Consider the following 57,671-nt stretch of genomic DNA (forward strand, 5'->3'; position numbering starts at 1 on the left):
GATTAGATCAGAGGGGGATCAATACAGCGGGTATGAAAACGTTGGATACAGCCAGTTCTGCAGTTCAAGAGAATACCGGCGCATATCAAGAGAATAAGACAATGAGCCATGTTATTGGAGTATGGGCTGAAGCTGTCAGACAGGACGGCAACATTAATGAAGCAAACAAATTGATAGAGTTGTGCGATAAAGAGCGCGAAGGTTTGCTTATGATCGCGATGTGCGGACACTTCTCAGCAGGCAAATCGACAGTTATTAATCAAATGTGCGGTAAACGCCTGCTGCCATCCAGTCCAATACCAACAAGCGCTAATGTAGTTACCATTCGGAATGGCGAGCGACGTGCAGAGATTTTATTTCGGGGGCGGAGCACGGATCAGCTGGAACTTATTCCACTAGAACGGCTGGAAGAAGTATGCCAAGATGGTGAAAGCATAGAGCGAGTGAATCTGTATGAAGAAGTAGAATGGCTGCGTGAAGGCGCTGCGCTGCTTGATACGCCTGGTGTAGATTCTACTGACGACCTGCACCGTGAAGCGACTGAAGCGGCGCTCCATATGGCTGACGTCGTATGCTATGTGACGGACTACAATCATGTCTTGTCCGAGATCAACTTCGCCTTTGCGAAGCAAGTAGCTGAAGCGGGCAAGCCGCTGATCTGGATCGTAAACCAGATCGATAAGCACCGCGAATCCGAGCTGAGCTTCGAACAGTATCGTTCGAGTGTGAGCAAGGCGCTTCACGATTGGGGAATCCACCCTGCGGCAGTCTTTTATGTTTCGATGATGGATGCCGATCATATTCATAATGAATGGGCGCAGGTTGTAACTGCTCTTCGTCTGCTCGTCAAGGAACGCAAGCCGTTGGTCGCATCCGGTGTTGAACAGGCTGCTCGATTTATATTATTGAAGCATGAGGAACAGAAACGCGAGAAGCTGACAGCAGAGCACAGGGAATGGATAGAGTCGGCTGGCGGTGAATCTGTGATAAATAACGTGCGGAATGCGCTGCATACGGCGGAAGAACAAGAGCAGCACCTAATGCTTGACAAGAAAACTGAACGAACAGAATTCCAAGTCAAGGTCAACCGTTTGCTGCGAGATGCGAATATAATACCTGCTCCATTGCGAGATCTTGCCGCGCATTATCTAGAGAGCCGACAGATAGGGTTTCGCGTCGGTCTATGGAATCGCGGTGAGAAGACCGAAGCTGAACGTGAACGCAGATTGAATGAAGTTCAGATTCGCTGGAAAGAAGAGATACAGACTAATATTTTCAGTCATCTATCCTCCTTGGCGCGTGAGTATGCTGGAAAGTTAGCTATAGAAGGAGATACTGCTGTTGATACTCTTCTGGCAGCTATGCCTGAATTAGGAGGGCGTTGGCTTGCTGATTTCGTGCAGGAAGGTGCTGCCGGCACTAATGAATATATTCTGAATTATTGCCGACTCATTAGCGAGGAAGCCAAATCGCTGATTCGTAAGGCAGTGTGGAATGAATTCGAACCCTACCTTCAGCAAATAGAACAGCGTAAAGATCAGGAAATAGAGAGAATTAACGCAGAGATTGCCGTATTACGCAGTAAGCTGCTTGAGGACGAAAGATTTTTGCAAGCAGCTAACCAGTTGGTACATGAAGAAGCGCGCTTAGTCCAGATGATGGACGGCCTCTTTTCGAATCGAGCTAAGCCTGTATCCTCACTTGAGCTCATGCCTGATCTAAGCAATAGCGCTTTGCTTCGTGCGTGCAACGATACTTCATCAATTGATACAGAAGAAGCTGATACCTGGAATATATCGATCTTAGAGCTTAATAAAGAGGATGTTGGAGATCAAATGGCGGCCTATGGACAATCCGCCAATAGAACCGACTCTCCGCACCCTATGGCCGGGGATGATGTTGACGCAAGGGCTAGGTGGCGGGCAGCAGCAGAGCAATTAGAGCTCAGCGCCTCCGCGATTGATCAGTACGCTTCGATAGCTCATATGAGTGAGCACATGCGCGCCAAAGCGAAGCGTCTGCGAGACAATCGCTTTAGCGTAGCGCTGTTTGGCGCCTTCAGTGCCGGGAAGTCCTCATTCGCGAATGCGTTAATGGGTGCGGAGCTGCTGCCTGTGTCGCCGAATCCGACGACGGCAGCCATTAACCGCATCTTAGGCCCGTCTGATGAGCATCCTCATCGAACAGCGCTCATTCGGATGAAGAAGGAATCTGAGCTATTAGCTGATATACGTTATGCACTGGAATGTATGGGTGAAGCTCAAGCACAGAAATTTAGCTTGCAGGAAGCTCTTCAGCAAACTGAACACTGGCAGCCCGAGATGCTGCATCCTGCGGGGAAGCCGCATTACAGCTTTATTCAAGCGGTGAAGCGTGGCTATGATTCGATTCAGCATCTGTTAGGTCAAGAGCTTCACGTTACCTATGAGGAGTATCGCGAATATGTATCGAATGAAGAGCGGTCTGCCTTTGTGAACAACGTAGATCTATTCGCCCATAATCCGTGGACAGCTCAAGGGTTTACCTTCGTGGATACGCCGGGAGCAGACTCCATTAATGCTCGCCATACAGGTGTGTCCTTTGAATACATCAAGAACGCGGATATTATCTTGTTCGTAACTTATTATAATCACGCCTTCTCGCAAGCAGATCGTCAGTTTCTCACACAGCTCGGACGAGTGAAGGATACGTTTGAGCTTGATAAAATGTTCTTCATCGTTAACGCGGCGGATCTGGCCGCGAGCAGCGTAGAATTAGACAGTGTGATGGAATATATGCGTGCTCGACTGCAGGAGTTCGGTATCCGATCTCCACGGTTGTTCGCGGTATCCAGTTTGCAGGCTTTGGATCGGAAGCTGTCAGGCCATATCGATCAGCTGCCTCGAACAGGCTTCACCGGGTTCGAAAGAGAGTTTCAACATTTCGCTGGTCATGAATTGACAGCTATGGCAGTTCAGTCCGCTGAACATGATATGCTGCGTGCCCATTCTCAGCTTGAGGTTATGGCGGCAGCGGCTGTTGCAGATAAGAATGAGCGTCTTGAGCGTCAACAGCAGCTTCGTCAGGCTGTGCAGCGAGCTGAGCAGCAGTTGCGGTCATTAACGTATTGGAATGAACGCAAGCGACTAGAGCAAGAAACGGATGAATTGCTCTATTATGTCCGGCAGCGTATCCAGTACCGAACAGGTGATAGCTTCTCTATGGCATTTAATCCGGCGACACTACGTGGCGATAACACGGACATCGAACGCTCGCTTCTCCAATGCTACGGCGAGTGGCAGCGTTCCTTCGAGAAAGAGCTGACCAATGAGCTGCTGGCGACTTCATTGCGGTTGGAGCAGTTGGCGAAACGGCTTATTGTCAAGCGCTTTGATGAGATCTTGGTCAACATTCAGACCACGTTGAATGGCTTCAATTTCGCATTGCCTGTCCCTATAAGCAGTTGGACTACACCGCATATAGAAGTTAAGAAGCCTGAAGGCGTGCTGACTTCACGCAAGCTGAAATCACTGTACCGTTCTAGCAAAGCCTTTTTCGAGGGCGGTGGTCGCGAGGAGCTTCGAGGGCTGCTGGAGCAGGAAGCATTGGAGCAAATAAACGGCACAAACCAATGGATCAAGCAAAAGTTCTTAGAGCATCTTGAAACGCGCATGTCGATTACGGTTCAAGATTTGGTCTCTGATTGCGTGCAGGTGATGCAAGAATATGAGGCAGGCATGATGTTTGCATATGGTGAATCTGTAGATGCTGATGAACTTCGTCGTACTTCTGCACAGCTAAAATCCTATATACGGAAATTATTGTGAATATGGATTGTTTTCATACGAATTAATATCATTTTGGCATCAATATTAGAAACACCTGCATCAGTAAGGGATGCAGGTGTTTTTGCTTCAATAAACTAAAGAGATGAAAGAAAAACAGACCATTTAAAAGAAAGATACCGTTAATGATCCGATAATGTGTTCCTATCGACTTTTAGACGCAATTATGCATTGCAGACCGTTTTGCCGTTCTTTGGAGGTGATGTTAAACTCCGTTACATACAATTGGCTTTATGTAGAGAGGGGGAGAAAGATGAACGTCTTCAAGCAATTAGCACCGTACTATTGGCCTAAGAAAATGTACTTTTTCGGTTCCATCTTATGCCTGATGTGCGTCACTGCGCTTGGTCTCGTATATCCCAATTTATTGAGGATACTGATTGACGACGTCATCGGTAAGGGGAATTACGATTGGGTGCCTTGGCTAGCATTAACGGTTGTTGCCGTCGTTAGCTTAAAGGGCACCCTACAATTTTTATCAGGCTTTTTAGGCGGGAGGTTAGGGAACTGGTCAGCTTATGAAATGCGCAATGATTGTTATAGAAAATTGCAATCACTGTCTAATGAGTATTATGACAAAGCGCGTACAGGAGACCTGATGTCTCGCTTGACCGCCGACTTGGAGGGAATTCGTCATTTCGTCGGATTCGGCTTTGCACAAATATTGAACATGATTCTAATGGTCATATTCGGGGCTGCCATGATGCTGTCGATCAACTGGCAATTGACGCTTATCACTTTTATCAGCATGCCGTTTCTCGCTATCGTGGCTCTCAAGTTTGAGAGCAAGATCCATCCAGCATTCCGTGAAATGCGCAAAACTTTCAGTTCGTTAAACACCGCTGTTCAAGAGAACATTACAGGTGTGCGAACGGTGAAATCATTCGCGCGCGAATCGCATGAGGTTGAGAAGTTCTCGGTCCGCAACGAAGCTTACAAAGAGAATCAGATCTATGCATCATCCTTATGGGGAAAGTACTTCCCGGTAATGGAATTGTTGGCGTCACTCAGCGTTGTCATTCTGCTTGGTTGGGGCGGTACTTCTGTCATTAACGGAAACATGACTCCAGGTGAGCTGATCGCATTCTTCAGTATGATCTGGTACATTATCGGTCCGATGTGGGGCATAGGCTTTCACATTAACAATTATACGCAAGCGAAGTCATCTGGTGAACGTGTACTGGAGCTTCTGAATACTCAAGTTGAGATCAAAGACACACCTGCTGCGCGTCCATTGGATCCAGACCAAGTGCAAGGCCATATTGAGTTTAAAAACGTATCTTTCCGTTACGAAGGTGAGATGCATGCCGTTCGCAACATTACACTCGATGCGACACCGGGCAAGGTTATCGGTCTCCTTGGCGGTACAGGCGCTGGTAAATCGACGATCATTCAACTCCTGATGCGGGCATATGACGTGAGCAACGGTCAGATTCTGCTTGACGGAGAGGACATTCGTAATATTGAGGTGTCAAGCCTGCGTAAACAGATTGCAACCGTATTCCAGGAAACATTCCTGTTCTCATCAACGATCCGCAATAATATCGCATATGGTCGTCATGATGTCACCGAAGAGGACATTATCCGTGTCTCGAAGCTGGCAAAGGCGCATGATTTCATTCTAGAGCTGCCAGAAGGCTATGATACAGTCGTCGGTGAGCGCGGACTAGGTCTTTCCGGAGGTCAGAAGCAGCGATTAGCGATAGCGCGCGCGCTGTTGAATAATCCGAAGATTCTCGTGTTAGACGATGCAACCAGCGCGGTTGATATGGAAACAGAGCATGAGATTCAGGAAGGCTTTAACGAAGTAATGCGTGGGCGCACTGTATTTATCATTGCTCATCGAATATCTTCCTTGCGTCATGCTGATGAGATTATCGTGCTGGATGAAGGCAACATCACTCAACGCGGTACACATGATGAATTAATTGAGGTTCCGGGCACTTATCGAGATGTATATCATATTCAGTATGCTGATTATTTAGAGGAGCAGGAATCCTCGCAAGCTTCAGCAAGGCAGGAAGATGGGGTGAGAGCATGAGTCAATCCAAAGCAGCCGAACCGTCTAGGCGCTCAGGTATTCGGGCTGACGGCAGCCTTTCCAATTCGATCGGCTTCGAGCAAAAGACTCGTTTCGTATACCCGGATGATGAGATTATAGAGAAGCCGTTCAACTGGGGGCAAATGCGGCGTCTGCTCGTCTATATGAAACCGTATAAACGACAGCTGCTGCCTGTGCTCATCCTGTTGATGGTGCTGGGTACACTGACTAAGCTCGCAGTACCATTTTTAACGAGTTATGCAATTGATTATGCGATTCAACCAGTAGATGCGCCGCCTAATCAGAAGCTTCTGTTCATCATAACAGGGACTGTGTTCGTCACGTATCTGATTCAATGGGCTACGAACACGTACCGAATCAAGTTCATGAACGTGATCGGACAGCGAATTATTTACGATCTGCGTTCCGACTTGTTTAAGCATATTCAAAAGCTGTCATTCGGTTTTTATGATAAGCGTCCAGCGGGCTCGGTGCTCGTACGGGTAACGAATGACGTCAACTCGCTGCAGGATCTATTTACAAACGGGGCAATCAACACTCTCGTCGATATTCTGCAGTTAACGGGTATCGTAATTATTCTGCTATTCCTGAACGCTAAATTGGCAATTGCAGTTATGATAACGGTTCCGATTATGTTCCTCGTTTCATCGAAGCTGCGTCGCCACATACGCAGATCATGGCAGGATGTACGGATCAAGCAATCGAGAATAAACTCGCACTTGAATGAAGCCATTCAAGGGATGCGTGTAACACAAGCTTATACGCAAGAAAAAGAAAATATGCAGTTTTTCGAGCATATGAACGGAATCAACAAAAAATCGTGGGATCGCGCTTCGATGTTAAACCAAACGTTTGGGCCGGTCATCGAGATTACAAGCGCAATCGGCGCGTTCATCCTATTTGTGTACGGTTCGCATCTAGTACAGACTCAAGCGATTACGGTTGGGATCCTGTTCGCATTCGCACAGTATATCGGGAACTTCTGGGAGCCAATCAACCGCTTAGGCAATATGTATTCGCAGATGCTCGTAGCAATGGCTTCATCCGAGCGGATATTCGAGTTCATGGATGAGAAGCCATCCGTCGATAACGATCCAAAAGATATGATGCTGCCGCCGATTAAAGGAAATGTTCATGTTGATAATGTATTGTTCGAATATGAGCCGGGTCGTCCTGCTTTGAATGGGGTATCATTGGAAGCGATAGCTGGTCAATCGATCGCCCTAGTTGGACACACGGGCTCAGGTAAGAGTACGATCATCAACCTGCTGTGCAGATTCTACGATCCTACTGAAGGCCGTGTTGTGATTGATGGCTTTGATATTAAAAATGTCCAGATGGATAGCCTTCGCTCTCAGATCGGTATCGTATTGCAGGATACGTTTATCTTCTCAGGAACGATTCGGGACAATATCCGCTTCGGTAAGCTTGACGCTACCGATGAAGAAGTGGAAGAGGCAGCGAAAGCTGTACATGCGCATGACTTCATCGTGAATATGCCTGATGGCTATGATACGGAAGTACAAGAGCGCGGTAATGTGCTCTCGATGGGACAGCGACAGCTTATTTCGTTTGCACGAGCGCTTCTTGCGAATCCGCGCATCCTGATTCTGGATGAAGCGACAGCCAGCATCGATACCGAAACAGAGCTGAAGATTCAAGAAGCGCTGAAGACATTGCTTCGCGGTCGGACTTCGTTCATTATCGCGCATCGCTTATCCACGATTCGCGGCTGCGACAATATTATCGTGCTCGATCATGGCCGTATCAAGGAACAGGGCAATCATGAGCAGCTGATGAAGAAGCAAGGCGTGTACTACGGGCTGGTAGCAGCTCAATACAAGTACATGTAAGATGAGTCCTGTCTTATGAAGTCATTATAAATTGAAAAAATTTACTAAAGAGCAGCAGCCTAGAGGGGAGTCCCTTAAGGCTGCTGTTTTTATAAATTCTTGGATGTTCATCTGATCTTATTTGCAATTAATTACTGAAATAGGTAATGTAATATTTATACGAGAAATGACCCGTTGGACAGGTTAACTCGATACAGAGGAGTGAAACGTTGATGAAACAACGATCTGCTTCATGGACTATCATTTATTTGCTCGGCATCGGCTCGACCTTGTTGCTTCTTGTAGGCTTTGGTCTAGGTGTTGCGGATATCGTATCTCCTGGTTCGGTTCCATTTACGGAGAAGCCTACAGTTCAAGCGCCGCCAGTTACACCTTCAACTGAACGGAATGAGCTGAACATCGTATCACTTGGTGATTCACTCACACGTGGAACTGGTGACGATACTGGCAGCGGCTATGTTCGCCGAACGGTGACTTTGCTGGAGCAGGAACAGGACAAGCCGGTCAAGCTTATCAATAACTTGGCTATAAACGGTCAGCGCGCGGATCAGCTAGCCAAGAGCTTAGACAAGGAAAGTACGGGCCATACGCTGAAGCAGGCCAATATCATTCTGCTTACGATTGGCGGCAATGATTTGTTTCAGAGCGCACTTCGTGGAAAGATGGGGCATGAGCAGCTGGATCTTAAGACATTGCAGACGAAAGCGATGGAAGGGTTATCATCTTTGGAGAGTGTCCTGTCGAAGATCCGTCAATGGAATCCGGATGCGTTAGTCGTTTATGTCGGGTTATACAATCCATTTTCAGATCTGGAAGAAATGCGTGAGATTGGCAATACCGTAGTTCAAGGCTGGAATGACGCAGCTGCGACCTTTATTAACAAGGATTCGAACATGATCTTAATTCCGACGCAGGACCTGTTTGAGTTTAATATTGAGACTTATTTATCATCAGACCACTTTCATCCGAATGGAGAAGGATATGAAGCGATTGCGACGAGAGTCGTGCAAAGTATTCCTCATTCTTGGTGAGCAGCTATAATAGGATCTCTAACAAATTCCGAATTAATTGGTAGGAGGGATCAGCATGACACTGCTGACACATTCCGAGCAGCATGATGCGGTGTTGGAACATGAAGTGGTATTGTCGGTTAAACATGTGAAGAAGCGCATCGGTCGAAAATGGATTATTCATGACGTTAATTTCGACGTTCGAGCTGGAGAAGTGTTCGGCTTTCTCGGGCCTAATGGTTCGGGCAAGACAACGACGATTCGTATGCTCGTGGATCTCATCAAACCGACAGAAGGCACAGTCGAGGTATGCGGATACAACGTGAACAAGCAACCGGAGAAGGCGCTTCGTTTTGTTGGCTCTATCGTTGAGAATCCGGAGATGTATAATTTTTTGACGGGGTGGGAAAATTTAGAGCATTTCGCACGCATGGTGCCTGGGATTGAATCGGATAGGCTGCATGAAGTTGTCGAGATTGTGGGAATGACGAAGCGCATTCATGATAAGGTTAAGACGTATTCACTAGGAATGCGTCAGCGTCTTGGTATTGCTCAAGCGCTGCTGGTAAAGCCTAAGCTGCTCATTTTAGACGAGCCTACCAATGGACTTGATCCTCTTGGCATCAAGGAACTCCGGGCATTCATTCGTAGTCTGGCTAACGAGGGCATGGCGGTGTTCGTTTCAAGTCATTTGTTAAGTGAGATACAATTAATGTGCGATAGGGTAGCTATTATTAGCAGCGGCAGTGTGCTGGCGGTAGACGATGTTAGCTCCTTGCTGACAGGGCGAAGCCAATATGTGATCTGGATAGCTAATCCGAGACAGAAAGCGAAAGAGATATTGGAAGCGAGCGGTCAGGTTAAGATCATGTCGCCAGAAGAACATGTGGTGGAAGATTCCGTATTATTAGGCTTGCCAGAGCATGTGCTTATCACAGAAACGGCAACGGAGCAGATTGCGTCTCTCAATCGGAAGCTGCTTGCCGCGGGTGTTGCAGTAGAAGGAATTCAGCGCGTCGTACCAACTTTGGAACAACTGTTTCTAGAGATGACGGAAGGGGGGCGTATCGAGTAATATGCTCGCATTGATCCGTAACGAAACGCTAAAAGTGTTGAAGAAGAAGCGATTCTATGTTATCCTTCTCATTCTAATCATTCTTATCCCTGTCTTCACCTATGCGCAGATGAAGACCGCCCAGAACAGCCGGGAGAAGTTCGATCAAGACTGGCGCCGTGAAATAACGCAGCAGATAACAGACTATCAGAATTCGCTCGGCAGCGATCGGATTCCGGAGGAATGGAAGAAGTACCGCCGTATCATGCTGCAGCAGCTGCAATACTATCTGGATCATGATGTCAATCCGAGTGAACCGAATGGCGTTACCTTTACGCGCGTCTTTATGGATAACTCAGCGACATTGTTTATACCGCTCTTAATTATGGCGATAGCAAGCGATATCGTCTCATCTGAGCGTTCAACCGGGACGATCAAGATGCTGCTGACTAGACCTGTAAGGCGATGGAAAATACTGATGAGCAAATGGATCGTGCTCATGCTGTTCTCAGGTATTATCGTGCTGGCAACAGCTGTACTGTCCTACCTTATTTCTGGGGCCGTATTTGGATATGGGGGATGGACTTTCCCGTTATTCACGGGGTTTGACGTATCCGGCTCTGATGTTAACATGGATACAGTTCATTCAGTGCCTTCCTGGCTCTATCTATTCATGCAGTGCGGCTTGATCTGGTTCTCCAGCATTGTTGTTGCGGCTTTAGGATTCATGGTGTCCGTACTCGTTAGAAGCACGGCGGCAAGCATCGTTACGATGATGGCAGCATTAATTGCCGGAACCATTCTATATAACATGGCTTCATCATGGCCAGCAGCAAAATATTTGTTTATGCTAAACCTGAAATTAACAGATTATTTAGCAGGTACTCCTACACCAGTTGAAGGAATGTCGCTTCTATTTTCACTTGGTGTATTAACGGTTTGGGGAGCAGTTGCATTGATAATTGCATTCCGTGTCTTTACGAAACAAGACATTTTGAATTAAAATAGACAAGAATGCGAAACATCTGTTTGCATTTCGACGGGAAAAACAGGTTTGATCCTGACTCCTGCTAGGATGCAGCAGATTTTCTTTTGCGCGGTTGTTTTGATAGGCCGCATTACTTGTACATTAAAAGGAGGAGCACGAATGGTCGATCAACTCGATTTGTTCGGACAGCTTCCGGAGCTTAATGGGAAGACAGAGTCAAGCGCTTCGGAATATGGCGCAGACGATATACAGGTACTCGAAGGACTTGTTGCAGTACGTAAACGGCCGGGTATGTATATCGGCAGCACAAGTTCATCGGGACTTCATCATTTAGTATGGGAAATTGTAGACAATGCGGTGGATGAGCATCTTGCCAAGTTCTGCTCGGTGATTGATGTGGTCGTACACAAGGATCAATCGGTAACGGTGCGCGACAACGGCCGGGGTATACCAACAGGCATACATAAGACAGGTGTTCCTACTCCGCAGGTCGTATACACGATTCTGCACGCAGGCGGTAAGTTCGGTGGTTCCGGTTATAAGAAATCCGGCGGCTTGCACGGTGTAGGCGCATCCGTTACGAATGCATTGTCCGAATGGCTGGAAGTAGAGATTTATCGTGAAGGCAAGATCCATCGTATGCGGTTCGAAACATGGACAGATCCAGATGGCAAGGAGCATGTCGGCGAACCTGTAACAGGTCTTGATATTATCGGCAATACAAGACAGACAGGCACCAAGGTAACGTTTAAGCCGGATGTCAAAGTGTTTCACGGCAATATTCATATTAATATTGATACGCTGTCTGAGCGCTTGCAAGAGATCGCGTTCTTGAATTCTGGACTGGAAGTTAATCTGGTAGATGAGCGTTCCGGTAAGAAAGAAACGTTCCGTTATGATGGCGGAGCAAGTGAATTTGTAGCTTATCTCAATGAAAGTAAGAATGTTTTGACGGATGTCGTTCATTTCTGTGCGGAGAAGGATGAGATCGAGGTAGAGGTTGCGCTGCAGTATAACGATGGTTATACAGAGACGATGGCTTCCTTCGTTAACTCCATTCCGACACGCGGTGGCGGAACACATGAAACGGGCTTTAAGACCGCATTTACTCGTGTTATGAATGAGTATGGCCGCAAGAATGGGCTCCTTAAAGAGAAAGACAAGAATATTGATGGTAATGATCTGCGTGAAGGCATGATGGTTGTCATCAACGTGAAGATGTCGGAAGTCGAGTTCGTTGGGCAGACGAAGGATCAGCTCGGAAGCGCAGGTGCACGCGGTGCCGTAGACGCGATTGTATCCGAACGGATGCAGATCTTCCTAGAAGAGAACCCGCAGGTTGGACAGCAGCTGATGAAGAAGGCGATTCAGGCTTCGAAGGCCCGCGAGGCAGCGCGCAAGGCGCGTGAAGAAGTGCGGAGCGGCAAGAAGCGAAGTGAGAGCTCTAACCTCGGCGGCAAGCTGACGCCTGCACAGTCGAAGGATGCAACACGCACTGAGCTGTTCATCGTGGAAGGGGATTCCGCGGGCGGCTCTGCGAAGCAAGGTCGCGACTCGAAGACACAAGCGATACTGCCTCTTAAGGGTAAGCCAATGAATCCGGAAAAGGCTAAGCTGGCTGATGTGCTTAAGAATGAGGAATATCGCGCTATCATTCACTCGATCGGAGCGGGTGTTGGTTCCGAATTTGAAGTCGATGAGAGCAATTACTCCAAGATTATTATTATGACCGACGCCGATACGGACGGAGCGCATATTCAGGTGCTGCTTCTGACGTTCTTCTATCGATATATGAAGCAGCTTATTGACGCTGGCCGTGTCTATATTGCACAGCCTCCGCTCTATAAGATTACACATAAGAAGGGCAAATTGGCGACCGTTCGCTATGCTTGGACTGATGAAGAGCTGAACAGTTACCTGAAGCAGTTCGGCAACCAGGCTGAACTTCAACGTTACAAGGGTCTCGGTGAGATGAATCCAGATCAGCTATGGGAAACGACGATGGACCCTGAAACACGCACCTTGCTCCAAGTTCAGATCGAAGATGCCGCGAAGGCTGAGCGCCGCGTATCTACGCTGATGGGTGACAAGGTGGAGCCGCGTAAGCGTTGGATAGTCGATAACGTTGATTTCACGGAGTTTGTTGAATAGAAAGGTGATAACGAATGAGCGTTTCGGAACAGTTTAAGCCTACTTACCTAGAAGAAGTAGTGGGAGATCGGTTCGGAAGGTATTCGAAATATATAATTCAAGACCGCGCTATCCCAGATGTAAGAGACGGATTGAAGCCTGTACAGCGCCGTATATTGTATGCGATGCACAACTCGGGCAACACGCCGGACAAGCCTTACCGCAAGTCTGCGAAGACAGTCGGTGACGTTATGGGTAACTATCATCCTCATGGCGACGCCTCCATTTATGACGGTATGGTTCGTATGGCACAACCTTGGAAGATGGGACATGTCCTTGTTGATGGACACGGCAACTGGGGATCGCATGATGATGATCCAGCTGCAGCGATGCGTTATACAGAAGCCAGATTATCCTCGATCGCGATGGAGCTGCTGCGTGACATCGAGAAGGAAACCGTACAGTTTCGCCCGAACTTCGATAATACGGATGAAGAGCCTTCTGTATTGCCTTCACGCTTTCCTAATCTGCTCGTCAATGGCGTCAGCGGTATATCTTCAGGCTTCGCGACCGAGATTCCTTCACATAACCTGCGTGAGGTAATTGATGCCTGTATCGCGCTCATCGATAAGCCGGATATGGATCTTGACGAGGTTATGCGCTTCGTTAAAGGTCCTGACTTCCCAACTGGTGGCATTATCATGGGTGAGGATGGTATCCGTGATGCTTATCGTACGGGTAAGGGGCGAATCTATGTACGTTCGAAGACCGAGATTGAAGATCTGCGCGGCGGAAGACAGCAGATCGTAATTACGGAAATCCCTTACCAAATTGTGAAATCCCGACTTGTTACAGCGATGGAAAATATCCGTCTGGAGAAGAAGGTAGACGGTATTGCCGAAGTTCGCGATGAGAGCGGCCGCGAAGGCTTGCGTATCGTCGTTGAATTGAAGAAGGAAGCTGATGCGCAAGGTATACTGAACTATTTGCTGAAGAAGACGGATCTTCAGATCACGTATAACTTCAATATGGTCGCGATCGTGAACAAAGCGCCAATGCAGCTTGGCATTATCCCGATTATGCAGGCGTACATTGCTCATCAGCGCGAGGTTGTGTCTGCGCGAACACGATACGATCTCAAGCGCGCAGAAGATCGTGGACACGTGCTGGAAGGCTTAGTCAAAGCGCTGGATATTCTGGACGAGGTCATTGCGACGATTAAAGCGTCGAAGAATCGTCAAGATGCTCAACAGAATTTGATGAACAAGTTCGGATTCACGGAACGGCAAGCAGATGCGATATTAACTCTCCAATTGTACCGTTTAACGAATCTGGAGCTGCATGCGCTTGAGAAGGAACTGAATGATATCCGCAAGAAGATAGCGGATCTTCGCAATATATTGGAGAATGAACGCAAGCTTCTACAAGTGATCAAGAAGGAACTGACAGATATCAAAGATCGATATGGCATTGATCGTCGTTCTGTCGTTCAAGGTGAAGTTGAAGAACTGAAGGTGAATCTCGAGGTTATCGTGAACTCGGAAGACGTCATCTTGACCATTTCTAATGATGGCTATGTGAAGCGGACGAGCATACTGTCCTTTACTCGCTCGGGCGGTGAATGGAACAGCTCAGGCGTTAAGGAAGGGGATTATATACGCCATGTGTTTGAAGTGAACACATTGGATCGACTCCTTATCTTCACTCAGCGAGGCCAATACTTCTCGCTGCCTGTCCATTTAGTGCCTGAATTTAAGTGGAAAGACACAGGAACTGCGATCGTTAATGTCATTCCATTTGCCAAGGAAGACCGAATCGTCTCCGCTATTCCGGTCAAGTCATATGACGACGAACAAGCATCACTCTTATTTGTTACGAAACGCGGACAAGTGAAACGTACGATGCTGAAAGAGTATGAGACGAATCGAACAGGAGCAATTGCCGCTTGTAAGGTATCGGATCATGATGAGATCATTGCAGTCATCTCGTCCGATAATAAGAAAGAGCTGTTTCTCGTGTCAGAGCAGGGAATGGCGATTCGATTCCCTGAATCGGAGGTCAATCCGATGGGCCGCGCCGCTGGAGGTGTGCGCGGCATGCAGTTGAAGGATGATGACGGCTTAGTCTCCGCTATCCTCGTTACTGGTGATGAAGGAGAAGTTACAGTCATCTCCGATATTGGCTACGGGAAGAGATCTCTGCTGCTGGATTATACTCCGCAAGGCAGAGGAGGCAAAGGTGTGCAGACATTCGAATTCAAGGAAGGTAAGCGTGTGAAGCCGAACGGCTCGAAGCTGATCGGCGCCTTCCATAGTAAAGAAGCGTTTGTGATTACCTTGTTGTCAAGCTTGAACAAAGCTCATGAAGTGATTACAGAGCATGCTCCGTTAATGGATCGCAAATCGATAGGCAAGCTTCTCGTTACACTGGAGAAGGATGAAATAATTGAAGAAGCATTCTTGCTTCATCATCAGCAGGCTCCATTATAATAGGCAGCTTTCAACGCATTAATCAAATGGCTTATGAGGATGGTCGGATGTATCGCTCAGCCTCAAGAGGATGTCCAATAAGACCCACAATGGAACGGGCTCATTCAGCTGCTCGACCCATTGCGGGTCTTTTGCGATTCCTCTTTCAAATGCACGCTGAAATATCTCTTGTTTCCATACCTCCATGATTTCCAACTCCCTTCAGATGTTCGCTAACCGGTACAAATGCCTATGCCATATCGTATGACGTATAGCTGTCCGACGTGCTGAATGTATCGTTCTCATATCCAATACGTAACAACTAAAAATTTCATAGGGTGAATGATCGGACAGCTTGTGGTATAATTTAGATGATTTTGAAGAATCGAGTTTTGGATGGGGAGGTCAACGATGAGCGCCATTGAATTTGCGAAATTGTGGTCAAAACTTTCGAAGGATTACAAGAGCATGATGGATGAGGCTTTAGCGCCAAGTTTGACTGAAAGCCAGCTTATTGTATTAGAGCGGATTGCTATATACGATCGTGTGAAGCCATCGGACTTGCTTCAGCATCTGGAGACGACACCTGCTGCTGTAACGACTTTGCTGGATCGCATGGAGAAGAATGCTTTAATTGTGAGAGAGCGTGATCAAACGGATCGTCGAATTGTGTGGGTGAGTCTAACATCCTTCGGACAACAAGAAATGAGCCGAGGGATATCAATTCGGGAATCTTATTGGAATGATACCCTGAATCGAATCTCGGCTCATAATCAACAACTGCTAATTTTGCTTCTTTCCAAGTTAACGAATACGAAGCCAACACCTGTTAGTGCTGGCACAGCGGCTTCGTCAACAGCTTCCGCTAATCGTTAAACTATCAAATAAACGAGTAAATATTATGGCGTAGCCTTTAATACTGGGATTTCAGACATGGAGTATACATGTTTGTCGGTCTTCTGCAACATGTTTGCCATCATGTTGAGCTGTGAGGCTGACCAGCGGTCGGTGTCCTGATTCATAACCTCATTTGCAAGCGGAATGATCTCATACTTATAATTGCCATTGCTGCGCGTACGGTTAACCCATGTAGGCGTAATTACTGCTTCATCTAACGATATGTTTCCCTCTTGATCTTTCTGAATTGTCACTTGGAACATACTGCCGATATCTGTGTTGTCTCCGCGTTGATTAGAAATGAAATTACCTAATGAATACATAATGATAGCATCTTTCGTACTTCCGTCATCAGTTGTAACATGTACTCGTTCATATGGCTGCAGGACATGAGGATGTGATCCGAATATGATGTCAGCGCCTCCTGCGGCCAAGCTTCGTGCCAATCGTTTCTGCTCTTTACTCGGCAGGGGTTCGTATTCATTTCCAAAATGAAGAGCCACCGCCACTACCTCTGCTCCAGCTTTCCTCAGCTGCTTAATATCTGCGAGCATCTTCTCCTCATCAATCAGATCCACCATGTAGGGTTGATCCTTGGGCAACGGAATTCCATTCGTGCCATACGTATAAGCCAACACTCCGAGCTTAATGTTATTCTTCTCTACGATTGTCGGCTGCATGGAATCCCACAGGGAAGCGTACGTACCGCGAGTAACGAGTTCACGTTCTTTCAGTACCTTCAGCGTCTGCTCCACGCCTTTTGCCCTGCGATCGAGAGCATGGTTGTTGGCATTCGTCACGATGTCAAAGCCAGCCGACTTTAATGCGTCTGCAAGCTCTGGTGGAGCATTGAACATCGGATACCCCGTATAAACCTTCTCACCGCCCAGCAGCGGTGTTTCTAGATTGCACCATGCTAGATCCGCTTTCTCGATGTAAGGCTTAACAGATGTAAAATAGGACGTGAAATCGTATTTTCCTGTTCGCTCATCTAGGTAAGCGGGGAACTGCGGACTATGCATCATAATGTCGCCTACAGCCAGTATCGAAAGTGATGTTGGTTCTACGGTTTCAGGTGGTGCGCTTGGTATACTGGGTGAACTTGTTTGGGCAGGAGGAGTGTTCTGTTCCAGATTGTCAGTCAAGGAATGCTCTGAACTGGCTGTCGATTCAGCACTCGGCAATTGTTGTAGGGGAGTGGCGCCGGAGTCCGGATAGCTGCTGCACGCTGTCATCAGAACAAGTACGAGGACACATGCGGCGAGGAATGCTCCTCGCCTACCGAACCTTGAAGTCATAATAAAGGTCATCCTTTTCTTCTTTATTCTTTTTTCAAGTTGCATTTGTGTCTAGAGCTACATCTAGTGTGTTTGAAACCATTTCTTAACGTCCCATTTCGTCCAAGGCTCCTGAGATGGGGGCATACAGGTGAACGCCATCTGTTCTTTAGTCGTTGGATGGGGAAATGACAGATAAGTTGACCATAGAGCTATTTGCTGCCCAGGAACATTCTGATCTGCACCGTATTTTTGATCTCCGTACAAGGGACAGCCGATTGTCTTCATCTGAACACGGATCTGATGCGGTCTGCCTGTATGCAGCTGAATCTGTACTAATGAATATTCACCGTCAGTCGCGAGAACTTGATAATCAAGTCTTGCTTCTTTCGCTCCAGGAGTGGAGGGCGAAACTGCCTTCACCGTATTAGTGCGTTCATCTTTCAGCAGATGATGCTTAAGCGAGCCGAATCTGGAGGGCAGTTGTCCGTGTACGACACAAACATATCGCTTATCCAGCTCATGGCGACGAACCGTATCTGATAATCGCGAAGCAGCCTTAGATGTCTTGGCAAATACCATTGCGCCTCCAACGGGACGATCCAAGCGATGTACCAATCCGAGATATACATTACCTGGCTTGTTGTATCTGACCTTGATATCTTCCTTCAGCAAAGTGAGCATATCGACATCTTGTGTTGCATCCGCTTGGGACAATATGTTGACCGGCTTCTCTACAACAAGCACATGATTATCCTCGTATAGAATCGGAATGTCAGGTACTGCCGTTGATCGCATATTTATGCCTCCCAACGACCAAGTATTCCACAAGGAAGCGGCATTCCAGAAGCAGTGACTGGCAAGCCGATCTCACCTGATGTAATCTTGCCTCCGTATCTCTTGGACATTGTCATGTGGAAGAGGTTGTTGAGAACAGAAGGGGATAGACCCGTCGTATAAGAGTTAATTAGCATAAACAAAGGTTTGTCCGACATAATGGTCATGCAGGATTCCAAGAATGGATACAAGCTTTGTTCCAGCTTCCAGGTTTCACCGCCTGTTCCTCGGCCGTAGGATGGGGGATCCATGATGATCGCATCATACTTGTTGCCCCGGCGCTGCTCTCGTTGAACAAACTTAAACACATCGTCTGTTATGAAGCGTACAGGACGATCAGCAAGACCAGAGAGTTGAAGATTTTCCTTCGCCCATTGCACCATTCCTTTTGCGGCGTCAACGTGGCATACTTCCGCACCAGCAGATGCACAGGCTACAGATGCGCCGCCTGTGTAGGCAAACAGATTCAATACTTTAATCGGGCGGTTAGCTGACTCGATCTTATCCATCATCCACGCCCAGTTTACTGCTTGTTCTGGAAACAGACCTGTATGTTTAAAGTTGGTTGGGCGAATATGAAACTTTAAATTCCGATAGCCGATTGTCCATCTATCAGGTATCGACTTCTTCATATCCCATTCACCGCCGCCAGATGAGCTGCGATGATAATGTCCATGAACTTGCGTCCATTGCTTCGTTTCTTGTGCCTTCGGCCAAATGATCTGAGGATCCGGGCGACGCAGGATGATATCACCCCAACGTTCCAATTTTTCACCGTTGCCAGTGTCTAATACTTCGAAATCTTTCCAGTCTTGCGCCATGTACATGAATGTCGTCTTCCTTCCTTTTTTAAGCAAAAAATCCTACCCTATATTGTACTACAAAATGAAATCTTAAGCCATAAATGGCATAATGACCGTTTATGCCAGAAACTTATAGCCCACACCTCGAACGGTAACGATATATCGTGGATTGGTCGGGTCGGGTTCAATCTTTTTTCTTAGGTTGCTGATATGTACCATTAACGTGCGAGTATCTCCGAAGCTGTCTGAATTCCATACATGCTGAAATAAATGCTCTAGGCGAAACACAGTGTTAGGGAAGGCTGCCATATAGGAAAGTAGATCGAATTCTTTAGAGGAAAGGCTGATGAGGCGTCCACCTACGGAAACCGTGCGATTGTTCAGATCCATCTCGAATCCGGAATGTCGAATGAGATGGTGGTATAGAGGAGTGGACGAATGAATCATCACCCGGCGAAGAAGAGCATTAACGCGAGCAATCAGTTGGTTCTGGCTGAACGGCTTTGTTAAATAATCGTCCCCGTCAATCGTAAGACCGAATACAATATCACGATCTTCATCCTTGCTGCTAATGAACATTATTGGTACATAAGAGGTTTTGCGAATCTCCTTGCATACTTCATATCCGTTAAGCTCTGGAAGAATGGCATCCAATATGATGAGATCAGGATGAAGCTCATTGGCTAATTGCAGAGCCCCATATCCATTATCCGCAGTATAGACGATGTACCCAGAACGCTCCAGAAGCAAAGTGAGTGACTCTCTAGCCTCGAAATCATGATCTACCACTAGTAATTTATACGCGGCCATTGCTTATCGACACCTCCAATATCCTATTATAGCGAAGGGTTGCATATATTAACAGTAATTGTAATATACAATGTAATATTTGTTGAATTCATGCGAACCAATAATGCATGTCATGTTTGTAATGGCTGTATACAAAAAAAAGCATACTTCCACCATGAAGGTGAGAAGTATGCTGATGTTATAAATATGTGTAAGGGCCAGATGATAAATAGCAGCATCAACGACAATCTGCTTCTGGCATAGAAATAATAGCAATCTTAGCTATTATATGTGGACCGACGACTGCTGCCGAATCAGTTGTGAACAACCGTGCAGCTTTCAACCTGTTCGAAAGTAATGCGCTTAGTACAGAGAAAGGGCGAGTGTATCGTTTTCGCGTTTCGTGTGCAATATGGCCTCAGAGCCAACAATCTCAATACTGATCAACGTATCCAGACAAGTCTTAATTGCTCGTTTACCGGAAGTGAATTTTCGATTCAAAGCATCCTTCAGCAAGGAAAAAGTGTTTTTATGTGAAACCGTGGTGCAGAATACAGGAATTTTACGATTTTGAAATTCAATATATACAGTCTTCATTATTTTCAGCCTCCTAAAAAATATGATTCTATTTGTACTGATATAATCATAAACGAACAACATTAAATTAAGCTTAAAAACAAAATACAATGTTGTTACAATTTATGGCGAAAATCAAATATTCATAGATTAGAGGCGATATTTACGGCTGCGCATACCGCAAATAACGAATAAAAAAGGCTGCACCGGTATAAGTTGTGTACTCGGTTGCAGCCATTGGTTATAAGTGAACTGTACAACCTAAGACTTCAACAAGTGATAGCTTGTACATCAAATGAGTCTAATTGTGAACTTCCGCCCACATCTCATCATCTACATGCAATTGGATCTGAGATCGGAACACTCGCTGACCGTACGTATTATAAATGTACTGCTCTAGCGCTTCCAGCATATTGGATTCCAGCAGGGTTTGATGCTGTCCATGAACCCATACTTGAGCTGAATATCCATCTTCTTCATCCCAGTTTAGTTCAACTTCTACGTCGGAGGGTTGTACTTGTCTTCGCATCGCCATATGCAAGCATATAGCATTAACGAATTCATCCATCGAGATTGTTAAACTCATCCATTCCACCGTCCGGTTGTATTAGCAGGCTTCTTGCGATTACGAATCTTGCGGAACAGAACCATAACCACCATAACGAGAGCCGCAATAGCTAACATGTTGATCATAAGTCCAATAATACTTCCGATTATCCCCATACTTCCTAACCCGCCGAACAGCATTCCTGCCAAACCACCGACCATCATACCTTTCATGAAGCTCTTTCCGGTGCTAGGCTTCTTCGTTGTAGCGGTAGTCGTGTTGTTAGGTTTCTTGGTTGAGCTGTTAGTGCTATTATTATGGTTCGAGCTCTTGTTCATATTGGAAGACTTATTAGGTGTAGAATTGTACTTCTTCACTCCAGAACTATAACCACCGCGCTTAGCGGCATCAACAGACGTTGGAGCGGTAACGCTGAATACGAGTGCAATGGCCAAAAAGACCGATAAAAACTTGCGCATATGCTGCCTCCTCTAGAAGAATAAAATGATTTATACTGTCTATACGTAATTATCTTTAATAGGTTCCTAAAAAATCAGGATCTTGTTAAAATAATCATAGACGAAATGCAATCATTGGAAGAATTAAGCAATCAACGGTGCATGTGAAATACTGAGCCACAATGCTTGAGGAGGATTGAAATGTATTCGAATGAATATATACAATATCTGATCGAATTTCATGTGACTCGAGATTGGTTCGAATGTCATGAAATAATGGAAGAAGTATGGAAAAACGAGCAAGATCCTGAGATGAAACCAACCTGGCATATGCTCGTTAAATTGGCAGTCGGTCAATACCATGAGCGCAGAGGTAATCGAATAGGTGCGGCTAAACTCTACTCTGGATTCATGAGTGAAGCAGACCGAATTCGATGGGATCAACTAGGCATCGATCGCGAGAAGCTGTGCAATATGGTTGCAGAACGCCTAAATCAGCTGCAAGACTCTAATTGGGAAGAGAATAGAAGAGAGTTTGTCTCGATGAATCTTCCCATCATTGATGATGAGTTAGTGAAGGCTTGTGAAAAAGGTTGTGAAACTAGAGAGTTGAAGTGGAAATATCTGAACTCACATGTGAGTGAAGGGATATTGCATCGTCATCGACTTCGAGATCGGACAGAAGTGATCGCGGCGAGAGAGCTTGCAAAGCGGAATAGGCAAGGTATGAAATAAAAACAGCTGCCCTGTATAGTGCAGCTGTTTTCGATCAGAATCTATTCTTCGCAGTCCTCCAGCATCTGGACAACCCATTGGCACCATTCTACCTGGACATTAGCAAGCGATAGCGCTTTGTTCAATAAGATATAGTCGCCAAAATGGACAGACTTCACACGGCGCTCATTTTCTGGAATTCGAGACAATAAGCTCTCATAATAGGCGATCTTGGTTTCCAGCTGTTTCTTTCTGGTCAGAAATAAAGGAATGACGACGTTGACTCCAGTCATCCATATGCAATGCGCCTTCAAGCTGAGTTCATCGCGTGTAGCTTGCTCAGCAGGTGGTTCTTCGAGCCAGTCTAGAACAGCTTGCCGACCGACATCAGTGAGAGAGTATACTTTCTTGTCAGGCTTGTCTCGTTGCTCGATACGTACAAATTGCACATAGCCTTCACGTTCAAGCTTGGCAAGGAGAGGATAGATCTGGCTGTGCTTTGCCTGCCAGAATGGTTGAATTCGCAGCATGAGATCGTATCCCGAGTATGATTCTCGGGCTAATAACCCTAATAGGCCATAGGATAATGTGTTTAACATAAAAAGCCTCCTCATCACAAAGCTAAAGTGAATACTTGTCCAATGAAGAACACGGCAACGATGATCTCATTGCTGATAGAAACTTGAATTCGGATAAACTAAAATGGTATCTGTAATTTTTGAACCATTTTCTTTAGAATAGAGATAATATGCATATGAAGTCAACTGGGAATCTCGCATTTGAGCGTATCTTTTTTTAGAATACCGTTTCACCCTAGTCAAGGGTGTATATTTCTAAATAGCTCGATATAGCTCTAGATTACAGAATGTGAGAAATCTTAACTATGGCTTCCAATTGGAGAGTGAGTATACGAGATGAATCAAGCGTCGATCAATCTTAATAAGGACATTCCTGTAATTATATTGGCTGGATTTCTTGGCAGCGGCAAGACTACATTCTTGCAGCAGGCTGTACAAAGATGTCTTGAAGCGGGCCAGACACCGGCCGTCATTATGAACGAAGTAGGCGATGTTAATCTGGACGGTCAGCTGCTGCCTGATAAAGTCGCGATGGAAGAATTGCTAAGCGGGTGCATATGCTGTTCGATTCGCGACGATTTTGGTGTGAAGTTATATGAACTGGTATCTACGCAATCGCCAGACGTCATCATCGTCGAATGTACAGGTATCGCAGAGCCAATGGAATTAGTGGACACATTGACAGAAGTATCGCTCTACGCGCCTGTGCAGCTAACCCATATCATTACAATAGTGGACACCGCTCATATGGCTGAGCATGTATTCCTTGAAGAGGGATCAACTCGTTCGAAGAAGCTGGAGCGTCTATTGCGTGAACAGGTCAGAGCGGCTAATCTGCTGGTGCTCAATAAATGTGATCTGATATCATCTGCTGATGCGGCGCGTGTTGAATGCCATCTGCAGGAGTGGAACAGCAGGGCGCATGTGCATCGGACAAGCCACGCTGAGATTCCGCTTGAAACATGGGAACAATGCTTACTCTGCTCGATTGAGCGAGGAGGTACGGGGGATGTGAGCGAGACCCTATTAGCGATGCCTAATGACAAGCACATTCACGATCACAGCCAACATGTACATGCTTCTCATGCACATGTTACGGTGTGGACTCATCCCATTGAGCGGCCTGTGGACAGTTTGCGCTTTGAAGAATGGTTGATGGCTCTTCCACAGGAAGTATATCGAGCTAAAGGGATCGTTAGATTCACGGATACCTCGAAGCGTTACATGTTCCAATATGCATACCGGGCGACGCAATTTATCCCGATTCAACCTCAGGGAGACATCGAAGATGTGCTCGTTCTTATCGGTGAGCAGATGGATGCTCGTGTGATGAAAGAAACCTTTGACAAGGTGTATGATAATGACTCGAAGTAAGTGAAATGTATGAATAAAGCCCTCTGACTCAACTAGGTCAGAGGGCTTTATTCATGCGGATAATGATCTTATCGAGTGGAAGCTGGATTATGATCCGGATCTGAGCCAGAAGCTTTGCTTTCTTCCTTCTCGTCCAAGTAGCGGTAGCCGTCAGCTACCCACTCCAGTGCTCCGGTTTCTGGATGAATGATCATACCATGTACGGGAATATCAGACGGAAGCAGCGGGTGATTGCGCATAATTCGCACACTGTTTAGCACACTTTCATAGACGCTGTCGAAGCCGCGCAGCCAGTTATGCAGCTTGAAGCCGGAGTTCGTCAGCGTATCAAGCACGATATCCTCAACACCGCGCTCGCGCGCTTTATCGATGATCCGCTGAGAGTTCAAGCCGGTCATGCCGCATTCATGATGGCCGACAACGATGACTTCATTCGCTTCCAGCTCGTAGATCGCGACGAGAATGCTACGTACGACTGAACCGAAGGGTTGAGAGATGATTGCGCCAGCATTTTTAATAATCTTGACATCTCCATTTCTCAGATTCATCGCCTTCGGCAGCAGTTCAACGAGTCGTGTGTCCATACAAGTAAAGATAACCATCTTCTTGTCAGGGAATTTATCAGTTAGATATTGCTCGTACTCTTTGTGCGTCACAAATTGTTGATTGTAATTAAGAATTTCAGACATGTTGGACATAAGAATTCCTCCCTTACTACCTAGAACTGTACTCGCTTGTCAACACAGGATACATGTGTGGAATAAATTTGCTGTTTGCTGGATAATCGAAAAATTCCTGCCCCCATAGCATCCAGAAATAGTTGTTCCTCAAAAAATATAGCATGATGATGATCAATGACAACTGGGAATGGCGCATTGCTGGAAACTTGTTCATCGAATGGTGATGGTTGATCAATGATCCATATGCTTGGTACACCATTCACCGCGCAGCCGCATCCATCGGTATCATAGCTGAGTCTTATTAACCCGCTGTCGTGCCTTAAGACGATTATTGCTTCGATTGCAGAATCGGTCATTTGTATTTCCATGAGGCGAGTCTCCTTTATGCTATGAAGTGTGATATATGTAACAGATGCATTTGAAGATTGATTATATCCCTCTCAAGTCGTATCATCAAGTGGAAGGAGATTCTAAATTTGAGGTGATTCGCATGATTAACACGAATTTAGCAGATAGACAGCAGCAATTTAACGATATTCTTTCTAAAATGAATGCTTATCGTGAAGCTATCGGCGTGTTGTATTGGGATTTGAGAACTGGCGCGCCGCGTAAAGGGGCAGAGATGCGTTCAGAGACGATCGGCATGCTGTCCACCGAAATGTTTAAGCTTAGCGTCTCGGAAGAGATGGGAGCCTGCCTCGATGAGCTGGAAGCGAATATCGACCAGTTGGACGCACCGATGCGCAAGATCGTGAAGGATACGCGTCAAGATTATGATCGCAGCAAGTTGATTCCTCCGCAGTTATACCAAGAATACGTTGTGCTGACTTCAAAAGCAGAGACCGTATGGGAAGAAGCGAAGGCGAAAAAAGACTATGAGATGTTCAAACCATACATACGTGATGTTATTAAGCTAAGCCAGCAGTTCATCGACTATTGGGGAGTAAAAGAAACTCGATACGATACACTGCTTGATATGTATGAGCCTGGTATGACAGTGGAGAAGCTCGATGAGATCTTCAACAAGCTGCGTGATCAGCTCGTTCCGCTTGTACAGCAGGTGAAAGAGTCGAATAACAAGCCTGAAGCTCAGTTTCTGGATCAAACGTTCGATATCGCGAAGCAAGAGAAGTTCAGCCATTTTATACTTCAACAGATGGGCTTTGACTTTGAGGCAGGACGTTTGGATGAGAGTGTACATCCATTCGCGACTGGCTTGAACTTGGGAGATGTGCGAATAACGACTCATTATTTGGAAAATGATGCAGCTAGTGCTGTATTCAGCTCCTTGCATGAAGGCGGCCATGCGCTGTACGAGCAAAATATTAATAAAGAATTTGCACAAACACCGTTGTGCACAGGTACTTCCATGGGTATTCATGAATCCCAATCCCGTTTCTGGGAGAACCTGGTCGGACGCAGTCTGCCTTTCTGGCATCGTTATTTCGGTGATCTGCAGCAGGCGTTCGCGCCGCAGTTCGATGACATCACGGCAGAACAGTTCTATCGTGCGATCAATCGTGTAGAACCGTCACTTATTCGCACAGATGCGGATGAAGTCACGTACAATCTGCATATTATCATTCGCTATGAAATAGAGAAGATGATCTTTAACGAAGGCTTATCCGTTGATGATCTGCAGCAAGTATGGAATGACAAGTATGAGAGCTATCTGGGCATTAGACCGCCGCATGACGGCGTGGGCGTGCTCCAAGATGTCCATTGGTCGGGCGGGGGCTTCGGTTACTTCCCTTCATACTCACTTGGAAATATGTATGGCGCTCAGATGATGAATAAGCTTCGTCAGGTGATGCCGGACGTCGATGCGCTGATTGAGCGCGGGGAACTGCTGCCAATTAAAGAATGGCTGACAGAACACGTCTATCAATACGGCAAGCTGCTGGAGCCATCGGAGATTATTGAGCGCATGACAGGTGAAGTGCTGAACCCGCAGTATCTGGTGGATTATTTGACAGATAAGACGAAGGATGTATATAAGCTGTAAAGCAAGGTTAGTGGAAGCTCTGAGCTATCGAATCCCTGATGATTCGGTGGCTTGGAGCTTTTTTGCTTTTGCGGAGAAAGTGGGGGGGATAAACCGCCGTTTCTACCTTAGCGGACACAGATGACGTTATTTCATAACATTTAGCTATAATCGGCTAAGTTTTGGTCAAATAGCGGCTCTACGGTCCGCAAGTGTGGCAAACTAGCCAATGTAGCGCAGAATAACGGCCTGTTTGTCCGTTCCGGATATGGCAGGGAGATTTCTCTGACCCACTGAAGTGGAAGTGGACACAGGAGCCGCTATTTAGTGATTTTACGGCATTTTTGAGGTTTGGCGGACACAGGTGACGTTATTTCTTAACATTTAGCCATTATTGGCTAAGTTTTGGTCAAATAGCGGCTCTACGGTCCGCCAATATGGCGAAATAGCGGTTTTAACTGTAAATAACGGCCTGTGTGTCCGCTCGGTGCAACTGTCGCCGTCAACGACAAACTGAATCATGCTTTGACAACCTTGCATGCTCATGGTAATATACCCATATGGGTATACAAAAGCGTGCGATTACGCGATTTTCAATACCCCTGTAGGTATAATGGGAAGGGGAATATGCAATGGACCATACTAAACAGACCAATGTAGAACAGAGCCAGAATGCCAAACCAGGACGCAAGATCATTATCGTCGGTGGAGTAGCAGGTGGAGCATCAGCAGCAGCTCGACTTCGCCGTTTGAACGAACAAGATCATATTATTATGCTGGAGCGCGGTGAGCATGTTTCATTTGCAAACTGCGGCTTGCCCTATTATATTGGCGGTGCTATTACAGATCGCAATAAACTGATGGTCCAAACCGTTAAAGGCTTATCGGATCGTTATGAAATGGATATTCGCAATTACAGTGAAGCGGTTCGAATTGACCGCGAGCGTAAAGTCGTCACAATTCGTAATGTAAACGAAGGTACCGAATACGAGGAATCCTACGATATTCTCGTACTCTCACCAGGGGCGAAGCCTATGCGTCCGCCGATTCCGGGACTCGAAGAAGCACAAAATGTATTTACGCTTCGCAACATACCGGATACGGATCGCATTAAAGCCTATATTGAAGATAACAAGCCAGAGCATGCCGTCGTCATCGGCGGCGGGTTCATCGGCGTCGAGATGGCGGAGAACCTGCGCGAGAGCGGCTTGAACGTTACCTTGCTGGAGAAGGCCAATCAGGTCATGGCTCCCCTTGACATAGAGATGGCGAGCATTATTCATCAGCACATGCGCGAGCACGGCGTTGAACTGTTGCTGGGTGAAGGGGTACAAGCATTTGAGGATAACGGACAAACGGTTGTCTGTGATACCGGTCGCAAGCTGAAGACCGATCTCGTCATTATGGCAATCGGGGTGCAGCCTGAGAGTCAGCTCGCATCACAAGCTGGCTTGGAAACAGGGCTGCGCGGTGCCATTCGTGTGAACGAGCGTCTGCAGACAAGCGATCCCGACATATATGCGCTTGGCGATGCCATCGAAGTGCGTGACGCCGTCAGCGGCGGAGCGACCTATGTGCCGCTCGCATGGGGCGCGAATCGCCAAGGGCGACTCTTGGCCGATATCCTGAACGGTCGCCCAGCAGCGTACAATGGAGCTTACGGCACTTCAATAGCGAAAGTGTTCAAGCTTACGGCGGCTTCAACAGGCAGCAATGAGAAGGCGCTGCAGCGCCAGCAGATTCCTTATGCTGTAGCGCACTCGCATCCGTTATCTCATGCTGGATACTATCCAGGAGCAAGCGCAATGACGCTGAAGCTGATCTTCTCGCCAGAAGACGGCCGAATCTTGGGCGCGCAGGGGGTTGGCACAGACGGCGTCGACAAGCGAATCGACGTTATCGCAACTGCTATGCGCGGCAAGCTTACCGTATTCGACCTGCCAGATCTTGAACTAAGCTATGCGCCGCCATATTCATCTGCCAAGGATCCTGTCAACATGCTAGGATACATCGCGTCGAATATGATGGACGGACTGGTGGACACGATCCAATGGCATGAAGTCGATTCCGTAATGGCTAACGGTGCCACGCTAATCGATGTGCGCGATCCGCAAGAACTGGCAGGCGGAAAGATAGAAGGTTCGATCAATATTCCGCTCAACCAGCTGCGCAGCCGTCTTCAAGAGCTGCCGCAGAACGAGATGATCTATATCTCCTGTCAAGTCGGACTCCGCGGTTACATTGCAGCTCGCATGCTGACACAGTATGGCTTCGATGTTCGCAACGTGGACGGCGGATATAAGCTGTATGGAACCATAAAGCGGGAAGAGCGAGAGCTTGTCGCGTCAAAATAAACAATCAAATTATCACTTGAGAAGGCTGCTCCATTCGGGGGCAGCCTTCTTTGCGTTAACCAATAGACAGTAGCCTGCATACACTGCACTAGCAGCCGCCCAGATGCGGGCTGGCGCTTATGCTTTGCAATATCATGAGGGGGTTATATGGATGCGGCCATTGAAGCGTGCAGGCTTGATTTCCGTAATGGCCGTCCTCTTCTTGTCGGTGATTCTGAGCGCTTGCGGAAAGGGTTCAGGAGAGACGGAGAAGGTTCGGCTTGGCGAGGTGGCAAGAACGATATTTTACGCGCCGCAGTATGTGGCACTATCAGAAGGATTTTTTAAAGAAGAGGGCTTAGATGTGGAGCTCCAGACGACTGCGGGCGGCGATAAGACGATGACTGCGCTGTTGTCAGGTGTGATTGATATCGCATTGGTAGGCTCCGAAACTTCGATTTACGTGTATCAACAAGGCTCAGATGATCCGATTATCAACTTTGCACAATTAACACAGACGGATGGAACATTCCTAATGCAGCGCAATAAGGATGCTGAGTTTGACTGGAATAAGCTCAAGGGGAGTGTATTTCTTGGGCAACGAAAAGGCGGAATGCCGCAAATGGCAGGAGAATTCACTCTTCGCAAGCATGGGATAGACCCTCAAAAGGATCTGGAGCTGATCCAAAACGTCGATTTTGCCAACATCGCTTCAGCCTTCTCTTCAGGAACAGGTGAATATGTGCAGCTGTTTGAACCGCAAGCCTCGATATTTGAACGTGAAGGCAAAGGGAAAGTAGTAGCATCATTCGGTGTAGAGAGCGGGAAGCTGCCTTATACCGTATATATGACGAAAGACAGCTTTTTGAAGAAGCACAAGAATACCGCGCAAAAGTTTACAAACGCCATATACAAAGCGCAATTATGGGTTAAGGATAACGATCCTGAGAAGATCGCCAATTCGATTATGCCGTTCTTTAAGGATGCGGATCGAGACATTGTAGTCAGTGCGGTAAAGCGCTATAAAGAGCAGGGATCATATGCGGCTGATCCCATCCTCGATGATGCGGAATGGAACAATCTGCTGGATGTGCTTCGTACAGCAGGCGAGCTGAAGCAAGAGGTCGGACGGGATAAGATCGTGACAGTTGATTTTGCAAATAAAGCAATTAAAGATGTGAAATAAGCGGTGTGTACAGTTAAATGGCAGTGCGGTCACCTAATTGAAATGGAGGCGAACAGATGGAAGCAGCGGTTGAACTGGATCGTGTGACACATGTGTATGTATCAGGTCGAGAAGCGAAGCTTGCGATTGAAGAAATGTCCGTCTCCGTGGCACCAGGTGAATTCGTTACGCTCGTTGGACCAAGCGGCTGCGGCAAAACAACACTCCTCTCGATAATCGCAGGATTGCTAATGCCGACAAAAGGAGAAGTTCGGGTCTACAACGAGCTCGTGAAGGGGCCGTCCTCTCATGTCGGCTATATGCTGCAGCAGGATTATTTATTTCCTTGGCGCTCGATTATGGAGAATGCATGCATTGGACTTGAGCTGATGGGACAGCTGAATGCGGCATCCCGCGAACGAGTCGAGCGATTGCTGGAGGGGATGGGTCTCGGGGGGACGGGAAAGCTGTTCCCTCATCAGTTATCAGGCGGAATGCGGCAGCGAGTGGCGTTGGTTCGAACGCTTGCTACTGAGCCGGAGCTGCTGCTTCTTGATGAACCCTTTTCCGCATTGGATTATCAGACCAAGCTGCAGTTAGAAGACTTAATTGTTGAAACATTAAGGGCAAGGGAAAAGACGGCGATTCTGGTTACACATGATCTATCAGAAGCGATTGCGGTCAGCGACAGGGTGATTGTGCTGAACCGGAATCCTGGAAGCATAAGACGTTCATTTGTCATTCCTGAATCGATCCGCTATGCGCAACCGTTCTATGCTCGCGAGCAGGCAGGCTTCAACGATCTATTCCATGAGCTGTGGAAAGAGCTGGAGGATTCGGATCGGCGTTATGGAGGTGATTCTAGTGCGTTCTGATCTAAAGGGACTTGTGCACTCGACCTTTGTAAACTATATGAAGAAGGAACGAAGATTTCGCTTTCGCGTAGTCTCGACACAGCTCATTATACTTATCGCGTTGATCGCCATCTGGGAGGTCGCAGGGCGGCTCAAATGGATAGATGTCCTGCTGTTTAGTTACCCAAGCAAAGTAGGCTATCAGATATGGAAGGACATGATGGACGGCAGTATATGGCCGCATCTGACCATGACGGTTGGGGAGACGATCGTTGGCTTTGTGTTAGGCACCTTATTAGGGACGCTGCTAGCTGTTATGATCTGGTGGTCACGATTCCTCGCGCGTGTGCTGGATCCTTATATGGTTGTATTCAACAGCATGCCTAAGGTAGCGCTCGGTCCACTGTTTATCGTCGGCTTCGGCCCTGGTTTTATGGCCATCGTCGCTACAACTTTATCGATAACGGTCATTATAACGACCATTGTAGTCTATAATGCATTCCGGGAAGTAGATCCGAATTATATCAAAGTTGTGCAAGTGTTCGGGGGAACCAGGCGAGTCATTTTTCAAAAAGTGATATTGCCAGCAACTGTACCTGCAATTGTATCCACGTTGAAGGTCAATGTAGGATTAGCTTGGGTAGGTGTAATTGTTGGCGAATTTCTCGTATCTAAGGTCGGACTTGGATACTTAATCATATATGGGTTTCAGGTGTTTAACTTTACGCTTGTCATCGCTTCGCTCGTCTTGATTGCAGTTGTTGCCACGATTATGTATCAGGCTGTAGATTATTTCGAGAAGCGATGGGTGCGCAGATAGTGGAACTTGAACACGTAGTAACCTAGTGCGGACTCGCGCTGGGTTATTGGTGTGGTGTAAATTGGTGCAAATCTTTATCATAGCTAAAATCCGTAAATTGAGTATAATAAATGCTTAAGAATTCAGATCCATGATCATATTTTGTCGAAGGTAAAAGGGGCTGCGAGATGCTGTTCAGATTTGTAGGATTCCGCGTAATTAAGACAGCCATCGCTACAATTATGGCGATTGTATTAGCGGACATGTTAGGGTTACATAATCATCTTGGAGCGGGGACATTGGCCATTATCGCCGTTGATGTAACGAGAAAACGCAGCTTAAGATCTGCGAGCGCTCGATTTCTTGCTTCTATTGTAAGTTTGATACTGGCTGGAATACTATTCAAGCTGTTGGGGTTCTCCTTATGGGTGCTGGCTGTGTACATATTAGTTACGTTTCCGATTATCGCCAGATTAAACTTGAAGCAGGGAGTTGTAACAAGCGCTGTCGTCGTCTTTCATCTGTATGCATCTGGGGAAGCGTCGATGGCTATGATCTGGAATGAAGTGCTGCTGCTGGTGTGTGGTCTTGGCTCGGCAACACTGGTGAATATGGTGTACATGCCGAAGGAAGATCAGCGTATGCAGGAAATTCGCAGATTAATCGATGACAATTTTTCGAGTATATTTAATCAGATTAATCATCATCTGCATGATACTGGCCACGTATGGGATGGCTATGAAATAACGGAAGCGGGACGGTTGATTGACGAGGGAATCGAGATTGCCTCCAAAGCGCTGGAGAACCGCGTTATGCCTTCAGATGAAGTAAAGGACGAAGAGAATTGGCTTATTTATTTCTATATGCGGAAGTCTCAGCTTGAATCCATTCAGAACATACTGGAATTGCTTGCGTTGGTGTTTCAGACTTTGCCGTCGGCTCATCTCGTGGCAAATGTGTTTGAGCAGTTGAGCGAGGATGTAAAGGTTCAAAGATACACAGGCAAGACGGAACGGATGCTGATTGATCTAGAGCCGCAGTTCAAAGCGATGGCTCTACCGAAAACGCGTGAGGAATTTGAAGTACGTGCAACGATATTGCAGGTTATTCGCGAATTGGAACGATTCTTGAAGATTGCAAAGCAGAACAAGAAGCAGACGATGCCAAATGATGTGTAGGACAAGTCTATTTATAGTGGATAGCCGCTCTTATATTTGTATATAGGGGCGGTTATTTTTTGCGTCGCAATAGGTTTTGCTGGAACCCAATCATTGTGGCATCTCTTGTCAAATATCTCGTTTTCTCATAAACTAGGCTTAGAGTGAACATCGCTCTGAATCATCATTCACAATATTTAAGATCTGTATCCAATATGTGACGATTCATACGGTCAATATTGTGATACTATATTAGTCTGAACAAGTATTGATATTACGTTCGCGTACATATGGAGGGTTATGATGAATAACGGAAAATATGGACTTGGAATTGTAGGCTACGGAGGAATGGGCAGTCAGCATGGACGTATGCTGGAGGATAATGCTCGAATTGATGTGGTAAGCGTTTGCGACCTGAAAGAAGATCGATTGGCTCATGGCAAAGAGCTTGGCTATAAGGCTTATGACCAGTATGAGAAGATGCTGCAGGATCAGAACGTTGATCTAGTGTTGATCGCGACACCTAACCACTTGCATAAGGATTTCGCAATTGCTGCATTTGAAGCAGGGAAGCATGTTATCTGTGAGAAGCCGGTAACGATCACGTCAGATGAGCTTGAGCAGATATTGGCGGCGGCTGAGCGAACAGGCAAAGTCTTTATGGTTCATCAAAATAGACGCTGGGACAGCGACTATGCGACAATTAAGAAAATTTACGATGAGAAGTTAATTGGAGAAGTCTACAACATCGAATCACGTGTGCATGGTTCACGCGGTATTCCAGGCGACTGGCGCCATTCCATCGAATACGGCGGCGGGATGATGTTGGATTGGGGCGTTCACCTCATTGATCGCATTATGATGATGGTAAATGAGAAGATTACGAAGATCTATTGTGAAATGAGCTATATATGGCAAGAGGAATGTGACGACGGCTTCAAGCTGCTGTTGACATTTGAGAGCGGCAAAACAGCTCATATTGAGGTTGGAACACTTAATTATCAGAATCTGCCTCTCTGGTACGTATGCGGTACTGAAGGAACCGTTACGATCAAGGATTGGAGCATGGAAGGCGAGCTTGTCCGCCTTGAAACCGAGGAAGCTAAGGATGCGACACCGATTGTTGCAGGAGCAGGCTTCACGAAAACGATGGCACCGCGCGGTGAAGGCGACGTAGCTAGATACCCGCTTCCAATAGTGGAGACAAACGTTAAAGAGTTCTACGATAACTTTATTGACGTAATTGAAGGAAAAGCGGAGCCAGTTATTAAGAATTCGGAAGTTATGCAGGTTATGAAAGTGATTGAAGCAACATTTGAATCTTCACGTACAGGTCAGGCTATTCATTTGTAAACTTCATATCGTTATTCTAGGCTAGTCTTGTTAAACAGGACGATCGTGGGCAGAGTGCTTGTCCATTGATCGTCTTTTTTTACGTAGTTAATGCTATTAATTATTAGCTCTTTCATATGCTGTAATAGAGCATTGCTCGTTGAAGATGGTGTAATTAGCGAGTTTCATAGCCATACTGAACTCTGAGCATGATGAGCAGCAGGGATTTTGGGGTGAATAGAAGATTCGCCTAATTTTATTCTTGTCTAAGTAATCAACATTCGCCTATATCCTGCATACACTTTAATTGAATGATTGTATGGAGGAGGTCCACAAGATGGCAATTACAGATAGACACCAGTGCCGGGAGATCATCACAAAAGCTGTGTGCGGCAAAGGTCGTAAGTTTTCTGTCGTCACACATACGGTCACTCCGCCTCACAATCCGACCAGCATATTGGGAGCATGGCTTATTAACCATCAATATGAGGCGGTGCGGGCGGGGGATGGGATTGAGGTTATCGGTACTTACGACATTAACATTTGGTATTCGTACAGTGGAAACTCACAGACGGATGTTGCCAAGGAAACAGTGTCGTATGCTGAACTCGTTCCCTTATCGTATGTTGATCCAAAACATCGTGCATCGACTGAGGAAGTGTCCGCAGAAGCAACGCAGGAGCCGAACTGCGTTGAAGCTACCATCTCTGGCGGCGGTTCAAGTGTGACGATACGCGTTGAACGCGAATTCGTTGTCGAGATGACTGCGGAAACGAAAGTGTGCGTGCGGGTGTGCCCGAATGGCTGTAACGATCTCGAAGATAAGGACTTCGATTTCGATGAGCAGTCAAGTGATTTTGAAGATATGGACATAGACTTGACGGATGAGGAAGTGTAGTATCGCCGCAAGCCGTTTGCGGCGGTTTCTTTTTTAAACACCCGCATGATTTACAATATGACGGAGTATGATCATTGTAGAGGGCGGGAGCCCTCTTTTTTTTGGAATGGTAAAAAAAATTAGATGCGACGGCTTGTGTAAGGTGGTGGTGTGTATGCTGACTGATACCTCTAAGTCCATATGGCGAACGGTTACAGTAGACGATTCTCACCGTGTATATTGGCTTGTAAGTCCGGCTGCAGACGCCGCTGGTAAGATGGTGAAGATAGATCGCAACGATTCCCGTGGTCGAGCGCGAGTTATTAATCGATATGCGGAATGTTGGACAGACGTTGGGATGCGAGCGCGTTTGGAGCTGTACGGATTACCTGTGTCGGATCGAGCAGCTTGGAATGCTGGAGCAAGCTTATCGGACGGCAAAAGGTATGTGCGCACGGTTACCTTATGGGTCTACGGGTTTGAAGTTGTCGCGGCTGGGATAGGTGCTTATGCCCCGTCAGGGAGCTCATTTATACAACCTATACATGAATGGAATCGCCCGCCATATCGAAGATTAGCTCGAATGGCTGTCAGAGCGGCCTATGCGCTAGGGTATGAGACGCTGCAGGTCACTCTACAGGCTGCCGCAGATTCAGCATCGTCTTCAGAGACGGTAGATGACCATCCTGCTGGTGTACTCGACGAGCCTCAACAAGGCGATATGATTGTTTCTGTGCTGCCCGTTAGCGAGCGAGTGCCGCAATGGGTGTGGGAACAATATATGCGCAAGCTGAAGCAGGAATCGGAAATTGTACGGTGCACGGCGATGAATCGGGGAGACGACAGTGAGAGTTCTAATTCGTCAGAAATGAATCGAGTGCAGTATGGGATGGACTGCGAGTTCATACTGTATGATGAAGTACGACAGCGCATGTTGTCAGCATCATATTTCTTACCGATTAACGGTACAGCGGGCTGTGATGCGGTTCGCATCAAAGGACGTGTACACTATCCGCTGATGGAGCTTAGACCTGCGCCTGCTTATACGCCTTCACAGCTTGTTAAGCATCTGCAGTTAGCGATGAGGGAAGCAGATCGATCGATTCAACAATCGGACTATGTTAATCCGGTAAGCTGGTATGCCGGATCTTATCCGCTTGGGCGATTGCCGATAGGCTGCCACGTTCATATTTCGGGTGTACCGCTCCATCCTGAGCTGATCCGTGCGTTAGATACTTATGTTTCGTTGCCACTAGCTCTGTTGGAGCCTGCATCGCTTAAACAACGGAGGCCTGCATACGGAACGCTTGGCGATGTGCGGCTGCACGATCATGGCGGAGCAGGCGGGTTCGAATATCGAACGCTCCCTAACTTCGCGCTTACCCCAGAACTGACGCTGGATGTCCTGCAGCTCTTTGATGCAGTGATAATGAATTATGCGTGCTTGCATCGGCGAGATGCGGCTGAGGATAAATGGCTGCGTTCATTTATGTCAGGAAGAAAGAACGAGAGATACCGCGAGACTTCGATTCGTATCTTGCGCGAGCTAGAAGAGCAATGCACGAAAAAATCGCATGTGAGCTCGATACGGAGATTGATTGGGTATCTCGATGAAGGCTGGCATTGGGATGAGCATTCGAATGTGCGGGATGCTTGGTTGAGGGAGCGCGAATGAGTATATAGGAACACAACGCGGGGCAGCGCAAGTCGCGAGCCCCGCTTTATTATGCGGATGTGCGACAAGGGGGGGAAGTTAGCAGGGTTTTTTCGTGTTACAGGTTGAGGGGCGAGCTTGTTGGTATGAGATAACGGGGTAAAACCGTCTTAGGCAAGTTAGTGTGGAGGATAGTCTTGAACTGCGCGAGACGTGTTAACTTTTACATACTTGTTTCAACGACGACGGCGTGTAAGTTTTTTGTTATAATGAATAAGTTATAAGAGAAAGGGCGGAGGTATATAATGGCAACTTATACGCCTATGATTCAGCAATATTTGACGATAAAAAAGCAAGCGGAGGATGCGTTTTTATTTTTCCGTCTTGGCGATTTCTATGAAATGTTTTTTGATGACGCGTTATTGGCTTCGAAGGAGCTTGAAATTACACTTACTGGCCGCGAAGGCGGAGGGGAAGAACGTATACCGATGTGCGGAGTTCCCTACCATGCCGCGGAAAACTATATTCAACGCTTAGTTGAAAAGGGATATAAGGTTGCGATCTGCGAGCAGGTTGAAGATCCTGCTACTGCCAAAGGTGTTGTGCGACGTGAAATTATACGCATCGTAACTCCGGGCACGGCGATGGATGGCAAGAGCATGGACGAGAAGACGAACCGATACCTCGTCGGCATCACGAAACTTGGTGATAAGCATGCTTACGCTGCATGCGACTTGTCGACAGGTGAAATGATCGTATCCTCAGCGCTGGCGGGCAGCAGCTGGCTGACAGACGAATTGAACGTATATATGCCGACAGAAATGATCGGCGACGAGGACCTGCTGGAGGAAATTAAGCCGATAACAGCAGCATGGAATCGTAATGTATTGACTACCGTGTGGCCTGACCGGGAAGATGCCTTGGCGCGCCAGCAGTTCGGTGAGGCAGTATGGACTCGCCTGGACGAAGAGCGACAGCTTGCGGTAAGCATGATGATGAGCTATCTGAAGACGACTCAGAAGCGCTCACTCGGTCAGCTGACGACGATTCGCGAAGTGGAGTCGGATCATTATCTCGTGCTCGATCCATTTACACGCCGCAATCTGGAGTTGACGGAAACGGTGCGCGAGCGCGCTAAGAAGGGCTCGCTCCTATGGCTGCTTGATAAGACAGAGACATCAATGGGCGGACGTATGCTTCGACGTTGGATCGATAAGCCGCTCTTGAACCGGACAAGCATTGAGGCGCGTTTGGAAGCAGTTGATACGCTATACCATCAATTGATCTGGCGCGAGGAGCTGCGTGAGCAGCTGGCCGCAATCTATGACTTGGAGCGGCTTGTGGCGAGAATTGCTTTCGGAACGGCGAACGGACGTGACTTAATCGCTCTCAAGCTGTCACTGCAGCGTGTTCCGGCGTTGGTTGAGCTGTGCTCATCGATGTCTTCTGCGACGCTGAATCGCTTAGCGGAAGAGCTCGACCCATGTGCAGACATCGCCGAATGGATCGAGAAAGCGATCGTGGAAGAGCCTCCGATCTCAGTACGAGAAGGCAATCTGATCAATACCGGCTATGACAGCTACTTGGATCAATTGCGCGAGGCGAGCGTGAACGGCAAGCGTTGGATCGCGGAGCTGGAACGCAAGGAAAGAGAATTGACCGGTATTCGTTCTTTGAAGGTCGGTTATAACAAGGTGTTTGGCTATTATATCGAGGTGACGAAGGCCAATCTGGCTTCGCTGCCTGAAGGGCGATATGAGCGAAAGCAGACGCTCGCAAATGCGGAGCGTTATGTAACGCCGGAGCTGAAGGAGAAGGAGGCACTTATACTCGAGGCTGAGGATAAGATGGTCGGACTTGAGTATGAGTTGTTCAGCGAGCTGCGCGTGCGAATCAATGAGCATGTTAGACGTTTGCAAGCCTTAGCTGAGAAGGTAGCGGAGCTGGATGTGTATCAGTCGCTCGCAGCGATTAGCGCGAAGCAGCGTTATGTGAAGCCTGTGCTGCACGACGGCTACGACATGAATATTAAGAACGGCAGGCATCCTGTTGTGGAAGCAGTTATGCAGCACGGTTCATTCATGGCTAATGATACCGAGCTTCATGAGGCGGATTCCTCTATGCTTCTGATCACAGGCCCGAACATGGCAGGTAAGAGCACGTATATGCGACAGGTTGCACTCATCAGCATTATGGCACAGATGGGCTGCTTCGTGCCTGCCGAGTTCGCATCATTACCGCTTATCGATCGAATCTTCACCCGCATTGGCGCTGCTGACGATCTGATTGGCGGACAAAGTACGTTCATGGTCGAAATGATGGATATTCAGGTGATGACCGAAAAGGCGACACGCCGCAGCTTGGTCGTCATTGATGAGCTCGGACGCGGGACGTCCACGAGCGAAGGCATGTCGATCGCGCAGGCAGTTATTGAATATGTGCATGATCACATTGGCTGCAAAGCGCTCGTCTCGACCCATTTCCATGAGCTTGCTCATCTGGAAGAGAGATTAGCTCGGCTGACCAATGTGTGCATGGCGGTGCAGGAGAGCGGCAGTGATGTGACATTTCTGCGGAAGCTTATTGCAGGCGCAGCCAGCACGAGCTACGGAATCTACTGTGCGAAGCTGGCAGGTCTGCCGGAAACGATCATTGGGCGTGCCTATGATCTGCTGACTCACTATGAAGCAGCGGTTCCGCAAGAGCACGATGCAGCTGGCGAAGCGGCGGCTGCTTCAGGAGCGGAACCAATCGTGCAATTGTCCTTGTTCGGTGAAGAGGACAATTCAGCCGCGCGGAAGAATGGTTCTAAGACTTCGGCGGTACATGAGCGCAAAGCGTCCGTAGCCGCGTCGCACATAGCAGCATCTGCTGCGGAAGCGGCGGCAGGCAGTGAACAGGCGCCCACAGTTCAGCCGCCATTAGAATGGGCTTCCATCGTACAGGAGCTGGGTGAGGTTGATGTGATGTCGATGACTCCGCTCGACGCGATGAACTGTCTCCATGATCTGATGAAGCGGGCGCGCGCATTATCGAAATCGTAATTGATGTTGAACATTGATATAAAATGGGGGGATAGAGATGGCGGTTATCCATATCCTCGATGATCAGCTTGCCAACCAGATCGCAGCCGGCGAGGTTGTTGAACGGCCTGCGTCTGTTGTGAAGGAGCTCGTCGAGAATGCGATTGACGCAGGAAGTACGCTGATTGATGTCACAGTTGAGGAAGGCGGCCTATCGCTGATCCAGATTAAAGATAATGGATCAGGGATAGCAGAGGATGACGTTGAGACAGCATTTCAACGTCACGCTACGAGCAAGATCAGCACCTCACGCGATCTGTTTGCCATCCGCAGCCTTGGTTTCCGCGGTGAGGCGTTAGCCAGTATAGCGGCCGTTGCGAAGGTAGAGATGCTGACCGCCACAGATGAGAGCGGCTTAGGCCGCCGCGTTCTGATCGAAGGCGGCAAGTTGATTGAGCATGGCCCAGCGCAGGCGGTGAAGGGGACGACCTTCACGGTGAAAGAGTTGTTCTTCAATACACCTGCGCGGTTAAAATATATGAAGACGATTCAGACCGAGCTCGGACATATCTCGGACTTGATGTATCGACTCGCGTTATCTTATCCCGAGATCGGCTTCACCTTGCAGCATAACGGCAACATGCTGCTACAGACGCTAGGAAATGGCGATCTGCTGCAAGTGATTGCCGCAATATATGGCGTGCATACAGCAAAGCAGATGATCCCGATCAAAGCAGAGCAGCTTGACTATGTGATCGAAGGTTATATCGGCAAGCCGGAGTGCACCCGTTCCAACCGCAATGCGATGTCTTGGTTCGTCAACGGTCGATACGTACGCAGCTTTAGCCTTAATTCTGCTGCGCTTCGCGCTTACCATACTCTGCTGCCGATCAATCGTTATCCTGTGATGGTTCTGCAGGCGAAGATGCATCCGACACTGGTGGATGTCAACGTGCATCCAGCCAAGATGGAGGTTCGTTTCAGCAAGGAGACGGAACTGAACGACTTCGTAGAGCAAACGCTTCGCAACGAACTATCCGGGCAGCCGCTTATACCACTCGCAGTTCCTGTCGCGAAGGCGAAGATTCGTACGATGGTTGAGCAGCCAAAGTGGGGCTGGGGAACTACGAGAAACGAAGCGGGATCACCGGTGAGACCGATGGGCGAGCTAGTACCGCCGGAGCCTCCGCAAGAGATTCAACAAGATCTGTTTAGCTCTACTGACAATAAAGAGCTTGAACGGTTGGACGATCAGCGCGAAACTATTGACGCTGAGAAACGGACAGTTCAATCATATAATCGTGATCCGCGTCCAACGTCCTGGGTGCAGAAAGAAGGGCAAGAGACGTATGCTCCTAAGGATTCATTTTCACCAGACACGATTCAACCTGCGACCCAGCAACAACAGCAGACTGGCATAAATCAGACAATTATTGCCGAAACAAGTGTTAATAAGTATGATGAGCAGAAGCGACAGCCATTTGATCAGCGACCGCCTTCGACAGCAAGTCGTTCTTACAGCCCAGATGCTAGCACTCGTCAGCCTATAGACTCAGGACGAGGGACAACTCAGGTTCCTTGGGAACAAGTGTATAAGCAGCCAGCGTCTGGAGACGTCGCGTTGCCTGCATTTCCAGCAATGTCCTATATTGGTCAGTATCATGGTACTTACTTGGTATATGGAAATGAAGAAGGCATGTTCTTGATTGATCAGCATGCTGCTCATGAGCGGGTGAATTACGAATATTATGTCGAAAAATTCGGCAAGCCGATAGAAGCGTTTCAGGAATTATTAATGCCATTAACATTAGAATTGACTACACATGAGGCAGCTAGAATTAGAGACCGTCTCCCTCTGCTGGAGCAGGTTGGTCTCGGCTTGGAGCCATTTGGCGCGCAGACGTTTCTAGTGAGATCCTATCCGCATTGGTTTCCTGAAGGTGAGGAAGAGTCATTGATTCAAGAGATGCTGGATTGGGTTCTGAAGGAGAAAGCCCCCGACATTACGAGTATAAGAGAGGCTTCCGCCATTATGTGCTCTTGCAAGGCTTCGATCAAGGCGAACCAGCGCATCACGCAAGCAGAGGCGGATACTCTTATCGCGCGGCTAGGCGAGTGCAAGCAGCCATATACTTGTCCGCACGGGCGCCCGATTGTGGTGAAGTTTACGAATCATGACTTGGAAAAAATGTTCAAGCGTATTATGTGAATACCTTCGCATTTGAATTTACATTTGCGAACCGTTTATAATGAGGAGGAACGTATGATTATTACGACAGGTGATTCAACACCGCTTCCTGTCATCGAGCGAGCTCGCAAGCTAGCGAAGGAACTGAATTGTCGTTTCCTAGATCGAAGAAATCAGTCCATTCCGCAATTGGCAAGAAGGTTCGGGGATGAGCACTTCATCGTTCTGTTGGATGACCGTACAAGATATGTCTGGTCAGGACACACGGATTTAACCTATCATCCTAGTATGGCCTTTATCCGTGCGAAACGTTTATTGGCCGGCGAAACAGATACGATGATACTGGCATCGCGCGCAGTGAAAGGGGATCACGTGTTGGACTGTACTGCAGGGCTGGGCAGCGATTCATTGGTGTACTCGATCGTTGTTGGACCTGAAGGAGAAGTGACAGCTTGTGAGAGTCAGCTTCCGCTGTATGCGCTTGTGCGAGAAGGGCTGCAGCGATACGAATCTGATATTCCCGATGTCAATGAAGCCATGCGGCGAATTCACATGCGTCACGAGTCGCATGAAAGCGTGCTGCGCCGCATGCAGGATCGTTCAGTAGACATCGTCTACTTCGATCCGATGTTTCGTGAGACGGTTGAAGCATCCGCGCATATGGACCCTCTGCGTCAAGTGGCTAATCATGAGCCGCTCAGCGAGGATTCGATCAAGGAGGCTTGCCGTGTAGCACGCAAGACTGTCGTGATGAAGGAGCTCCGCGACAGCACCGAGTTTGAACGCCTTGGATTCAACCGAGTCGTTCGAACGAATTCCAAGCTTGCATATGGAGTGATTGATATTGGCAATGACAACGAGTCCTAAACTGCCTCTCCTCGTGCTTGTTGGACCAACGGCTGTCGGCAAGACGAAGCTTAGCTTGGAGCTGGCGCACCGATTCCACGCGGAGATCATTTCTGGAGACAGCATGCAGGTGTATCGCCAGATGGATATCGGTACAGCTAAGCTAGCGCCTGAGGAAAGAGCAGGAATTCCGCACCATATGATGGATATCCACTCTCCTGATGAATCTTTTTCAGTTGCGGAGTTTCAGGAACGTGCGAAATGGTTAATTGAGGACATTACAGAGAGAGGCAAGCTGCCATTTATTGTAGGTGGAACAGGCTTGTATGTGGAATCCTTATGTTACGGATTTGAATTCTCCGAACAAGGTTCGGACGAAGCATTCCGTCAAGAGATGGCGGAGTATGCAGTAGAAAATGGTAATGAAGCACTGCATCAGCGGTTAGTCGCAATTGATCCGGAAACGGCCGGCAGATTGCACGCCAATGATGTCAGAAGAGTTATACGAGCACTGGAAGTCTATCACATGACTGGACAGACGATGTCTGACCAGCTCAAGGACCAATTGCGAGAGCCGCAGTATCGTTTATGCATCATCGGTTTGACAATGGATAGACAATTGCTATATAACCGTATAGAGGAACGAATTGACGAGATGCTTGCTCAAGGGCTCGTGCAGGAGGTTCAGAACTTGCTCGCTCAAGGCTACGACCGCAAGCTCGTATCGATGCAGGGACTTGGCTACAAGGAAATTGCCGCATACTTGGAAGGCGAGATGTCATATGAGGCTGCAGTCGTGCTGCTAAAGCGCGACACAAGACATTTTGCCAAGCGTCAGCTGTCATGGTTCCGACGGATGAAGGATATCCACTGGTTCGATGTAACCGACCCTTCCTGTTACGAACAACAATTGTTAGAAATTTCTGGACTTATAGCAGGAAAGTTACATTGACGAGTTGAATATATTTCAACACAATATGATGATGGGGGTACGGACAATGAATAAATCTATTAACATCCAAGATACATTCCTTAACCAACTTCGCAAGGAGAGCATTCCAGTAACGGTATACCTGACGAACGGCTTCCAGATTCGCGGTATCATTCGCGCGTTTGACAACTTTACTATCGTCATTGACAGCGATGGACGCCAACAGATGGTATATAAGCATGCGATCTCCACATTCATGCCGCTGCGTAATGTATCCCTGATGCAAGACCAACAGAATGAGGTTTAAGCGTAAAAGTGAAACTTTTTATCTGCAAACTGCGTCTTATTGAATAGAACGGTTAAGAACAACCCGCAGGGGTTGTTCTTTTCATTCCAAACTTGCATCCACTCTTTAGTCTGAAAATGCCGCGATTCTTGGCGAAGGAGTTGAGAATGCAATCTGCGTCATAGTTATGATGGCGCGATAGGTTACTATATATAATGACCGCAGCCGGCAGCATTCAAGCTGTATATCTAGCTGCACTGCTAGACAGAGCGAGACGGTCTAAAACAAGGCGCTGAGAGTTTTCCTTAATCATTTGATGATGATAAGTCATAGGAGACTCGAAGAATGTCCAATAATATGTTAACGGAAAAGGGAGTCGGAAATAGATGCCTACACATGATAAGCCGTCCCGCAACCGGGGAGAGCTAACATCTAGAACGAGAAGTACAGGCAGTAATGGAAGCAATGGCAGAAGCGGCGGCACTGGCAGAACCAGAAGCAGTGGCGGTGGTAGTGGTAGTGGTAATGGCAGCCCTCGCAATCGCAGTCGCAATCCTGATTTGGTTCGCACTAAACGTAAGTGGTCATGGAAAAAAACTTGGTGGGCGTTATTCTTTGCAACTGCGCTTGCTATATTCGCTGCAGTTGGCGGGTATTTATTCATCTTGCTGAATGGCGAACGATTGATGAAGGAGTACCAGGCGGCCGATATGTTCGAGCTTGCACAAGCATCTACTGTGCTTGATCGTCACGGTAACCAAATTGCGAAGCTTGGAACGAATGAATCGAAACGTGAAATCGTTGAGGAAAATGAAGTGCCTAAGTTGCTGGAGGATGCATTTGTCGCAACAGAGGATCAACGATTCTGGGATCACTCTGGCGTCGATCTCTGGTCGATTGGCCGAGCTATGGTGAGGGATATCATGGCTGGCGGCTTCGTAGAGGGCGGCAGCACGATTACGCAGCAGTTGGCTAAGAATATGTTTCTAACGAGCGACAAGACCTTATTCCGTAAGGCCACTGAAGTTTCAATAGCACTTGCCTTGGAGAATCATTATACCAAGGATCAAATATTGACCATGTATCTGAACCAAATTTACTTTGGTAAAGGCGCATATGGTGTGAAGGCCGCGTCGATCACTTATTTCGGTAAAAGTAATCTTGAGGACTTGGAATTATGGGAAATCGCAACTCTAGCTGCAATTCCTAAGGCGCCTTCACATTACAACCCGATCAATAATCCTGAAAAATCAAAGGAAAGACGAGCGGTTGTATTGCAGCTGATGCACGATCAAGGATATATTTCACAGACCGAAATGGAACAAGCCAAAGCCGTTGATTATGAGCCGGTAGCCACACAAACGGATGAAAATGGCGGAACTAAGAATGATTCAGCTCCATACCAGGCCTTCTTGGACTATATGGTTCAAGAGGCTGAGGAAATGACTGGCTTAACTGAGGATCAGCTTTACCGGGGCGGATACCAGATCACGACTACGGTAGACAGCAATGCTCAGCAAGTGATGTATGAACAATTTAATAAAGACAGTAACTTTGAGGAAAGTAAGGACGATATTAAATCTCAAAGTGCTATGGTCATCACAGACCATTCGAATGGCGCAATTATGGCGATGATGGGTGGACGTGACTATGAGCGCAAAGGCCTTAACCGTGCAACCGTTAAACGTCAGCCAGGCTCGTCCTTTAAGCCGATTATAACCTACGCTCCAGCGATTGAGACAGGTCAGTGGTATCCGTGGTCCACACTTCGCGATGATAAGCAATGCTTCGGCGATTATTGTCCGACAGACTATGGCCGCAACAAATATGTTGGACCTATCGATATGACAACAGCTCTTAAACGATCAACGAACATGCCAGCTGTATGGCTGCTTAATGAAATTGGGTTGAAAACGGGCTATGAATTTGCGAAGAACCTCGGCATTGAATTTGACGATACGGATTACAACTTGTCACTAGCGCTTGGGGGTATGTCGAGAGGTACTACACCGATTGAGATGGCTGAGGCATACAACACATTCGCGAATGGCGGTAAGTTCTATCCAGCTTATACGATTAAGCAGATCGTAGACAAAAAGGGCAACGTTGTATATAAGTACAAGCAGCCTGAACCAAAACAAGTCATGAGCGAACAAACAGCTTATTACATGACACAAATGATGCAAGAAGTAGTCAACAGCGGTACAGGTACGAAAGCACAGATGGATCGTCCAGTTGCAGGTAAGACTGGTTCTACGCAGCATGGAATTCCTGGGTATGAAGGAACGGGCGCGCGTGATTTATGGTTCGTCGGCTATACACCTGAATGGACAGCTTCTGTATGGATGGGCTACGACAAGACGGATCCGGATCATCTTATGACCGGCAGCAGCGGTCAGCCTGCAGAATTGTTCAGTACGATTATGTCACAAGCGCTACGTGGAATTGATGAGAAAGAATTCCCTAAGCCAAGCGGAGTGAAGGAAGAGGTTAAACCGAAGCCTAACCCTGCCGTTACTGGCTTGCAAGGATCCTATTCGGAGAATACGAAGCACATTTCTCTGTCATGGAATCCGGTTGAAGGTGAGGATGTACATTATAATCTGTATCGCAAGTCAAGCACGGAAACGATGTACACTAAAATATTTGCGGATATGCAAGGCACGACTGTAGAAGACATCGGTGTACAACCAGGCGAAACGTATACGTATTATATTACAGCTTCATCTAAGGACACACCTGAGGAATCTCCAAAGTCCAATGAAGTCGTGATTGCCATTCCAACCGAGCTTGAGCCGGAAGTGCCTGTTAAACCGATAGACCCGCCGGTTACAGAGCCTGACGATCCGAATGTACCTGAAGTACCGGATAATGGGGGCGTGCCGGGAGACAACACAGGAGATGGTGATGTATCCAATCCTGATGGAGGTACAGATACCGGAGTGACACAGCCTGGAGGAGGCAATGGTCAGGATAATAATTCTGATATGCCAGCCGACACACAACCAGACGGGGGTAACAATGGGAAAGGCAATGGGCATGGGAACGGTAATGGCAAAGGCAATAAATTAGATCCTGCAGCATAAACCGCTGCATGGCATCTGATGAGTTGTGTTAGATCAGTACCCATTCATGACCGGGAAAACTAAGTTAGACATAATACAAGCTAGAGACGCGCAAATGAAGAGTTGCGCGTCTCTTTGTATAAGGAGATGTCAAGATGAATCAAGCCCAGCATCGGGATACGATGAATGTTGAAGTGGATCAGCGTGGAAAGGCAGCTATTTCACCACGTAAAATACTATTTCGAAAGCTAAAGAACATTGGTTTAGTCCTGCTGTCGCTGTTCATTGTATGGACACTGTATACACAGTGGAAGATAGCTGAAGCTGGAGGTGAAGCGCGTTTGTCAGACCCTGCAGATGTAGGCATCGTCCTAGGTGCTTCTCTCTGGGGTAATGCGCCAAGTCCTGGCTTGAAAGAGCGTTTGGATCTTGTTGTTGAACAATATAATGCTGGACGCTTTGACGATATTATCGTGACTGGGGGATACGATTCGTCGCAGTCTGAGCTGAGTGAGGCCGAAGGCAGCAAGCTCTATCTGATGGAACAAGGCGTACCTGAAGCACGAATCTGGCTGGAGCCCAATTCTACGAGTACGCTGGAAAATTTACAATTTTCCAAATCGATAATGGATGAGCACGACTGGAATACCGCAACGATTATGACCCATAGCTTCCATGGAACGAGGGCACGTGAGATCGCAGAAGCGCTCGATTATGATGCGATCGAGGTCGTAACCGTAAAGAGCAAGGTATTGTCGCCAATCTGGCATCCTATGAGGGAAACGCTAGCATATACAAAATGGAAATGGGACGAGCTGTGGCTCTGATTATGCTCATATCGCCTCCAGTAGAAGAATATGTTGGATAAGACACCTTACGGTTTAAACGAACCGCTAAGGACAGGATTGTCCATGAAGTCGGGAGGGTGAGAGCTATGTCAGTTCGTTCTCAGGCAGCAGGCCACAATAGTTCTATTGAAGCGGAGACTCGTCCGCGTCCGTCAAGACAAATCAACGTCGTGCTTCGGCCATACGAGCCTCCCATCCAAGGTAAAAATGACACTGCTGATAGTAAGCCGTTAGAACAGCTGGATATATCTCAATACAGTTCATTTGCCGAGATACGTAAAGAATTCGATCGATTGATCGGACTCCAGCATATTAAAGATATTGCATTTGAGCTTTATGCTGTCATTCAGATGAAACAACGCCGGGCGGAAGCGGGCTTAGTCAGTGCTTCACAGGTCTATCACATGCTCTTCAAGGGCAATCCCGGTACAGGGAAAACGACGGTAGCTCGAATTATGGCCAAGATGTTTCATCAACTGGGGCTCCTGTCAAAAGGGCATCTCATTGAAGTGGAACGTGCCGATCTCGTTGGCGAATATATCGGCCATACTGCACAGAAGACTCGAGAGCTGATTAAACGATCGATGGGCGGCGTCCTATTCATAGATGAAGCGTACAGTCTTGCGCGCGGAGGAGAAAAGGACTTTGGTAAAGAAGCAATCGATGCGCTTGTGAAGGCGATGGAAGATCATAAGAATCAATTTGTACTTATTCTCGCAGGTTATTCAGATGAGATGGATGAATTGATCTCTACCAATTCGGGATTACCTTCACGCTTTCCAATTCAGATTGACTTTCCCGATTATCAAGTAGATGAGCTCCTGCAAATTGCTGAAACGATGGCGAAAGAGCAGGATTATGTTCTGATGCCGCAGTCCTTAAACGTATTGCGAGAATTAGTATGGGAAGAGAAGCTGCTGTCACCGCATCTGTTCAGCAATGCTCGATATGTCCGCAATATTATGGAGAAGGCGATGCGCAATCAAGCCGTCCGATTGCTGCAGCTGTATCCAATACAATCGCCAGGTAAGTTGGAATTAATGACATTAAGACCTGAAGATTTAAAATATGATCGGAAATAGGGTATACTGGTAGCACAAAGTTTAATTTATGACGACTGGCTGCCTCGATGCTGAATTGTTAGGCAGCACTTAACGTCTCTAGACCGTATACATATCAAAGCGATCTAAAAGGAGAACGAGCACACGGATGCGAACTACGCTGCATAATACGGATACGGATCAGCCAGACCGCGCTGTTCTAGTTACATTGATAACGGATGAGGTCAAACGAAATGGCGTCGACCCTGCCTATTCACTTGATGAATTGGTGCAGCTGGCTGAAACAGCTGGTGTTGAGGTCGTTTCAACGATGACGCAGAATCGAGAAACTCGCGATACAAAATGGTTTATCGGTAAAGGCAAGGTGGAGGAGCTTAAAGCGGTCATGAATGAATTAGACGCGAATACAGCGATCTTCGACCAAGAGCTGTCAGGTGCACAGGTACGCAACCTTGAAGACATGCTCGATGCCAAGATTATCGACCGCACACAGCTCATATTAGACATCTTCGCTCAGCGCGCTAAGACGCGTGAAGGTATTATTCAAGTTGAGCTCGCGCAATTATCTTATTTGCTGCCGCGACTATCAGGGCATGGCAAGAACTTGTCGCGTCTCGGAGGCGGAATAGGGACACGCGGTCCAGGAGAGTCCAAGCTTGAGACGGACCGACGTCATATCCGCAACCGGATTGCAGAATTGAAGCGCCAGCTTGAAGATGTGGTCAAGCTTCGCAACCTGCACCGCGCGCGCCGGAAGAAGAATGGTGTCATTCAAGTGGCGCTAGTCGGCTATACGAATGCAGGCAAGTCAACGATGCTGCACCAGCTGACAGAAGCCGAAGTGTTTGTTGAGAATCAGCTATTTGCCACATTGGATCCAACTTCCCGCATATGGGAGCTTCCGAATGGCAAGGAGGTTGTGCTCACAGATACGGTCGGATTCATTCAAAACCTGCCTCATGATCTAGTCGCAGCCTTTCGCGCGACACTCGAGGAAGTGAACGAAGCAGATCTCATTCTGCATGTTGTAGATGCTTCCTCACCTATGAGAGATGATCAGATGCGAGTCGTTGCTGACATTCTGCAGCAGCTTGGAGCAGGTGCGAAGCCGGAGATTGTGCTATACAATAAGAAGGATCTATGTGATCAGGAACAGCGTCAATTGCTGCCGTTGGATGCGAGTCATTTTCTGATCAGCGCTTATGATGAATCGGATCTGGTAAAAGTGAGCGAAGCAGTTCAGACGCAGTTGATCGGTCATACGATCACCTATCGAATCCCAGCTTCGCGCGGTGATCTGCTAGCACTCATTCATCGTATAGGTGAAGTGCTGGAGCAGGACACGGACGCAGAAGATATGATCGTGAAAGTCCGTTTAAATAAATCAGACGCAGAGATTCACGGCTATAAGCTCAAAGGATATGAGCAGTCTGGAGCCTATAAAGTAATGAATCAACAAGAATAGGTATGATCTATTGAACAAGGTAAGCTGTATGGGGAGCTCCTGAAGAGGTAGGTCACATTAACAACAAGCAAATACAAGGGGAAACGAACGAACATGAATATTTCAGAACAACTGCTTAAGCTTGCTAAAGAAATAGAAATGAAAATTTCAAGCCAGGTTGAACATATTGAGCATATTGCAGAACGCAATCAATGGAAGGTTATTGAGGCATTTCAGCAGCATCAAGTAAGCGACTACCATTTTGCGGGTTCTACTGGATACGGCTATAACGATAGAGGACGAGAAGTGTTGGATGAGGTGTATGCGTCGGTATTTAAGGCTGAGGCAGCACTGGTTCGTCCACACTTCGTATCCGGTACGCACACGATATCTACTGCCTTATTCGGAGTTCTACGACCAGGGGATGGCTTATTGTATATCACAGGCAAGCCTTATGATACGCTTCACAAGGTTATTGGTGCGAACCAAGATGGTACAGGATCCCTGCGTGATTGGGGGATATCCTATGATGACGTGCCGTTGACTGCCGATGACGAAGTGGATTGGGACGCTGTAGCAGCGGCGATTCAACCAAATACGAAGGTAATTGGTATTCAACGCTCGCGTGGTTATGACTGGCGAGCGTCTTTCACTGTAGAGCAGATTGGGGCTATGGTTGCTAAGGTTAAGCAATTAAAATCGGATGTTATTGTGTTTGTAGATAATTGCTACGGTGAATTCACGGAGCTTCAGGAACCGACTGAAGTAGGTGTTGACCTGATTGCGGGATCGTTAATTAAAAATCCTGGTGGTGGCATAGCGCCGACCGGGGGCTATATCGCGGGAAAACGCGAGTACGTGGATCAAGCGTCCTATCGATTGACGGCGCCAGGCATAGGCGGCGAAGTGGGGTCCATGCTTGATGCGACACGAGCGATGTACCAAGGACTATTCTTAGCACCAACTACCGTTGGACAAGCGGTACGAGGAAGTGTGTTTGCCGCTGCGCTGTTTGAAGCGCTGGGCTTCCAATCTTCCCCGCATTGGACAAGCCCGCGGACCGATCTGATTCAAGCGATCCGTTTTACATCAGCAGAACATCTTATCGCCTTCGTTCAAGGTGTTCAGAAAGCATCGGCAGTAGATTCGCATGTTGTGCCAGAGCCATGGGATATGCCAGGCTATGAACATCCTGTTATTATGGCGGCGGGCACCTTCATCCAAGGTGGAAGCCTGGAATTGTCGGCGGATGCGCCAATTCGTGAGCCGTATACGGCCTATATGCAGGGCGGATTAACATATGCACATGCTAAGCTGGGCGCTCTACAGGCGCTGCAGACGATGGTAGATCGTCAGTTGCTAGATTTGTAATAGCTTACTGTCGCGTCATTGTGTGCACAATCAAAGTGCATTTTTAGTAAATATATAATGAACTTGTTAGTTTATCTAACATCTGTTGACATGTTTAGTTCCGAAAGATAAAATAGTGGTAACATGGATTACCAGAAGAAAGGTTGATGAGCGATGGGAGATGAGATCCGCAGAAATATGGCGTTGTTTCCAATCGGCATTGTCATGAAACTCACAGACTTGACTGCTCGTCAGATCCGTTATTATGAACAGCATGAGTTAATTATGCCGGCTCGTACCTCTGGAAATCAGCGCTTATTTTCGTTCAATGATGTTGAGAGATTGCTAGAGATTAAGACACTCATCGAGAAAGGCGTAAACATAGCTGGCATTAAGCAGGTACTTAATCCAGTATTGAGAGAATCTGAAGAAGCAACAGTCATTAGTAAAGAGTTCGAACAGAAGCGTAAGGACTTGGATGACAAAGCGCTTCATCAGATGCTGAAGCAACAGTTAATGACCGCTAAGAGACCGGGACAAGTCTCTCTTATACAAGGCGAGCTGTCTCGTTTCTTTAGGAAATAAGCATTGATATGGATAAAAGGAGTGTTCTGCGTGGGTTACAGTAAAGAAGATATTATTCGCATTGCCAAAGAGCAAAATGTTCGTTTCATTCGACTTCAGTTCACAGACTTGCTCGGAACGATCAAAAACGTCGAGATTCCTACTAGCCAGCTTCAAAAGGCTTTGGATAACAAAATGATGTTTGACGGATCTTCTATCGAAGGCTATGTTCGTATCGAAGAATCGGATATGTATCTCGTTCCGGATCTGGATACTTGGGTCATCTTCCCTTGGGTACAAGAAGATCGCGTAGCACGCATGATCTGTGATGTTTATATGCCGGATGGAACACCGTTTGATGGCTGCCCGCGCGGTATCTTGAAGAAAGCACTGAAGGAAGCGGAAGCGATGGGCTTCACTTCAATGAACGTAGGTCCAGAACCGGAATTCTTCTTGTTCAAGACAGATGAGAAGGGTAACCCTACGATGGAACTGAACGACCAAGGCGGATATTTTGACTTGGCTCCAACAGACCTGGGTGAGAACTGCCGCCGTGAGATCGTATTGAAGCTGGAAGAGATGGGCTTCGAGATTGAAGCTTCTCACCACGAGGTGGCTCCAGGTCAACACGAGATCGACTTCAAATATGCAGATGCAATCAAGGCTGCTGACCAGATTCAAACGTTCAAGCTCGTTGTTAAGACGATTGCTCGTCAACACGGCTTGCATGCGACATTTATGGCGAAACCGCTATTCGGCTTGTCCGGTTCCGGTATGCACTGTAATACATCCCTGTTCAAAGGCAACGAGAACGCATTTGTCGATGAGAAGGATTCACTCGGTCTCAGCGAAGACGCTCGTTTGTTCATGGCTGGTGTATTGAAGCACGCACGCGGCTTAGCTGCAATAACTAACCCAACTGTAAACTCTTATAAACGCCTTGTACCTGGATATGAAGCACCTTGTTACGTAGCATGGTCTGCTAGTAACCGCAGCCCGATGATTCGTATTCCATCTTCACGCGGCTTGAGCACACGTATCGAAGTTCGTAATCCAGACCCTTCTGCTAACCCATACTTGACATTGGCAGTGATTCTGAAGGCTGGTCTTGATGGAATCAAGAACAAGATTACTCTTCCAGCTCCAACTGACCGTAACATCTATGTTATGAGTGAAGAAGAGCGCGTCGCAGAAGGAATCCCAAGCCTTCCATCCAGCTTGAAAGAAGCGCTTGAAGAGCTTATGCGTGATGAGGCGATGTGCGAAGCTTTGGGCGAGCATGCGCTGCAGCATTTCGTTGAGTTGAAGGAAATCGAATGGGATATGTACCGCACCCAAGTGCACCAATGGGAACGCGACCAGTACATGTCATTATATTAATCCATTTAACCCCTAGAGCCGGAAGGCTGCTAGGGGTTTATTTTTGGATATATCAACTTTTCATTAAACCAATGATTGACAGGAGAGCTTATCCGTAATATATTTAGGTTAATTGACAAGCAATGGAATTGATAACTTGATAGTTATATTTATTTAAGCGAAGCACGCTGAGAACCCCATAGGGGATCTCGGCGTTTTTTTGTGTTTTCACGGCATGAGAGATGCTAATTATTCTTAAGGAAAGGAATGAGGTGTGATGTATAGCTGGTTCGCTAGGCTGCCGCGAGTCATAAGGCTCTTAATCGTTTTACTCCTATATATCGCTGTGTATGCTGGACACGTTGCGATCGTAAACCTCTATATTCATCGCTTTTCTGAACAAGTGGATACGAAGGAGGTTGTCGTAACGGTAAGAGACATGCCCATACATTCCGTTATCACAGAAAACGATATTGCTGTGAAGCGGATTAGATTAGCCTCGCTTGTTCATGAGGTCATCACGGATCCTGCTGAAGTAATCGGGAAGGAAACTCAGACATCTATGAGCACGAATGAACAATTTAGCCCATTAAAGATTAACACCGTTATTAAAAACGAAGGCGAGATGATACTTGAGATTCCGACAGATTGGGTGCTTTCATTTCCAAAATCATTAAGAAGAATGGACAAAGTAGCTTTTCTCCCAGTCCGTAAGGTGGACGAAGTAAGGAGCAGTGATTTGAGTCGTAGCGATCAGCTTGAACATGCGTCGGATGTAAATGCTGATCAAGCATTAGCTCAAGCACAAGCCGAACAACAGCACAATGCCTATCTAAAAGAGGCAGAAAATATCCTCAATGGGATTACTGTTGCTTATTTTAAAGACAACTCTGCTAACGAAGTGACGGATTCAATTAACAAGGAAAGTAATGAGAGTACACCGCGTCTGCGAGCGACCAATATCGGAGCGAGATTAGAGGTAGCGATGACGCCTCAGCAGTGGGAGCTGCTGGATCATCTGCGACAGTACAATTATAGATTTGTAATTAGTTACGAGTAGGGAGGAAATGCAGTGAAGAAGCTGTTGTTTATCGGGAATGACCCCATGCTGATTGAAGAATATAAACGAATGAATCCAGATCATGAGATAACGATGATGCGATCGGAAGAGACGGTTTATACTGACAGCAATTTTGACATGATCTTAGCGTCGGATCGAGAGGTCCAACCCATGAACTTGATCCAATTAAAACAGAAGCATAGCGCTAGCCGTTGTTTTTATTTAATTTCAAACAGTCTAAATACCTCTATTACCGAGAACAAAATCGCTGCATGTCAGCAGCATGGTGTAACTCCCATCCATCCTAAGCAAACAAACAGTCAAATTGTGGAGCAAATACGAGGTGAATACAAGAAGGATAATAGTCGTCGAAATGTTTGTGCCATCCTCGGTACCCACTCACAGGTTGGCGTGACTTCTGTCAGCTTGAACTTAGCGAAGCAGTTAGCCTCGTCGGAGCGAACAGTGTGTATATTGGGACTCAATCAATATAATCCGGGATCTTATTTCATATCAGATTATACGGGCCAAACATTAGATGAACTATACACGCAGATGGTGGATAATCGTCTAGGCATCAGCCCTACTGAAATCGTACAGGCCACCCATTATGACAAAGAACGAAAGTTCTACTTTCTTGCGGGAAATCAGGATTTTTCTAAGCGAGGGTATTACAAGTCGGAGGATATTGAACATCTAATTGCAATTGTTGCTGAACAGTTTGATATTGTGCTGTTGGATACAGGATTCTCTCCGTGTAATAACTTGACACTGCAAGGTTTGTTCAATGCTGATGTTAAGCTGCTAGTTGCATCTCAACAGCCGCTATCAATCAAGATGTGGGACCAGATGAACCGAGATATTTTGAAGCTTGTAGGGATATCAGTGGATGAGTTCATGCTTGTCGTTAATCGATATATGTCTGATCTGCCGATGGAGGCGCCGTTATTGCAGAAGGCTATGGGAATTCCGGTGACAGCAACCATTCCTGACTTTGGAGTCGAAGGCGTGATCTGTGAGATGGAGAAAACACTCCTGCTTGAGAGTCGTGACAAGAGAATCAGAAGAAAAGCAGAATTAAGCTATGAACAGCTTGCAAACGCTGTGCAAGAACGTTTATTGGGAACCAAGTCGACCCTTGTAAAGGAGAAGCAGGGGATATGGAACAGACTAGTATCATAAATAATTCCGCATGGGGCTGGCGTGATCGTCAGTTCGTGATTCGCGATTATTTAGAAGAACGTCAGGTAGTGAAGTTGGGTGCTGTTAAGCTGAATACGGCTATCCAATTTGATCAATCTACTATGTTTAACAAGGTTAATAAAATGATCATCGAACACTTTACAGATCGCTTTGAACATAGCAAGGAATCCGAGAAGAAGTTTTGGCTCAGCAGACAGCATGAAGCAATTATTGGTGTTAATTCCGCTATAGATTGGTTCAAGCGTGAAATAGAAGAATTTCTGCGTAAAAATGGTTTGTTAGGTTCTCATTATCCACCCTATTATTCGGATGTCGTCGAGGCTGTGTATCAAGAAACGTATGGGCTAGGCCCCATATCGACATGGTGGAAGCATGAGCATTACACCAACTCACAGGCTGCTCGAATAATTGGAGTTCATATTTACTTTGAAATCTCTGGACAACAGGAAGAGCTTCAAGAGATCTGCTATCAGAGTGAAGCAGATGTGCTTCGTGTAGCTAAGCAATTAAGCCTACGTAACCCAACTACTTCTCTAAATGGACACAATCCATCACTACAGATCGACATGGCAGACGGCACGCGCGTGACGATCATCATACCTCCTTGGTCCGTGAAGCCGATGATCATTTTCCGCCATTATACGATCAAAAAAGTCAGCCTGGAAGATATCGCTTCATACGGGACGTATCCGATAGAATTGGTAACTATTCTGCGTGCGATTGCGAAGGGGCGAGGGACGACAATGCTATGCGGTCCGGTTAAGAGCGGAAAGAGCACATTGTTGTCAGCTATGATTGCAGAGCGTCAGACGTACGACAGGATGATGATTATTCAGAAGGATTTTGATGAACTTAAAACTTCCTTCTACTATCCGAAGCATGCTGTGATGGAGCTAATCATGACGCAGTCGAATCGATCACAAATATTTGATCTGATCCTTAGATCGGATTATGAGTATATCGTAGTCGGGGAGATGAGGTCGCTTGAGGCGGAGATCTTCTTGAAGTCTTGTGAACGCGGGCTTCCTGGAGCATTGACGACTTATCATACTTCGGACCCTGCTGATATTCCGTCGCAGTTGGCGGATGTTGTTATTGAAGAACAGCCAAGCAAGTCGCATCAAGTACAATGGCAGCGTGTAGCTAAGAATGTTCATTTCGCAGTCGTTATGGAAGAGTTGAAGGATCGGAGTAAGCGTCTGAGTCAGCTGACGGTATTTGACTGGAATGCGGCTACGAGACAATTTCAAACTTGCGATCTTGTTAAATGGAATGACAAAGCTATGGCATGGACTTATTCAAGCCACATTCCTGAACGTGTTCTCACAATTTTGGAGAAGTATGCGCCTGCTGAAACGAAGCGAATGCA

Annotated in this window: 46 protein-coding genes (1 of these 46 only partly in view); 35 read left to right on the forward strand and 11 right to left on the reverse strand. The window is 47.1% G+C overall.

Annotated elements, in window-relative coordinates:
- The first annotated feature begins 32 nt into the window (after positions 1–32).
- The 8 genes from ACXX53_RS06140 to parC all read left to right on the forward strand — a co-directional run bounded on the left by ACXX53_RS06140 (position 33) and on the right by parC (position 15,410).
- The gene (locus ACXX53_RS06140) at positions 33–3,806 is read left to right on the forward strand and encodes a dynamin family protein (RefSeq protein WP_458567750.1); all 3,774 of its coding nucleotides are present in this window, start codon (positions 33–35) and stop codon (positions 3,804–3,806) included.
- A 271-nt stretch (positions 3,807–4,077) separates the two neighbouring features.
- On the forward strand, positions 4,078–5,865 hold the full coding sequence (locus tag ACXX53_RS06145; RefSeq protein WP_458567751.1) for an ABC transporter ATP-binding protein: 1,788 nt from the start codon (positions 4,078–4,080) through the stop codon (positions 5,863–5,865).
- Between the two features lie 38 nt (positions 5,866–5,903).
- Entirely contained in the window at positions 5,904–7,739 is a 1,836-nt protein-coding gene (locus ACXX53_RS06150) for an ABC transporter ATP-binding protein (RefSeq protein WP_458568357.1), read from the forward strand.
- Positions 7,740–7,951: 212 nt separating this feature from the next.
- Positions 7,952–8,770, forward strand: a complete 819-nt coding sequence (locus ACXX53_RS06155) for a GDSL-type esterase/lipase family protein (protein WP_458567752.1) — start codon at positions 7,952–7,954, stop codon at positions 8,768–8,770.
- A gap of 55 nt (positions 8,771–8,825) precedes the next feature.
- Positions 8,826–9,824 (forward strand): ABC transporter ATP-binding protein, encoded by a 999-nt coding sequence (locus ACXX53_RS06160; RefSeq protein WP_458567753.1) that lies wholly within the window; start codon positions 8,826–8,828, stop codon positions 9,822–9,824.
- 1 nt (position 9,825) lies between these two features.
- Positions 9,826–10,806, forward strand: coding sequence for an ABC transporter permease (locus ACXX53_RS06165; RefSeq protein WP_458567754.1), 981 nt, complete (start codon positions 9,826–9,828; stop codon positions 10,804–10,806).
- 144 nt (positions 10,807–10,950) lie between these two features.
- A complete protein-coding gene (gene parE, locus ACXX53_RS06170) occupies positions 10,951–12,942 on the forward strand; it encodes a DNA topoisomerase IV subunit B (RefSeq protein ID WP_458567755.1) in 1,992 nt (663 codons plus the stop codon).
- Between the two features lie 14 nt (positions 12,943–12,956).
- Positions 12,957–15,410 (forward strand): DNA topoisomerase IV subunit A, encoded by a 2,454-nt coding sequence (gene parC / locus ACXX53_RS06175; protein WP_458567756.1) that lies wholly within the window; start codon positions 12,957–12,959, stop codon positions 15,408–15,410.
- An 18-nt stretch (positions 15,411–15,428) separates the two neighbouring features.
- Here the strand turns inward: parC and ACXX53_RS06180 are convergent, their stop codons facing one another.
- Positions 15,429–15,596, reverse strand: a complete 168-nt coding sequence (locus tag ACXX53_RS06180) for a hypothetical protein (protein WP_458567757.1) — start codon at positions 15,594–15,596, stop codon at positions 15,429–15,431.
- 204 nt (positions 15,597–15,800) lie between these two features.
- Here ACXX53_RS06180 and ACXX53_RS06185 point away from each other — a divergent pair, with 204 nt between their 5' ends.
- Positions 15,801–16,265 (forward strand): MarR family winged helix-turn-helix transcriptional regulator, encoded by a 465-nt coding sequence (locus tag ACXX53_RS06185; protein ID WP_458567758.1) that lies wholly within the window; start codon positions 15,801–15,803, stop codon positions 16,263–16,265.
- A 23-nt stretch (positions 16,266–16,288) separates the two neighbouring features.
- Here ACXX53_RS06185 and ACXX53_RS06190 read toward each other — a convergent pair whose 3' ends face one another.
- The 7 genes from ACXX53_RS06190 to ACXX53_RS06220 all read right to left on the reverse strand — a co-directional run bounded on the left by ACXX53_RS06190 (position 16,289) and on the right by ACXX53_RS06220 (position 21,594).
- Complete coding sequence (locus ACXX53_RS06190; protein WP_458567759.1) at positions 16,289–17,584, reverse strand: CapA family protein; 1,296 nt, start codon at positions 17,582–17,584, stop codon at positions 16,289–16,291.
- A 63-nt stretch (positions 17,585–17,647) separates the two neighbouring features.
- Complete coding sequence (locus ACXX53_RS06195) at positions 17,648–18,361, reverse strand: RluA family pseudouridine synthase (RefSeq protein WP_458567760.1); 714 nt, start codon at positions 18,359–18,361, stop codon at positions 17,648–17,650.
- Positions 18,362–18,363: 2 nt separating this feature from the next.
- The gene (locus tag ACXX53_RS06200; protein WP_458567761.1) at positions 18,364–19,227 is read right to left on the reverse strand and encodes a class I SAM-dependent methyltransferase; all 864 of its coding nucleotides are present in this window, start codon (positions 19,225–19,227) and stop codon (positions 18,364–18,366) included.
- 93 nt (positions 19,228–19,320) lie between these two features.
- On the reverse strand, positions 19,321–20,013 hold the full coding sequence (locus tag ACXX53_RS06205; RefSeq protein ID WP_458567762.1) for a response regulator transcription factor: 693 nt from the start codon (positions 20,011–20,013) through the stop codon (positions 19,321–19,323).
- A 342-nt stretch (positions 20,014–20,355) separates the two neighbouring features.
- On the reverse strand, positions 20,356–20,589 hold the full coding sequence (locus tag ACXX53_RS06210) for a 3-dehydroquinate dehydratase (RefSeq protein ID WP_458567763.1): 234 nt from the start codon (positions 20,587–20,589) through the stop codon (positions 20,356–20,358).
- Positions 20,590–20,869: 280 nt separating this feature from the next.
- On the reverse strand, positions 20,870–21,154 hold the full coding sequence (locus ACXX53_RS06215) for a YxcD family protein (protein WP_458567764.1): 285 nt from the start codon (positions 21,152–21,154) through the stop codon (positions 20,870–20,872).
- Entirely contained in the window at positions 21,151–21,594 is a 444-nt protein-coding gene (locus tag ACXX53_RS06220) for a hypothetical protein (protein ID WP_458567765.1), read from the reverse strand. The genes ACXX53_RS06215 and ACXX53_RS06220 overlap by 4 nt, the downstream gene beginning before the upstream one ends.
- Positions 21,595–21,774: 180 nt before the next feature.
- On the opposite strand from ACXX53_RS06220, the gene ACXX53_RS06225 reads away from it, so the two are divergent.
- A complete protein-coding gene (locus ACXX53_RS06225; RefSeq protein WP_458567766.1) occupies positions 21,775–22,308 on the forward strand; it encodes a DUF309 domain-containing protein in 534 nt (177 codons plus the stop codon).
- A gap of 41 nt (positions 22,309–22,349) precedes the next feature.
- Here ACXX53_RS06225 and ACXX53_RS06230 read toward each other — a convergent pair whose 3' ends face one another.
- The gene (locus ACXX53_RS06230; protein ID WP_458567767.1) at positions 22,350–22,886 is read right to left on the reverse strand and encodes a PadR family transcriptional regulator; all 537 of its coding nucleotides are present in this window, start codon (positions 22,884–22,886) and stop codon (positions 22,350–22,352) included.
- Positions 22,887–23,201: 315 nt separating this feature from the next.
- On the opposite strand from ACXX53_RS06230, the gene ACXX53_RS06235 reads away from it, so the two are divergent.
- Positions 23,202–24,239: a CobW family GTP-binding protein gene (locus tag ACXX53_RS06235; protein WP_458567768.1), complete on the forward strand. Its 1,038-nt coding sequence runs from the start codon at positions 23,202–23,204 to the stop codon at positions 24,237–24,239.
- Positions 24,240–24,307: 68 nt separating this feature from the next.
- Here the strand turns inward: ACXX53_RS06235 and ACXX53_RS06240 are convergent, their stop codons facing one another.
- Together ACXX53_RS06240 and ACXX53_RS06245 are read right to left on the reverse strand one after the other, a co-directional pair.
- Positions 24,308–24,937 carry a beta-class carbonic anhydrase gene (locus ACXX53_RS06240; RefSeq protein WP_458567769.1) on the reverse strand — a complete coding sequence of 210 codons (630 nt, stop codon included), beginning with the start codon at positions 24,935–24,937 and terminating at the stop codon, positions 24,308–24,310.
- Positions 24,938–24,957: 20 nt separating this feature from the next.
- On the reverse strand, positions 24,958–25,287 hold the full coding sequence (locus ACXX53_RS06245; protein ID WP_458567770.1) for an iron-sulfur cluster biosynthesis family protein: 330 nt from the start codon (positions 25,285–25,287) through the stop codon (positions 24,958–24,960).
- A 122-nt stretch (positions 25,288–25,409) separates the two neighbouring features.
- Between ACXX53_RS06245 and ACXX53_RS06250 the strand changes: the two genes are divergently transcribed.
- From ACXX53_RS06250 to ACXX53_RS06365, 24 genes are all read left to right on the forward strand, one after another.
- Entirely contained in the window at positions 25,410–26,924 is a 1,515-nt protein-coding gene (locus tag ACXX53_RS06250; protein ID WP_458567771.1) for a carboxypeptidase M32, read from the forward strand.
- A 611-nt stretch (positions 26,925–27,535) separates the two neighbouring features.
- Positions 27,536–29,257 (forward strand): FAD-dependent oxidoreductase, encoded by a 1,722-nt coding sequence (locus ACXX53_RS06255; protein ID WP_458567772.1) that lies wholly within the window; start codon positions 27,536–27,538, stop codon positions 29,255–29,257.
- Positions 29,258–29,408: 151 nt separating this feature from the next.
- Positions 29,409–30,422: an ABC transporter substrate-binding protein gene (locus ACXX53_RS06260; RefSeq protein ID WP_458567773.1), complete on the forward strand. Its 1,014-nt coding sequence runs from the start codon at positions 29,409–29,411 to the stop codon at positions 30,420–30,422.
- Between the two features lie 56 nt (positions 30,423–30,478).
- On the forward strand, positions 30,479–31,276 hold the full coding sequence (locus ACXX53_RS06265; protein ID WP_458567774.1) for an ABC transporter ATP-binding protein: 798 nt from the start codon (positions 30,479–30,481) through the stop codon (positions 31,274–31,276).
- A gap of 37 nt (positions 31,277–31,313) precedes the next feature.
- Positions 31,314–32,075 (forward strand): ABC transporter permease, encoded by a 762-nt coding sequence (locus ACXX53_RS06270; protein ID WP_458568358.1) that lies wholly within the window; start codon positions 31,314–31,316, stop codon positions 32,073–32,075.
- Positions 32,076–32,242: 167 nt separating this feature from the next.
- Positions 32,243–33,232 (forward strand): aromatic acid exporter family protein, encoded by a 990-nt coding sequence (locus ACXX53_RS06275; protein WP_458567775.1) that lies wholly within the window; start codon positions 32,243–32,245, stop codon positions 33,230–33,232.
- A gap of 282 nt (positions 33,233–33,514) precedes the next feature.
- Positions 33,515–34,564, forward strand: a complete 1,050-nt coding sequence (locus ACXX53_RS06280) for a Gfo/Idh/MocA family protein (protein WP_458567776.1) — start codon at positions 33,515–33,517, stop codon at positions 34,562–34,564.
- Between the two features lie 316 nt (positions 34,565–34,880).
- Complete coding sequence (locus ACXX53_RS06285; RefSeq protein WP_458567777.1) at positions 34,881–35,441, forward strand: outer spore coat protein CotE; 561 nt, start codon at positions 34,881–34,883, stop codon at positions 35,439–35,441.
- A 154-nt stretch (positions 35,442–35,595) separates the two neighbouring features.
- Complete coding sequence (locus tag ACXX53_RS06290; protein WP_458567778.1) at positions 35,596–37,095, forward strand: putative amidoligase domain-containing protein; 1,500 nt, start codon at positions 35,596–35,598, stop codon at positions 37,093–37,095.
- Between the two features lie 284 nt (positions 37,096–37,379).
- Complete coding sequence (gene mutS / locus ACXX53_RS06295) at positions 37,380–40,118, forward strand: DNA mismatch repair protein MutS (protein ID WP_458567779.1); 2,739 nt, start codon at positions 37,380–37,382, stop codon at positions 40,116–40,118.
- Between the two features lie 37 nt (positions 40,119–40,155).
- Positions 40,156–42,306, forward strand: a complete 2,151-nt coding sequence (gene mutL / locus ACXX53_RS06300) for a DNA mismatch repair endonuclease MutL (RefSeq protein ID WP_458567780.1) — start codon at positions 40,156–40,158, stop codon at positions 42,304–42,306.
- Between the two features lie 54 nt (positions 42,307–42,360).
- Positions 42,361–43,152 carry a class I SAM-dependent methyltransferase gene (locus ACXX53_RS06305; RefSeq protein ID WP_458567781.1) on the forward strand — a complete coding sequence of 264 codons (792 nt, stop codon included), beginning with the start codon at positions 42,361–42,363 and terminating at the stop codon, positions 43,150–43,152.
- Entirely contained in the window at positions 43,136–44,083 is a 948-nt protein-coding gene (miaA, locus tag ACXX53_RS06310) for a tRNA (adenosine(37)-N6)-dimethylallyltransferase MiaA (RefSeq protein ID WP_458568359.1), read from the forward strand. The genes ACXX53_RS06305 and miaA overlap by 17 nt, the downstream gene beginning before the upstream one ends.
- A 46-nt stretch (positions 44,084–44,129) precedes the next feature.
- A complete protein-coding gene (gene hfq / locus ACXX53_RS06315; RefSeq protein WP_458567782.1) occupies positions 44,130–44,369 on the forward strand; it encodes an RNA chaperone Hfq in 240 nt (79 codons plus the stop codon).
- Positions 44,370–44,734: 365 nt separating this feature from the next.
- On the forward strand, positions 44,735–47,434 hold the full coding sequence (locus tag ACXX53_RS06320) for a PBP1A family penicillin-binding protein (protein WP_458567783.1): 2,700 nt from the start codon (positions 44,735–44,737) through the stop codon (positions 47,432–47,434).
- A gap of 134 nt (positions 47,435–47,568) precedes the next feature.
- Positions 47,569–48,240, forward strand: coding sequence for a YdcF family protein (locus ACXX53_RS06325; protein WP_458567784.1), 672 nt, complete (start codon positions 47,569–47,571; stop codon positions 48,238–48,240).
- Positions 48,241–48,347: 107 nt separating this feature from the next.
- Positions 48,348–49,343: an AAA family ATPase gene (locus ACXX53_RS06330; RefSeq protein WP_458567785.1), complete on the forward strand. Its 996-nt coding sequence runs from the start codon at positions 48,348–48,350 to the stop codon at positions 49,341–49,343.
- 127 nt (positions 49,344–49,470) lie between these two features.
- Positions 49,471–50,787, forward strand: a complete 1,317-nt coding sequence (hflX, locus tag ACXX53_RS06335; protein WP_458567786.1) for a GTPase HflX — start codon at positions 49,471–49,473, stop codon at positions 50,785–50,787.
- A gap of 93 nt (positions 50,788–50,880) precedes the next feature.
- Complete coding sequence (locus ACXX53_RS06340) at positions 50,881–52,137, forward strand: methionine gamma-lyase family protein (RefSeq protein ID WP_458567787.1); 1,257 nt, start codon at positions 50,881–50,883, stop codon at positions 52,135–52,137.
- Between the two features lie 153 nt (positions 52,138–52,290).
- Positions 52,291–52,701, forward strand: coding sequence for a MerR family transcriptional regulator (locus tag ACXX53_RS06345; protein WP_458567788.1), 411 nt, complete (start codon positions 52,291–52,293; stop codon positions 52,699–52,701).
- 30 nt (positions 52,702–52,731) lie between these two features.
- Positions 52,732–54,060 (forward strand): type I glutamate--ammonia ligase, encoded by a 1,329-nt coding sequence (gene glnA / locus ACXX53_RS06350; protein WP_458567789.1) that lies wholly within the window; start codon positions 52,732–52,734, stop codon positions 54,058–54,060.
- Positions 54,061–54,316: 256 nt separating this feature from the next.
- Positions 54,317–55,099, forward strand: coding sequence for an SAF domain-containing protein (locus ACXX53_RS06355; RefSeq protein ID WP_458567790.1), 783 nt, complete (start codon positions 54,317–54,319; stop codon positions 55,097–55,099).
- A gap of 12 nt (positions 55,100–55,111) precedes the next feature.
- Entirely contained in the window at positions 55,112–56,281 is a 1,170-nt protein-coding gene (locus tag ACXX53_RS06360; protein ID WP_458567791.1) for an AAA family ATPase, read from the forward strand.
- Positions 56,260–57,671: the 5' portion of an ATPase, T2SS/T4P/T4SS family gene (locus tag ACXX53_RS06365; RefSeq protein ID WP_458567792.1), read on the forward strand. It continues 52 nt past the right edge of the window; only the first 1,412 of its 1,464 coding nucleotides appear in the window; the start codon lies at positions 56,260–56,262; its stop codon lies off the right edge, out of view. The genes ACXX53_RS06360 and ACXX53_RS06365 overlap by 22 nt, the downstream gene beginning before the upstream one ends.

The sequence above is a fragment of the Paenibacillus marinisediminis genome, assembly GCF_054343325.1.

Coding starts and splice junctions, on each gene's coding strand:
- ACXX53_RS06140 (WP_458567750.1), top strand. CDS start 33: ATGAAAACGTTGGATACAGCCAGTTCTGCAGTTCAAGAGAATACCGGC.
- ACXX53_RS06145 (WP_458567751.1), top strand. CDS start 4,078: ATGAACGTCTTCAAGCAATTAGCACCGTACTATTGGCCTAAGAAAATG.
- ACXX53_RS06155 (WP_458567752.1), top strand. CDS start 7,952: ATGAAACAACGATCTGCTTCATGGACTATCATTTATTTGCTCGGCATC.
- ACXX53_RS06160 (WP_458567753.1), top strand. CDS start 8,826: ATGACACTGCTGACACATTCCGAGCAGCATGATGCGGTGTTGGAACAT.
- ACXX53_RS06165 (WP_458567754.1), top strand. CDS start 9,826: ATGCTCGCATTGATCCGTAACGAAACGCTAAAAGTGTTGAAGAAGAAG.
- parE (WP_458567755.1), top strand. CDS start 10,951: ATGGTCGATCAACTCGATTTGTTCGGACAGCTTCCGGAGCTTAATGGG.
- parC (WP_458567756.1), top strand. CDS start 12,957: ATGAGCGTTTCGGAACAGTTTAAGCCTACTTACCTAGAAGAAGTAGTG.
- ACXX53_RS06180 (WP_458567757.1), bottom strand. CDS start 15,596: ATGGAGGTATGGAAACAAGAGATATTTCAGCGTGCATTTGAAAGAGGA.
- ACXX53_RS06185 (WP_458567758.1), top strand. CDS start 15,801: ATGAGCGCCATTGAATTTGCGAAATTGTGGTCAAAACTTTCGAAGGAT.
- ACXX53_RS06190 (WP_458567759.1), bottom strand. CDS start 17,584: ATGACTTCAAGGTTCGGTAGGCGAGGAGCATTCCTCGCCGCATGTGTC.
- ACXX53_RS06195 (WP_458567760.1), bottom strand. CDS start 18,361: ATGCGATCAACGGCAGTACCTGACATTCCGATTCTATACGAGGATAAT.
- ACXX53_RS06200 (WP_458567761.1), bottom strand. CDS start 19,227: ATGTACATGGCGCAAGACTGGAAAGATTTCGAAGTATTAGACACTGGC.
- ACXX53_RS06205 (WP_458567762.1), bottom strand. CDS start 20,013: ATGGCCGCGTATAAATTACTAGTGGTAGATCATGATTTCGAGGCTAGA.
- ACXX53_RS06210 (WP_458567763.1), bottom strand. CDS start 20,589: ATGAAGACTGTATATATTGAATTTCAAAATCGTAAAATTCCTGTATTC.
- ACXX53_RS06215 (WP_458567764.1), bottom strand. CDS start 21,154: ATGAGTTTAACAATCTCGATGGATGAATTCGTTAATGCTATATGCTTG.
- ACXX53_RS06220 (WP_458567765.1), bottom strand. CDS start 21,594: ATGCGCAAGTTTTTATCGGTCTTTTTGGCCATTGCACTCGTATTCAGC.
- ACXX53_RS06225 (WP_458567766.1), top strand. CDS start 21,775: ATGTATTCGAATGAATATATACAATATCTGATCGAATTTCATGTGACT.
- ACXX53_RS06230 (WP_458567767.1), bottom strand. CDS start 22,886: ATGTTAAACACATTATCCTATGGCCTATTAGGGTTATTAGCCCGAGAA.
- ACXX53_RS06235 (WP_458567768.1), top strand. CDS start 23,202: ATGAATCAAGCGTCGATCAATCTTAATAAGGACATTCCTGTAATTATA.
- ACXX53_RS06240 (WP_458567769.1), bottom strand. CDS start 24,937: ATGTCCAACATGTCTGAAATTCTTAATTACAATCAACAATTTGTGACG.
- ACXX53_RS06245 (WP_458567770.1), bottom strand. CDS start 25,287: ATGGAAATACAAATGACCGATTCTGCAATCGAAGCAATAATCGTCTTA.
- ACXX53_RS06250 (WP_458567771.1), top strand. CDS start 25,410: ATGATTAACACGAATTTAGCAGATAGACAGCAGCAATTTAACGATATT.
- ACXX53_RS06255 (WP_458567772.1), top strand. CDS start 27,536: ATGGACCATACTAAACAGACCAATGTAGAACAGAGCCAGAATGCCAAA.
- ACXX53_RS06260 (WP_458567773.1), top strand. CDS start 29,409: ATGCGGCCATTGAAGCGTGCAGGCTTGATTTCCGTAATGGCCGTCCTC.
- ACXX53_RS06265 (WP_458567774.1), top strand. CDS start 30,479: ATGGAAGCAGCGGTTGAACTGGATCGTGTGACACATGTGTATGTATCA.
- ACXX53_RS06270 (WP_458568358.1), top strand. CDS start 31,314: ATGAAGAAGGAACGAAGATTTCGCTTTCGCGTAGTCTCGACACAGCTC.
- ACXX53_RS06275 (WP_458567775.1), top strand. CDS start 32,243: ATGCTGTTCAGATTTGTAGGATTCCGCGTAATTAAGACAGCCATCGCT.
- ACXX53_RS06280 (WP_458567776.1), top strand. CDS start 33,515: ATGAATAACGGAAAATATGGACTTGGAATTGTAGGCTACGGAGGAATG.
- ACXX53_RS06285 (WP_458567777.1), top strand. CDS start 34,881: ATGGCAATTACAGATAGACACCAGTGCCGGGAGATCATCACAAAAGCT.
- ACXX53_RS06290 (WP_458567778.1), top strand. CDS start 35,596: ATGCTGACTGATACCTCTAAGTCCATATGGCGAACGGTTACAGTAGAC.
- mutS (WP_458567779.1), top strand. CDS start 37,380: ATGGCAACTTATACGCCTATGATTCAGCAATATTTGACGATAAAAAAG.
- mutL (WP_458567780.1), top strand. CDS start 40,156: ATGGCGGTTATCCATATCCTCGATGATCAGCTTGCCAACCAGATCGCA.
- ACXX53_RS06305 (WP_458567781.1), top strand. CDS start 42,361: ATGATTATTACGACAGGTGATTCAACACCGCTTCCTGTCATCGAGCGA.
- miaA (WP_458568359.1), top strand. CDS start 43,136: ATGACAACGAGTCCTAAACTGCCTCTCCTCGTGCTTGTTGGACCAACG.
- hfq (WP_458567782.1), top strand. CDS start 44,130: ATGAATAAATCTATTAACATCCAAGATACATTCCTTAACCAACTTCGC.
- ACXX53_RS06320 (WP_458567783.1), top strand. CDS start 44,735: ATGCCTACACATGATAAGCCGTCCCGCAACCGGGGAGAGCTAACATCT.
- ACXX53_RS06325 (WP_458567784.1), top strand. CDS start 47,569: ATGAATCAAGCCCAGCATCGGGATACGATGAATGTTGAAGTGGATCAG.
- ACXX53_RS06330 (WP_458567785.1), top strand. CDS start 48,348: ATGTCAGTTCGTTCTCAGGCAGCAGGCCACAATAGTTCTATTGAAGCG.
- hflX (WP_458567786.1), top strand. CDS start 49,471: ATGCGAACTACGCTGCATAATACGGATACGGATCAGCCAGACCGCGCT.
- ACXX53_RS06340 (WP_458567787.1), top strand. CDS start 50,881: ATGAATATTTCAGAACAACTGCTTAAGCTTGCTAAAGAAATAGAAATG.
- ACXX53_RS06345 (WP_458567788.1), top strand. CDS start 52,291: ATGGGAGATGAGATCCGCAGAAATATGGCGTTGTTTCCAATCGGCATT.
- ACXX53_RS06355 (WP_458567790.1), top strand. CDS start 54,317: ATGTATAGCTGGTTCGCTAGGCTGCCGCGAGTCATAAGGCTCTTAATC.